We start from the raw sequence: 56,299 nt of genomic DNA, 5'->3' as shown, positions 1-56,299 counted from the left end.
TCGACCGACGCGGCCGGCGGCCACGCGAGCCCGGTGGCGGCGCAGGCCGCCTTGAGGAACCCGAGGTCGAAGGGGGCGTTGTGCGCGACCAGGACCGCCCCCCGGGCGAACTCCAGGAAGTGCGGCAGCACCGACTCGATGCGGGGGGCGGTGGCCACCATCGTGGAGGTGATGCCGGTGAGCACGCTGACGTAGGGCGGGATGTCGCGGCCGGGGTCGACCAGCGTGCCGAACTCGCCGAGCCCCACCCCGCCGCGCACCCGCACCGCCCCGATCTCGGTGATCGCGTCGGTGTGCGCCGAGCCGCCGGTGGTCTCCAGGTCGACGACCACGAACGTCACGTCGGTCAGCGGGGTGCCCAGGTCGTCGATGGTCACCTGGTGGGCGGGGGTACCGGTCACGGCGCGGACGCTAGGGCGGGGGTCCGACATTCCCCGGCGGGCCCCCGGGACCCGCTCGGGTGCCCCCGCGCCCGCCGAGGTGCAGCGGCCGTCACCGGCGGGGCACAATCCACCTCGCCGTGATCCGCGGCACGACGACGGCGTCGTGCGCGACCGGTCGGGGAGGTCCAGGTGTGGTCGCGGTCGGGGACGACGGCCCTCGGGGCCGTGCTGGCCGGTGCGCTGCTGGCGCTGGCCGTGCTGGCGGCCCCCGGGACGGCGGCGGCGGCACCCCGCGACCAGCCCGGCGGCACCACGGGCGTCCTGGACAGCGCCGAGCTCACCGCGCTGCAGGACCAGGCCGCCGACGTCCAGGGCGACCTCCAGGAGCGGCAGGCCACCGTCACCGCCGCCCAGGACCGCCTGGCCTCGGCGCAGCAGGTGGCCGACGCCGCCGCGGCCGAGGTCGCCGCCGCCGACACGGTGCTCACCCAGCAGCAGGTCGCGGTGTCCCGGTACGCCTCGGCGGTCTACCGGGACGGCGGCGCCCCCACGGCGCTGTCCCTCCTGCTGGCCGGCGGCGACCCCGGCGACGTGGTCTCCGCGCTCGGCTACCTCGACGTCATCGACACCGGCACCGACGCCGTCCTGCAGGCCGCCGAGGACCGGCGCCAGCAGGCGCTGGCGCAGCAGGCCTCGGCCGACGCCGCGCTGTCGGACAGCCGGACCGAGGCCGACGCGGTGGCCGCCCAGGTGGGCGAGCTGGAGGCGGCGGCCGCCTCGGTGACCAGCCGCCTGGACGAGGCCCTGGGCGTGGTCGACCGGCAGCTGGCCCAGCTGCAGGCCGAGCAGCTGCAGGTGAACGCCGACACCGCCGCCGCGTGGCAGGGCTACGTCGACCAGCTCGCCGCGGCCGGGGTGCTCCCGCCGCCGGCGGCCGCGCTGCGCGACCCGGTCGCCGGGCTGCCGGCCGGGCTGGTGCCGGTGGGCGGCTCGACCGGGGCCGCCCAGCCCGGCGCGGCCCAGCTGCCCCGCCAGCCCACCTCCCTGCTGGTGCTGCCGGCCGAGACCGTCGCCGCCGTCAGCGCGGCCATGACCGACCTCGGGCTGCCGTTCGCCCCCGGGACCGCCGGCCCGGAGTCCTTCGACTGCGGGTCGCTGGTGCAGACCGCCTACGCCGCGGCCGGGATCGCGGTGCCGGGCACCCAGGGCGAGCTGTTCGCCACCACCTCGCCGGTGGCGCCGGTGGACGTGCTGCCCGGCGACCTGGTGTTCCTGGGGTCGGCGGAGTCCGGGCTGTCGCACGTGGGCATCGCGCTGGACCCGCAGACCATGCTGGCCGCCGACGGCCGGGCCGGCGCCGTGGTGGTCCGCGGCCTGCCGGCCGACCAGGTGCTGGGCATCGGCCGGCCGAGCCTGGCCCTGCGCGCCCCGGTCGCCGTGCCGGGCCCCACCGGGGGAGCGCTGGCCGTGGAGTGCGGCAACACGGTCTACCCGGCCACCTACGACGGCAGCCGCTCGTGGGGCGGCTACCCCAACGGGCTGATCCCGCCGTCGGCCCTGTGCCCGCTGGGCGCCGCCGGGCACGCGCTGCGCTGCGACGCGGCCGCGGCCTACCGGGCGATGTCCGCGGCCTTCGCGGGTGCCTTCGGCCCGGCGCTGTGCATCACCGACTCCTACCGCAGCTACGCCAGCCAGGTGACCCTCTACGGGCAGAAGCCGGCGCTGGCCGCGGTCCCGGGCACCAGCAACCACGGCTGGGGGCTGGCCGTGGACCTGTGCGGCGGGGTCGAGTCCTACGGCACCGCCCAGTACGCCTGGATGGTGGCCAACGCCGGCCGCTTCGGCTTCATCCACCCCACCTGGGCCGACCCGGGCAACGGGCGCGAGGAGCCCTGGCACTGGGAGTACGCGGGCAGCTGACCCCGGTGCGCGGGGTCGGTCGGCCGGAATTGTCGGTGGTCGCTCCTAGCGTCCGCGGCGACGGACCGACCGGGTCCGCCGACGTGCCCCGTCCAGCTGCCAGGAGGCCCGACGTGCTCATCGACTGCGACACCTGCACCGTCCGCGGGGAGGGCTGCGGCGACTGCGTGGTCAGCGTGCTGCTCGGTGCCCCGCCGGGGTTCCGGGGGAGTGCCCCGACCGTGGTGCCGCTGGGCCGCCGGCCGCTGCGGCCGACCCAGCCCGCGCTCCCCGGCCTGGGGGCCGCGCTCGGCGACGCCCTCGTGTCCGGGCCGACCCGGCAGGGCCGGGTGCTGGAGTTCGACGACGTCGAGCGCCGCGCCCTGTTCGTCCTGGCGGAGATGGGGTTGGTCCCGCCGCTGCGGCACCAGGCCCCGCCGACCCGCGAGGTCGGCTGACCCGGCGACACGCCGCTGGCCGGCCCGACCCAGCGGATCATGCCAAAACCACACGGGTGGGATTAGCAGATCAGGCACGCATGAATCCGGTTGTGACTCTTCGTTTCGATCCGATCACGCCCGTAGCGTTCGTGGTGACCGGTCGAGCCCGCACCACCTGTCCCCAGGGTGGTCTCGGCCGGGGTGCAGGAGCACTCGCGCATCGTGGTCGTCCCCACCTGGTCCCACCCCTCCCCGGCCACGGCCGCCCGAGCCTGGTCCGCCCGCGGGCTGGTCCTGGTCGGTGCCGCCGGCCTGGTGCTGGCCCTGGCGCCCGGTGCGGCGGTGGCCGCACCCGCGCAGGCCGGCAGCCCCGCGGAGGCGACCCAGCTGGTGGCCGACGCGACCCACCAGCTCGAGGTGGTCACCGAGCAGGTCAACGACGCCCAGGTGCAGCTCGCCGAGCAGCAGGCCGCCGCGACCGCAGCGGCGGACTCCGTCACCGCTGCGCAGGCCCAGCTGCAGAGCCTGGGCGCGCAGATGGACGAGGTGGCCGTCAGCGCCTACACCGGCAACCCCTCCAGCTTCGCCGCGCTGCTGACCAGCAGCTCGCCCGAGGACTTCCTGGCCCAGGTCAGCACGCTGGACGTCATCGCCGGCCACACCGACGACCTGCTCACCCAGGTGTCGGCCGCCGCGCAGGTCGCCGCCGACGCCCAGGCCGCGGCCGACGCCGCCGGCGCCCAGGCGCAGCAGACCCTCGACCAGGTCACCGCCCAGCAGACCGAGCTGCAGCAGCAGATCGCCACCTACCAGGCCCAGTACGCCGCGCTGACCACCGCGCAGCAGGCCGAGGTCGTCCAGGCCACCAGCGGCCCCGAGGTCACCCCGCCGGCCGCCGTGGTCGCCGACAGCGATGCCGCGCAGGCCGTGGTCGACGCCGCGATGGCCCAGCGCGGGGACCCCTACGTGTGGGGTGCCGGCGGGCCCGGCAGCTTCGACTGCTCCGGCCTGACCGCCTACGCCTACGCCGCGGCCGGCATCTCCCTGCCGCACTCCAGCGCCGCCCAGGCCCGGATGGGGTCCGCGGTCTCCCGCGCCGACCTGCAGGCCGGCGACCTCGTCTACTTCTACTCGCCGGTCAGCCACATCGGCATCTACCTCGGCAACGGGATGATGGTGCACGCGCCCACGTCCGGTGACGTGGTCAAGGTGTCCAGCGTCGACATGTCCGGCTACGCGGGGGCCCGCCGCCTGCTCTGAGCCGCCGGCGGCCGCGGCCAAGGTCCGGCTCGTACGGTGTACCGGTGACCCCCCGTCGGCTCGCGCTGCTGACGGCGCTCGCGCTCGGTCTGGCCCTCGTCGTGGTGCTGTGGCTGCGGATCCCGTGGGCGGCGACCCCGCAGGTCAGCGACCCGACCGGCGGTCTGACCACCGACCAGCTGGACCGGGCGGACTCCTTCGCCGCGGCCCTGCGCCCGGCGTCGGTCGCCAACCTGCTGCTGGGCCTGGTGGTCAGCGGGGTGCTGGGGCTCACCCGCACCGGCGCCCGCTGGGTGACCGCGGTGGCCCGGCCGCTCGGTGGGGGGTGGTTCTGGCAGGTGGTGCTGGGCACCGTCGTCCTCACCGCGGCGGGCCGGGTGGTGACGCTGCCCCTGGCCGCCTACGGCGAGGTGGTGCGGCACCGCTTCGGGCTGTCCACCCGCAGCTGGCCGCTGTGGGCCCGCGACGTGGCCGTGGACACCGGCATCACCGCGGGGCTGACCGCCCTCGGGCTGGTGCTGCTGGTCGCGGTGGCCCGGCGGGCCCCGCGGACCTGGTGGGCGTGGGTCGGCGTCGGGGCGGCCGGGCTGGTGGTGGCCGGGTCGTTCCTCTACCCGGTGGTCATCGAGCCGGCGTTCAACGACTTCACCTCCCTGCCGGCCGGCCCGCTGCGCACCGACCTGCTCGACCTCGCGGCCGCCAACGGGACCCCGGTGCAGGACGTCCTGGTGGCCGACGCCAGCCGGCGGACCACCGCGCTGAACGCCTACGTCTCCGGGTTCGGGTCGACCCGCCGGATCGTCGTCTACGACACGTTGCTCGACCAGCTGCCCGACGACCAGATCGAGTCGATCGCCGCGCACGAGCTCGGCCACGTGGCCACCGACGACGTCCTGACCGGCACCCTCGTCGGCGCGCTGGGCGCCGGGGCCGGGGTGGCGCTGCTGGGCTGGCTGCTGGGCTCGGCACCGCTGCTGCGGCGGGCCGGCGCGGAGGGCCCCGGTGACCCGCGGGTCGTCCCGCTGGTCCTGTTGCTGGTCGCGGTGGGCACGCTGCTGTCCACGCCGGTGCAGAACGGGGTGTCCCGTCAGCTCGAGGCCCGGGCCGACCAGCACTCCCTGGACCTCGCCGAGGACCCCGACGCGTTCGCCGCGGTCATGCGCCGGCTGGCGGTGGCCAACCTGAACCAGCCCGACCCGCCGGCGGCCTGGCAGTGGTTCTTCGGGTCGCACCCCACCACCGCCCAGCGGGTGGCCGCCGCCCAGGAGTGGTCGCGCTGACCCGGACCCTGGTCGTCACCAACGACTTCCCGCCGCGGCAGGGCGGCATCCAGACCTTCGTCGCGGCCCTGCTCGACCGGCTCCCGCCCGAGGACCTGGTGGTGCTCGCCTCGACCTCCCCGGGGGCGGCCGAGCACGACGCCGGCCTGCCCTACCGGGTGGTGCGGCTGCCCACGGCGATGCTGCTGCCCACCCCGCGCACCGCGCGGGTGGCCGCCGGCCTCGTGCGCGAGCACCGGGCCGGGACGGTCGTGTTCGGCGCAGCCGCACCGCTGGGCCTGCTGGCCCCCGGCCTGCACCGGGCGGGCGTGCGGCGCAGCCTCGGGATCACCCACGGCCACGAGACCGGGTGGGTGGCGCTGCCGGTGGGCCGCCAGCTGCTGCAGCGCATCGCCGGCGGGGTCGACGTGCTGACCTACATCTCCGAGTTCACCCGGGGCCGGCTGGCACCGGCGCTGGGCGACCGCACCGCACTGCGCCAGCTGTCCCCGGGCGTGGACGTCTCCCGTTTCCACCCCGGTGCCGACGGCGCCGCGGTGCGCGACCGGTACGGCCTGGGCGATGCCCCGGTGGTCGTCTGCGTCTCCCGGCTGGTCCGGCGGAAGGGTCAGGACGTCCTGGTCGAGGGCTGGCCCCGGGTGCTGGCCCGGCACCCCGCTGCGCGCCTGCTGCTGGTGGGCGGGGGACCCGACGAGGCCCGGCTGCGCAGCCGGGTCACCGAGCTGGGGCTGTCGGCGTCGGTGCAGCTGACCGGTCCGGTGCCGCCGGCCTCGCTGCCCGAGCACTACGCCGCCGGCGACGTCTTCGCCATGCCCTGCCGCACCCGCCGCGCCGGGCTGGACGTGGAGGGCCTGGGGATGGTCTACCTGGAGGCGGCCGCGTGCGGGCGCCCGGTGGTCGCCGGCACCTCGGGCGGGGCCCCGGAGGCGGTGCAGGACGGCGTCACCGGCCACGTGGTGGACCCGCGGTCACCCACCGCCGTGGCCGCCGCGGTCACCGGCCTGCTCGACGACCCGGCCCGGGCGGCCGCCATGGGGGCGGCCGGCCGGGCGTGGGTCGAGCAGCGCTGGTCCTGGGACACCATCGGCGCCTCGTTCGCCGCGCTGCTCGACCCCGACGGGGCTGGGTCCGCCTAGGCGCTGGCCTTCGCGTACAGCGCCTCGACCTCGTCGGCGTACTCCTTCATCACCACGTTGCGCTTGAGCTTCAGGCTCGGGGTCAGCGTGCCGTTGGCCTCGGTGAAGTCGATGCCGAGCACCCGGAACTTGCGGATGGACTCCGCGTGCGACACGGCCTTGTTCGCCCGGGTGACCGCGGCGTCGAGCTCGGCCAGCACGTCCGGGTCGTCGCGCAGCTGCTCGGCCGTCAGCGAGGCGTCCTTGCCGTGCGCCTTCAGCCAGCCCGGCAGGGCCTCCTCGTCGAGGGTGATCAGCGCCGCGATGAAGGGCTTCTGGTCGCCGACCACGATGCACTGGCTGACCAGCGCGTGCGAGCGCACCGAGTCCTCCAGCACCGCGGGGGCCACGTTCTTGCCGCCGGCGGTCACCAGGATCTCCTTCTTGCGCCCGGTGATCTTCAGGAAGCCCTGGCTGTCGAGCTCGCCGATGTCGCCGGTGTGGAACCAGCCCTCGGCGTCGATGGCCTCGGCCGTGGCCTTCTCGTTCTTCCAGTACCCGCGCATGACGACCCCGCCGCGCAGCAGCACCTCGCCGTCCTCGGCGATGGCCGCGTCGGTGCCCGGCAGCGGCCGCCCGACGGTGCCCATCTTGAACGCGGCGTCGTGGTTGACCGCGGCCGCGGCGGTGGTCTCGGTGAGGCCGTAGCCCTCGTAGACGGTGACGCCGACACCGCGGAAGAAGTGGCCCAGGCGGTCGCCCAGCGGTGCGCCACCGGAGATGGCACCCACGCAGCGGCCGCCCAGCGCGGCCCGGATCTTGCCGTAGACCAGGACGTCGAACAGCTTGTGCAGGGCCTTGAGCTGCAGCGAGGCACCGCCGGTGTCCTGCGCGCGGGACCAGTCGATGGCCGTCTGGGCGGCCTTGTCGAAGATCTTGCCCTTGCCGCCCTCGTCGGCGGTGGCCTTGGCCTGGTTGAAGACCTTCTCGAAGACCCGGGGGACGGCGAGCACGAACGTGGGCCGGAAGCGGCCGAGGTCGCCCACCAGGTCCTTCACGTCCGGGGTGTGGCCGATGACGGTGCGGGTGCGGACGGCGCCGACCTGCAGCACCCGGGCCAGCACGTGGGCCAGGGGGATGAACAGCAGCAACGACCCGTCCATGTTCATGAACCGGCCGAGCAGGGTCATCCCGTTGCCGATCTCGAACAGGAAGTTCGCGTGCGTCAGCTCGCAGCCCTTGGGCCGGCCGGTGGTGCCGCTGGTGTAGATCAGGGTCGCCAGGCTGTCCGGGGACAGGCTGGCGCGGCGGGCCTCGAGCTCGCTGTCGGGGACCTCGTCGCCGGCCGCGGACAGGGTGCCGACCGCGTCGTCGTCGATCACCCACATCGGGCCCAGGTCGGGCGCCTGGTCGCGCACGGAGTCGACGGCCGAGGCGTGCGAGGAGCTCTCGACCACCAGCGCCCGGGCCCCGGAGTCGCTCAGGATCCAGCCGATCTGGTCGGCCGAGGACGTCTCGTAGATCGGGACGACGACGGCGCCGGCGGTCCAGATCGCGAAGTCCAGCACCGTCCACTCGTAGCGGGTCTTGGCCAGCAGGCCGACCCGGTCACCGGCCTGCACCCCACCGGCCACCAGGCCCTTGGCCACGGCGCGCACCTGCTCGGCGAACTCCGCGTAGGTCACGTCGACCCAGGCGCCGTCGACCTGCCGGCGGAGGCCGACCTGCGACCCCGCCTCGGCGGCGTTGAGCGCCACCATGTCGGGCAGTGCCTCGTCGGGTCCCACCGAGTAGGTGGGGGGAACGCTCAGCTCGCGCACGCCGGTCCTCTCCTCCCCGCGCGGAGGGGCCAGCCTCGTCGCCGGCCTGCGGACGCGGGATCGTGGTCCACCAATCTAGCGGGCCCCACTACTGGTGAGTAGGTGACCTGCACCGGGGGACGGCCGCGGGGCCCGGCGACTACCCTGCGCGCATGGCCGACCAGTCCACCCAGTCCATCGTGATCGACGCGCCGGCGTCCGCCGTGATGGCCGTGATCGCCGACTTCCCGGCGTACCCGGAGTGGGTCTCGGCCGCCAAGACGGTGGAGGTCCTGCGCACCGGCCCCGACGGGCGGGCGGAGCAGGTCCACTTCGTGCTCGACGCCGGTGCGGTCAAGGACGACTACGTGCTGGCCTACACCTGGGAGGGCGACCGGCGGGTCAGCTGGACCCTGGTGCAGGGCCAGATGCAGAAGCGCCAGGACGGCAGCTACACCCTGGTCGAGAGCGGCGGCGGCACCGAGGTGACCTACGCGATCAGCATCGACCTGTCGATCCCGATGCTGGGCATGATCAAGCGCAAGGCGGAGAAGGTCATCCTGGACACCGCGCTCAAGGAGCTCAAGAAGAGCGTCGAGGCCTGACCGGCCGGTGCGCACCCTCCTCGTCACCGGCCCCGGTGGGGCCGGCTCCTCCACCGTCGCCGCGGCCACCGCGCTGGCCGCCGCGCGGGCCGGGCACCGGACCCGGCTGCTGACCGCCGGCGCGCCCGCCGTGGCCGGGCTGGCCGACGAGGTCGCCGTGCAGGTGGTGGCCCCCGGCCCGGCCGTCGAGGCGGCGTGGGCGGGCCACGCCGACCAGCTCGCCGCGCTGGTCCCGGCGCTGGGTCTGCCGCCGGCCTCGTCGGTGGTGCCGCTCCCCGGTGCCGGGGAGGTCGCGCTGCTCGTGGAGCTCGGCCGGGTGGCCGCGGCCGGCGGCACCGACGTGCTGGTCGTGGACGCCGGACCGGTGGACCGGGCGACCGCCCTGCTCGGGCTGCCGGCCGCGCTGCGCTGGTGGTCCGCGCAGCTCGCCCCGCCGCGGCTGCGGGTGCTGGCCGCCGTCCGGTCCGCGGCCGGTCGGGGCCGCCCGGGCGTGCTCGAGGCCGCCCTCGCGGCGCTGACGGCCACCGAGGCGCTGGTGGACCGGGTGCCCGACGTCGAGGTGCACCTCGTGCTGCCGCCGGACCCGCGCGCGCTGCCGGCGCTGCGCGGCTCCGCCGCCGGGGTCGGCCTGCTGGGCCGGCCGCTGGCCGCGGCCACCCTCGCCCGGGTGCTGCCCGGGGGCGCGGGGGAGTGGGCGGCCGCGCGGGCCGCAGCCCAGGACCAGGTGCGCGCCGAGCTGCACGGCACCGGCTTCCCCGTCGGGGAGCTCGCCGAGGCACCCCGCCCGCCCGCCGACGTCGACGCCCTGACCGCGCTGGGCGTCGGTCTGCCGGACCTGCCCGCGGCACCGGCCGGGCCCTCCTCGCGGCGCGAGGGCACCGGCTGGGTGCTGGACGTCCCGCTGCCCGGCGCCGGTCGCGGGGAGGTCGAGCTGACCCGGTGGGGCGACGAGCTGGTGGTCGGCGTGGCCGGCGTGCGCCGGTCGCTGCCGCTGGACTCGTTGCTGCGCCGGTGCGCGGTCACCTCGGCCTCGGTGCGCGACCCCGGGACGCCGGCCGCCGCCCTCGCCGTGCGCTTCGTCACCGACCCCGCGCAGTGGCCGGCCGACCTGCTGGCCGCCGAGGACGTCCGGGCCGGGGCGTCGCGGTGACCGACCCGACGTCCGCCCTGGGCGACCAGCTGCGCGGGCTGGCCGAGGGCCTGAACGGGTTCCTGGGCACGGTCACCGCCGAGCTGGGCGAGGACCACTCCGCCGAGTGCCGGACCTGCCCGCTGTGCACCGCCCTGGCCGTGCTCCGCGGCCAGCGGCCGGACCTGTCCGACGCCCTGGCCGACCTGCTGTCCACCGCGGCGACGGCCCTGCGCGGGCTCGCCCGCCCGGCACCCGGTGACGACCCCCNGGGAGCAGACGCGTCGGCCGGCGGCTCGACGGGCAGGTCGGTGGGCCCGGTGGCGGCCTCCTCGGCCTCCCAGGCGGCGACGATGCGGGCGAACTCGGCGTCGGTGGCGGCGTCGTCCTCGGCCCGGTCGGTCCGCCGGCGGCGGGGGGTCGGCGCGGCCGGCAGGTGCTCGTCGGCGTGCGTGTCGACCAGCGTCCGGGCGTCGGCCCGGCGGGCGCGGTCGACGAAGAGCCGGTCGGTGGGCGGCGACGGCAGGAACTGGGTCCGGGTGTAGGGGCCGACGTCGGTGGAGGGCGCCAGGTAGGCGGCGATGCCCTCCTCGCGCAGCACGTCCAGCAGGTGCTCGCCGACCCGGGGGTCGACGTCGCGGAGGGGATGCCACAGCGCGGCCTGCAGGCCGTTGTCCCGACGCCCGCGCCGAGCGTTCATCCTGGCCTCCCGTGCACGGTGTGGAGCCTCGTCGGCCCCCGGCCGGTTGTCCAGGGGGAGGGTCGTCCGGCCCCCCGATTGTGACCTGGCACCCTCGCTCCCTAGTCTGGGCGTCGCTGAGGGAGGCGTGTTGTTCTACTGGTTCCTCAAGAACGTCGCGATCGGGCCGATCGTCCGTCTGGTGTTCCGTCCGCAGGTGACCGGTGCGTCGAACGTGCCGCGCCGTGGCGCGGCGGTGCTGGCGAGCAACCACCTGGCCGCCTCGGACTGGATCTTCATGCCGCTGATGCTCAAGCGCCGGGTGACCTTCCTGGCGAAGGCCGAGTACTTCACCGCGCCGGGCATCAAGGGCGCGCTGCAGCGGGTGTTCTTCGCCGGCAGCGGCCAGGTGCCGATCGACCGGACCAGCGCCGACGCCGCCGAGGCCGCGCTGTCCACCGGCATCCGCATCCTGCGCGAGGGCAACGTGCTGGGCATCTACCCCGAAGGCACCCGCTCGCCCGACGGCCGGCTGTTCCGGGGCAAGACCGGTGTGGCCCGGATGACGCTGGAGACCGGCTGCCCGGTGGTGCCGGTGGCGATGGTCCCCGGCCGCAGCTTCCGCTTCCTGGGCAAGAAGCTCACCCGGGTGGACGTCGTGGTGGGGGAGCCGCTGGACTTCTCCCGCTACGAGGGCATGAGCGGCGACCGGTTCGTCGAGCGCTCGATCACCGACGAGATCATGTACGAGATCATGCTGCTGTCGGGCCAGGAGTACGTCGACCTGTACGGGGCCAAGGTCAAGAAGTCGATGGACTCCACCGGATCCAGCGCCGTCGAGGTCGTCGGCAAGCTGCAGCCGCCGCCGCACGAGGCCGCCGACCGCCTGCCGAGCAGCCTCGCCGGCTAGGTCGCCCGCGCACGGTGCCGGTCAGCGACCGGTGATGCGGTCCAGCACGTCGGCGGCCAGGGCGAGGACGTCGTCGCGGCTCATGGTCGGCTCGGCGGTCCAGCCGATGACCAGGTCCTCGGTGAAGGCGAACCAGGAGCGCACCAGCTGGCGGTGCCGCGGGTCGTCGGGGAGCCCGACGACGGCCAGCGTCCCGTCGACCAGGCGCTCGCGGGCCTGCGTGTAGACAGTGGCCGCCGCCGGGTCGCCGCCGACCGCGCCGCGGACGAACGCCACGTAGCTGTCCCGGTAGGTCTCCACCCACTCCACGAACCGGTCGAGCATGCCGGCCTGCGCCCCGGTGCCGGCGTCGCCGAGCACGTGGTCGCACAGCAGATCGGCCGCCGCCCGCGTGACGGCGTCGATGTAGTCGGCCTTGGTGGCGAAGTAGTGGAAGAGCAGGCTGCGGCTGATCCCCGCCCGCCGGGCCACCTCGTCGATGGTCAGCTCGGGCACGGGCGTGGTGGGCAGCAGCTCCAGGCCGATCTCGACCAGCTGCGCCCGCCGGTCCGCGGCCGACCGCCGGGCCGCGGTCACGGCGTCGGCAGCAGCCGGCGGATCGCGGCGGTCACCAGGTCCGGCCGCTCCTGGGGGAGCATGTGGCCGCAGCCGGGCACGATCTGCAGGTGCGCGGTCGGGATGGCCTCGGCGAGCCGACCGGAGTGCTTCACCGGGGTGAGCTTGTCCGCCTCGCCCACCAGGATCTCCACCGGGACGGTGCCCAGCTCGGCCAGCGCCTGTGCCTTGTCGTGCGCACCGAGGGCGGGGTAGAAGGCGGCGAAGGACCGCACGGACGACGCGGCCATGATGTCCGCGCCGCGGGCCACCATCGCGTCGGTCGCGTCGCTCCCGTAGAGGATGCCGCGCACGACGCGCCGGTGCCGGGGGTTCGACGGCGGGACCAGCCGGCGCCAGCCCTCCACGCGCCGGGAGTGCGCGACGGCCCACGCGCCGACGGCCGGGAGCAGGCGCTCCTGCAGCCGCTCGACGGCGGTGCGCGGCGGGTGGGACAGCTCGCCGGCCGACGTGTCGACCAGCGCGACCCCGCGGACCCGGTCGCCGATGACCTCCGGGTGCGCCGCGGCCAGCGCCATGATCGTCATGCCGCCCATCGAGTGCCCACCCAGCACGACCGGGCCGCGGGGCACCAGGGTCGTCAGGACGACGGCCAGGTCCTCGCCCAGCAGGTCGATGGAGACCGGGTCGGTCTCCCCCCAGGTGGACCGGCCGTGGCCGCGCTGGTCGTAGCGGACCAGCCGGACGTCGCCCGCGGCCACGTCGGGGGCCAGCAGCGCGGCGACGTCGTCCCAGGAGGCCTGCGCCAGGGTCCAGCCGTGCGCCAGGACGACGGTGACCGGGGCGTCCTCGGGCCCGTCGACGGTCGCGTGCAGCTGTGCACCGTCCGGGGTGGGGACGGCGTGCACCGCGTGCCGCACGGTCGTGGCGGGGGGGCCGGGCACGCGGCCCCCCCCGCGGGCTCGCGCGCCGGCGTCCCGACGGAGTTCTCGCGGTCGCGGGGGCGGGTGAGCCGGCGGGACAGGGAGGGGAAGTCCGGCCAGAGCGTGGTGTTGTGGCCGTGCCGGTCCAGGTACCAGGAGCCGCAGCCCCCGCCCAGCCAGACGGTGCCCTGCGAGCGCTCGGCGATGAGTTCCCGGTAGGCCTCCTGCGCGGCCGGGGTGGTCTCCAGGGTGGCCAGGCCCTCGGTGGCCATCGCCTGCAGCGCTCGGCCGACGTAGGCCACCTGGGACTCGATCATGTAGACCATCGAGGTGTGCCCGACCCCGACGTTGGGGCCGACCAGCAGGAACAGGTTCGGGAACCCGGCGACGGCCGAGCCGCGGTTGGTGACCATGCCGTCGGCCCAGACCTCGGCGAGGGTGCGGCCGTCGCGGCCGGTGATCCGGTGCGCGATCGGCAGGTCGGTGACGTGGAAGCCGGTGGCCAGCACCAGGGTGTCGGTGGGCCGCTCGACGCCGTCCCGGGTGACCACCGAGTGGGGCCGGATCTCGGCGATCCCCGCGGTGACCACCTCGGCGTTGGGGGCGGAGATGGCCGGGTACCAGTCGTTGCTGATCAGGATCCGCTTGCAGCCGATCGTGTAGTCCGGGGTGACCTGCGCCCGCAGCTGCGGGTCGCGGACCTGCCGCTCCAGGTGCGTGCGGGCCAGCTTCTGCACCGGCGCCGGGAACCGCCGGTCCTTGGCCATCCCGAACACCAGGAACTCCCGCCCGGCGTACAGCGCGCCGCGCACGGCCTTCTGCACGGCCGGGAAGCGCCGGTAGACCGCCCGCTCGGCCGCGGTGGTGGGCCGGTCGCCGCGCGGGATGACCCACGGCGGGGTGCGCTGGTAGACCGCCACGGAGCCGGCGACCGGCTGGATCGCCGGCACGACCTGGATGGCCGAGGCGCCGGTGCCGACCACGGCCACCCGGTCACCGGTGAGGTCGTGCTCGTGGTCCCAGCGGGCGGAGTGCATGACCGTGCCCGCGAAGCTGTCGATGCCCGGGATGTCGGGGTAGGACGGATCGGCCAGCGCGCCGGCGGCCGAGACCAGCACCGCGGCGCGGAAGTCCCCGGCGGTGGTCGACACCTCCCAGCGGCGGGCGGCGTCGTCCCAGGTGGCGGAGGTGACCTCGGCGCCGAAGACGTGCCGGTCGCGCACGTCGTAGCGGTCGGCGACGTCGCGCAGGTAGGCGAAGATCTCCGGCTGCTCGGAGTAGGTGCGCGGCCAGTCGGGGTTCGGCGCGAAGGAGAACGAGTAGAGGTTGCTCTGCACGTCGCAGGCGGCGCCCGGGTACGTGTTGTCCCGCCAGGTGCCGCCGACGTCGTCCCCCCGCTCGAGGACGACGAAGTCCTCTATGCCCTGCCGGCGCAGCTGGATGGCCATGCCCAGGCCGGCGAAGCCGGACCCGACGACGGCGACGTGCACCTCACGTGCGGTGGGGCGGACGGACTCCTCGAGCGTGCTGGTCACCGATCGCTCCTCTGCTGACGGCTTGCTGAGCAACGCTCAACACGGTACACAGACGTTGAGCAGTGCTCAACAGCGAACTCGACGACGAGGAGCCGACGATGGCCCGCAGGAACCGCACCCCCCGCTCGCTGGCCGGCCAGGCCGTGCTGATCACCGGCGCCGCCCGCGGCATCGGCGCCGAGCTGGCCCGCAAGGCCGCGGCGAAGGGCGCCCGGGTGGCCCTGGTGGGGCTCGAGCCCGAGCTGCTGGCCCAGGTCGCCACCGAGCTCGGCCCCGAGCACCTGTGGGTGGAGGCCGACGTCACCGACGCCGACGCGATGGCCGCCGCCGTCGCCCGCGCGGTCGACGTGTTCGGCGGGCTGGACGTCGTGGTCGCCAACGCCGGCATCGCGCCGATGAACACCGTGGCCACCGCCTCGGCCCGGGCGCTGGCCCGCACCATCGAGGTCAACCTGACCGGCGCCATGTTCACCGCGCACGCTGCGCTGCCCGAGATCTCCAAGCGCGGGGGGCACGTGCTGCTGATCTCCTCGGCGGCCGCCTTCTCCGTGCTGCCGGGGCTGAGCGCCTACTGCGCGGCGAAGGCCGGGCTGGAGCGCTTCGGCGACGTGCTGCGGCTGGAGGTGGCCCACCGCGGGGTGACCGTGGCCAGCGCGCACCCGGTGTGGATCGACACCGACATGGTCCGCGACACCAAGGCCGCGCTGCCCACCTTCAAGGCCACCCTCGACCGGCTCCCCGGGCCGCTGGGCTCCTACACCTCGGTGTCGGACTGCGCCGACGCGCTGCTGCGCAACCTGGAGGACCGGGGCCGGCGGGTCTTCGTGCCCCGCTCGGTGGGCTTCTTCTCGGCCTGGCGGCAGGCCGTCGTCGGCGCGGTGGGGGAGAAACTGGTGCTCGCTCAGGCCAAGACCGCCGTCCCGCAGCTCGAGCGCGAGATCGCCGCGCTGGGCGGCGAGGAGTTCGGCGCCAACTCCGTCGAGCGCGGTCGCAGCCGCAGCTGATCCCGGCGCCCGCCTAGGGTTGCCGGGTGCGGCGCTACTTCTACGACACCGAGTTCATCGAGGACGGCACCACGATCGACCTGGTGTCCATCGGGGTGGTCGACGAGACCGGTCGCGAGTTCTACGCCGTCTCCACCGAGTTCGACCCGACCCGCGCCATCCCGTGGGTGCGCAAGAACGTGCTGGAGAAGCTGCCGTCCCCGGCCGACAGGGCCTGGCGCACCCGGGCGCAGATCCGCGACTCCCTGCTGGACTTCCTCACCGGCCCCGGTGAGGAGGTCCAGCTGTGGGCCTGGATCGCCGCCTACGACCACGTCGTGCTGTGCCAGCTGTGGGGCGCGATGCCGGCGCTGCCGCGCAAGGTGCCGCGGTTCACCCACGAGCTCAAGCAGCTCTGGGAGGACGCCGGGTCACCGCCGCTGCCGCCCAAGTCGCCGGACGCCCACGACGCGCTCGTGGACGCCCGGCACGGGCTCGCGGTCTGGCAAGCGGTGCAGGCCCGCCGTTAGCCCCATCCCGGAGGTCAGGGGCGCAGGGCCGCCCAGTCCTCGGGGTGCCGCTGCAGGTGCTCGCGGACCGACGTGGCCGGGTGGCCGGTGTACGCCCGCACCACATCGCTGACCACGGCCATCTCGCCGGCGGCGATCGCGGTGTAGCTGGTCACCCAGCCCTCGACCTCCCAGTCCGGGGCGCCGCTGGGCCGGCGGGTGGCCCAGGCCTGCTCCACCGTCTGCGCCTCGTAGCGCACCGGGCGGCCGGTCACGTCGGTGAGCACGGCGGCCGCCTCGGCCAGCGTCAGCGCCTCCGGGCCGGTCACGTCCAGCACCCGGCCGTCGGTGCTGGGGTGGTCGCGCAGCAGGACGGTGGCGGCCACCTCCGCGGCGTCGTCGCGGGAGACGAAGGACGCCGCCCCGTCCCCGGCCGGTGCCGCGATCACCGCACCGCCGTCGTCGGTGGGGGTGGCGAAGAACGGCACGAAGTCGGCGTACATCGAGTTGCGCAGCACCGTCGTCCGCAGACCGGTGTCCCCGAGCGCGGCCTCGGTGGCCGCGTGCGTGGCGGTGAGGGTGAAGGTCGCGCCCACCTCGGAGCCGAGGAACGAGGTGTAGACGATCCGGTCCACCCCGGCGGCCACCGCGGCCCGGACGGCGGCCAGGTGCTGCTCGGTGCGGTCCTCGGCCTCGGCCGCGCTGACCAGGAACAGCGTGTTCGTCCCGGCCAGGGCGGTGGTCAGCCCGGCCTCGTCGGCGTAGCCGCCGGGGTGTGCGACGACCTCGGCGCCGGGCAGCTGCGGGGCGCGGGCGGCGTCGCGCACCACCAGGCGCAGGGCGGCGCCGTGGTCGGCGGCGCCGGCGGCCAGCAGCCGGGCGACCCGGCCCCCGAGCGCTCCGGTCGCACCGGTGACGGTGATCAGGCGGGTCATGGGTTCCTCTCCATCGGGCCGGGCGTGCGTCGGTGCACAGGGCTCCGGACCGGGGTGTCCCCGGCCCGCCGTACCCTTCCACCGTGAGTCTGACCGAACCTGCCGAGCTGGTCCCGGGCCTGGACAGGTGGCGCGACCTCCCTGCCGCCCAGCAGCCGGAGTGGCCCGACCGGGCCGCCCTGGACGCCGTCCTGGCGACGCTGTCCACCGTGCCGCCGATCGTGGCGCCCAGCGAGGTGGACGCGCTGCGCGCCCAGCTCGCCGACGTGGCGCAGGGCAAGGCCTTCCTGCTGCAGGGCGGGGACTGCGCGGAGACCTTCGACCTCAACACCGAGCCGCACCTGCAGGCCACCACCCGCACGCTGCTGCAGATGGCCGTCGTCCTCACCTACGGCGCCAGCGTCCCGGTGGTCAAGGTGGGCCGGGTCGCCGGCCAGTACGCCAAGCCACGCAGCTCCAACATCGACGCGCTGGGCCTGCCCTCCTACCGCGGCGACATGGTCAACTCCTTCGACCCCGACCCGGTGCAGCGCATCCCGGACCCCAACCGGCTGGTCCGCGCCTACGCCAACTCGGCCGCCGCGATGAACATGATCCGGGCCTACGCCCGCGGCGGGCTGGCCGACCTGCACGCCGTGCACCACTGGAACCAGGACTTCGTGGCCTCCTCCCCGGCCGGGGTGCGGTACGAGGTCATCGCCCAGGAGATCGACCGGGCGCTGGGCTTCATGCGGGCCTGCGGGGTCGACGACTCCGCGCTGCGCAGCGTGGAGCTGTTCAACAGCCACGAGGCGCTGATCCTGGACTACGAGCGCGCCCTGATGCGGATGCACGAGGGCCGCCCCTACGCGCTGAGCGCGCACTTCGTGTGGGTCGGCGAGCGGACCCGCCAGATGGACGGCGCGCACATCGAGTTCGCCGCCAACCTGGCCAACCCGGTGGGGGTCAAGATCGGCCCGACCACGACGCCCGAGCAAGCCGTCGAGCTGGTCGAGCGGCTGGACCCCGACGGCCTGCCCGGCAAGCTGACGCTGATCAGCCGGATGGGCAACGGCAAGATCCGCGACGTCCTGCCGGGGATCGTGGAGAAGGTCACCGCCAGCGGCCACCAGGTCGTGTGGCAGTGCGACCCGATGCACGGCAACACCCACGAGTCGCCGTCGGGCTACAAGACCCGGCACTTCGACCGGGTGGTCGACGAGGTGCTCGGCTTCTTCGACGTGCACCGCTCGCTGGGCACCTGGCCCGGCGGCATCCACGTGGAGCTGACCGGCGAGGACGTCACCGAGTGCCTGGGCGGCGCCATGGAGATCAGCGACGAGGACCTCAGCAGCCGGTACGAGACCGCCTGCGACCCCCGCCTGAACACCGGGCAGAGCCTGGAGCTGGCCTTCCTCGTGGCGGAGATGCTCCGTGGCTGAGGACAGCGGCATGGTCGACCTGCGGTCGGACACCGTCACGAAGCCGACGGCCGGGATGCGGGCAGCGATGGCCGACGCCGAGGTCGGCGACGACGTCTACTCCGAGGACCCGCTGGTCAACTCGCTGGAGGAGCGGGTCGCCGACCTGTTCGGCCACGAGGCCGCGGTCTTCGTGCCCTCGGGGACGATGGGCAACCAGATCGGCATGCGGCTGGTCTGCCAGCCCGGCCAGGAGGTGCTCGGGGACGCCGAGGCGCATGTGGTCACCTACGAGATGGGTGCCGCGGCGGCGATCTTCGGCCTGTCCACCCGCACGGTGGTCTCCACCGGCGGCGTGCTGGACGCCGACCAGCTCATCGAGCAGGTCCGGCCCTTCGGCAACTGGCACCTGACGCCGACCGCGGCGATCGCGGTGGAGAACACGCACAACCGGGCCGGCGGGCTGGTCCAGCCGCTGGCGCAGCTGGAGAAGCTGTACGCCTGGTCCCGGGACGCCGGTGTCGCGGTGCACCTGGACGGCGCCCGCATCTGGAACGCCGCGGTCGCCTCCGGCGTGCCGCTGTCGACCTACGGCCGGCTGGCCGACACCGCCTCGGTCTGCCTGTCCAAGGGCCTGGGCGCGCCGATCGGCTCGGTGCTGGTGGCCTCGGCCGACCGGATCGCCGAGGCCCGGCTGTGGCGCAAGCGGCTGGGCGGCGGGATGCGCCAGGTCGGCGTGCTGGCCGCGGCCGGTCACTACGCCCTGGACCACCACGTCGACCGGCTCGCCGAGGACCACGCGCGGGCCCGGTCCCTGGCGCAGCGGCTCGGCGTGGACCCGGCGACGGTGCACACCAACATGGTCGTGCTCGACGGCGTCGCGGCCCCGATGCTGGCCGAGGCCGCCAAGGGCCAGGGCGTGCTGATCAGCCAGGTGTCGGCGACCAAGGTCCGGCTGCTGACCCACCTCGACGTCGACGACGCCGGCATCGACCGCGCCGTGGAGGTCCTCGCCCCGCTGCTCTGACCCCGCAGGGTCAGACGGCGACGCGGTCGCGCAGCTCGCGGAGCAGCGCGATGTCGCGGGCGTGCCCGTCCCACGGGCCGGTCTCGCCGGCCATCGGCGTCTCCACCACGACGGGGACGCCGGCGACCGTCGGGTGGGCCAGCAGCTCGGCGAAGGCGGCCACCCCGATCTGCCCGGCGCCGATGGTGGCGTGCCGGTCGCGCAGCGAGCCGCAGCCGTCGAGTGAGTCGTTGGCGTGCACCAGCCCGAGCCGGCCCGGCCCGACGGCGGCCTCCAGCGCGTCCAGGGTGGCCGCCGTCCCGCCCGGGGTGGCCAGGTCGTGGCCGGCGGCCCAGGCGTGGCAGGTGTCCAGGCACACGCCCAGCCGCGGGTGGTGCTCCAGGGCGGCGAAGTAGGGGCCCAGGTCCTGCACGGTGGCCGCCAGCGCCCGGCCGCCGCCCGCGGTGGGCTCGACCAGCAGCCAGGGACCGTCGTCGGGCAGGCCGTCGAGCACCGGCAGCAGCCGGTCGTGCAGCTGGGCCAGCGCGGCCTCGTAGCGGTCCTCGCCCACCGAGGACCCGGCGTGCACGACGACGCCGGCGCAGCCGAGCGCGACGCCGCGGGCCAGGTCGGCGGCGACCGTGGCCACCGAGGCCTCGACGGTGGCCGCGGACGGCGAACCGACGTTGACCAGGAACGGGGTGTGGATGAACGAGGGGATCCCGCGCTCGGCGCAGCCGGCGGTGAACGCGGCGTCCTGCTGCGGGTCACCGGCCGAGCGCCGCCAGCCGCGCGGGTTGCCCACGAAGACCTGGACCGCCTGCGCACCGACCGCGTCGGCGTAGGCCAGGCCGCCGGTGGCCAACCCGCCCTTGACCGACACGTGCGCCCCGACGGGGGGATCACCCGAAGGTCACCAGGATGGTCACCGAGGTGCCGGGGTCGACGACCTCGCCGGCCGCGGGGGTCTGCCGCAGCACGGTGTCGCCGAAGAACTGGGTGACCGAGGCCTCGAGCCCCACCGCCTCCAGCGCGGCGACGGCGGCGTCCTTGGACTGGCCGACCACGTTGGGCACGCTGACCTGCACCGGGCCGACCGACACGGTCAGGGTGATCGTGGCGCCGAAGGTCTCGGTGCCGTCCGGGGACACCGCGGCCACCTGGCCGGCGGACACGGCGTCGCTGCGGCCCTCGGTGCGCTCGACCTCGAAGCCCAGCGCGGCCAGGGTGGCCTCGGCGTCGTCGGGGTCGCTGCCGACCAGGTCGGGGACGGCGGCGGTGGCCGGTCCCTCGGAGACCTGCAGGGTGACGGTGTCGCCGCGGCGCAGCTCGGTGCCCGGGGCGGGGTCCAGGGCCATCACCGCGCCGGCGGCGACGTCGTCGCTGCGGCCGGTGGTCCGGGTGACCTGCAGGTCGGCGCCCAGCCCCTCGATCGTGGCCTGGACGTCGTCGGCGGGCTGGCCGAGCAGGCCGCCGTCCACGGTGAACCGCTCGGGGCCCTTGGAGACGCTGAGCTGCACGTCGCTGCCGATGATGATCCGCGCGCCGTCGGCGGGGTCGGCGGAGATGACGGTGCCGGCGGCGACGTCCTCGCTGAACACCTCGGTGACCACCGGGTCCAGCCCGGCCTCCTGCAGGAAGCCGATGGCCTGCTGCTGGCCCTGGCCGGACACGGCGGGTACGTCGGTCCACCGCCCGGAGCCCAGCCACCAGCCGACCGCGCCGACGGTGACGGCCAGCAGCAGCACGATGGTGACGCCGAAGCGGATCCGCCGGCGCCGGATGTGGTCGGACACCCCCACCCGCGGCAGCGGGCGCGGGGTGGTCGGGTGCGGGGGACGACGGCCGCCGACGGCGCCGGTGGGCGGCATCGGGACCATCGCGGTCCGCCCGGAGGCGCGGGCGGCGGAGATGACCTCGGTGCGCGGGTCGTCGCCGGCGCGGGCCGCGGTCGCCCGGTTGACCGGGCGGATCGTGGTGGTGGTCGTGCTGGCCCGGCCGGTCGGCACCGGGGTGCGGCCCAGGCCGAGGTCGCGGCGGAGGTCTTCGATCTCGGCGAGGAAGGCGCCGGCGTCCAGCGGTCGGGCACCGGGGTCGCGCCGGGTGGTGCGCCCGACGAGCTCGTCGACCTGCCAGGGCACCGACGGCGTCTCCAGCGACGGGGCGGGCACGTCGTGGTGCACGTGCTGGTAGGCCACCGCCAACGGGGTGTCCCCGGCGTAGGGCGGGTGGCCGGTGAGCAGCTCGTAGAGCACGACCCCGGCGGCGTAGACGTCGGAGCGGGCGTCGGAGCGGCCGCGCTCGAGCTGCTCGGGGGACAGGTAGGCCACCGTGCCGATGAGCACGCCGCCGGTGTGGCTGGTGTGCCCGGTGCCGGCCACGGCTCGCGCCAGCCCGAAGTCGGCCACCTTGACCTGGCCGGACGTGGAGATCAGCACGTTCTCGGGCTTGATGTCGCGGTGCACGATCCCGGCCCGGTGCGCGGCGGTCAGCCCGGACAGCACCGGCTCCAGGACGGCGAAGGCCTCGCCCACGGTCAGCCGGCCGCGGGCCTGCAGCAGGTCGCGCAGCGTGCGGCCGCGGACCAGCTCCATGACCAGGTAGACCAGGCCCTGGTCGCTGCCCTGGTCGCTGACGCCGACCACGTTGGGGTGGCTGAGCATGGCCGCGGCGCGGGCCTCGCGGATGAAGCGGTCGACGAAGGCCGGGTCGTGCGCGAGGTGCTCGACCATCACCTTGACCGCCACCTCGCGGTGCAGCCGGAGGTCGGTGGCGGAGTAGACGGTGGACATGCCGCCGCGCGCGATGCGCTCCTCGAGGCGGTAGCGCCCCTCCAGGACCAGCCCCAGCACGGGGTCGGTCACGGTCGTGTCCACGGGTGCGAGCATACGAGCGAGGGCCAGCACCCAGGCCCAGCGACGCGGGGGCCTGCGTCACCCGTCGCGGACCCCGTCACGTCGGCGCGCACCTCAGCGGGGGAGCCAGCCGGCCCGGACGACGAGGTCCTGGGTGGCGTCGGCCGGCCCGGCGACCCCGCACAGCGTCATGGCGTGCGCCAGCTCCGCCGACAGGCCGGCCAGCACGCCGGCGACCCCGTCGGCGCCCCCGGTGGCCAGGCCCCAGACGACCGGCCGGCCCAGGAAGACCGCGCGGGCGCCCAGGGCCCGGGCGCCCAGCGCGAGGGCGACGAGGGCGTCGGAGCCGGCCCGGACCCCGCCGTCCACGTAGACCTCGACGTCGGACCCGTCGGGGGCGGTCTCCCCGCGCACGGCGTCGACGACCTCGGGCAGCGCGTGGGCGCTGGGCACCACCAGGTCGACCTGCCGGCCGCCGTGGGTGGACACCCAGACGGCCGAGGCGCCGGCCCGGACGCAGGCCACCGCGTCGTCCCCGCGCAGCACGCCCTTGACGACCACCGGCAGCCCGCTGAGCTCGGCGTACCGCCCGACGTCGTCGAAGGTCCAGCTGGGGTGGGCGTTCGCCGACAGCGGCGGCCGGTCGTCGGGCGCGGGGTGGTTGGCCATCCGCAGGCCGGCCGGGAGGGCGAAGTCCCGGCGCAGGTCACGGCGCCGGCGGCCCAGCACCGGCAGGTCGACGGTGAGCACCAGGGCGCGGTAGCCGGCGTCGCCGGCCCGGCGGGCGAGGTCGGCGGTGTGCTCGGGGGAGTGCTGCCGGTACAGCTGGAACCAGGCCGGGGACGCCGGCGCTGCCGCGGCCACCTCCTCGACGGTGTGGTTCGCGCTGGTGGACACCGTCATCAGGGCGCCGACCTCGGCCGCGCCCCGCCGGGTGGCCAGCTCGCCGTCGGGGTGGGCCATGCCCTGGTAGGCCCACGGGGCGACGCCGAGCGGGGTGGCCACCGGGCTGCCCAGCAGCGTGGTGGCCAGGTCGGCCGTCGTGCCGCGCAGCACCCGGGGCCGCAGCCGCCAGGACCGCCAGGCCTGCGGCGCCTCGGTCAGCGAGGTCTCGCTCTCGGCCCCGCCGGCGTAGTAGTCGTAGACCGAGGCCTCCAGCGTCTCCCGTGCCCGGGCCTCGAGCCGGTCGAGGTCCAGGTAGGGCGGTTCGCGGTCCGGGTCGTCGGGCTGGGGGTCCTCGTCGGGTCCGCGGAGGCGCTGGGTCAGGCTGGTCACGGGACCGACCTAAGCTCATGGGCGTGGAGTTCTACACCCCCCAAGAGGTCGCCAAGCTCATCGGCGTGTCGCCGAACCGGGTCCGGCAGCTGGTGAACGACGGCAGGCTCCTCGCGCTGCCGGGCAGCGGGCGCAGCAAGATCCCGGTCGACGTCATCCAGGACGGCGAGGTGCTGCGGCACCTGCCGGGCCTGCTGACCCTGCTGGGCGACAGCGGGTTCTCCGAGCAGGAGGCGTGGGACTGGCTGTTCCGGGAGGACGAGTCGCTGCCGGGCACCCCGGTGCAGGCGCTGCGCGACGACCGGCACACCGAGGTCACCCGCCGGGCCCAGGCACTGGCCTTCTGACCCGGCGCCCGGCCGGGTCGGGCTAGCCGCCCGAGCGGGCGAGGCCGACCCGTGCCCGGGCCACCTGGGCGGCGGTCAACCGGCGGGCGAACACGGCCAGACGCCGCGGCCTGGACACCCGGACCCGGCCGTCGAGCACCCGGTACCCGGCACGCTCGATCTCCCGCAGGATGCCGCCGTACAGGTCGGTGGCCGCGCGCACGCAGTCCCGCGACTCCGGGGCCAGCATCGCCGTCCCGGGGGCGGCGTCGTCGTAGCGCCGGCGGACGACGTCGACCATGTCCCGCATCAGGGCGGTGAAGCCGGGGGTGTGCTCGCGGGCGGCCAGCTGCTCCCGGGTGACGCCGTGCGCGGCCATCATGTCCTCAGGCAGGTAGACCCGGCCGCGGTCGACGTCCTCGGCGACGTCGCGCAGGAAGTTGGTCAGCTGGAACGCCTCGCCCAGCGCGATCGCGTGCGGGGCGGCCTCCTCGCGGCTGACCCCGCGCGCGGTGCCCAGCACGGGCAGGACCTGCAGGCCGATCACCGACGCCGAGCCCCACATGTACCGGTCGAGGGCGGCCAGGTCGGCGTACCCGGTGACGTCGAGGTCGCTGGTCATCGCGGCCAGGAAGTCCACGAAGTGCTCGAGCGGGATGTCGTAGCGGCGCACGGTGTGCACCAGGGCCAGCCGGACCGGGTCGTCGGACCAGCCAGCCTCGACCTCCTCCAGCGCGGCCTTGGACCAGGCCAGCAGCTCGCCGTCGGGGTCGCGGCCGGGCAGGTCGGCACCGACGTCCACGATGTCGTCGGCGACCCGGGCGGCGGCGTAGAGCGCGTGGATCGCCGGCCGCCGGTCGGGGGTGAGCAGTCGGGTGGCCAGGAAGTAGGACTTGCCGTGCTCGGCGGCGATGCCCCGGCAGACCCGGTAGGCCTCGTCCAGCTGCGCCTGCTTCGTCTGCAGCGAGGTCACGCGGGGACCTTCCCGGTGATCCGCTCGGCGGCCAGCCGACCGCTGACCAGCACCATCGGCACGCCGACGCCGGGCTGCACGGACGAGCCGGCCAGCACCACGTTCTCCAGCCCGCCGCGGGGGTAGGTCGAGGGCCGGAACGGGCCGGTCTGGGCGAAGGTGTGCGCGAGGGCGAACGGGGTGCCCGCGGCCATGCCCTGGTCGGCCCAGTCCTGCGGGGTGAGCATCTCCTCGACCTCGATGGAGCCGGTCAGCCCGGTCCAGCCGCGGGCCTCCATGGTCTGCAGCACCTCGTCGCGGTACCGCGGACCCAGCGCCGCCCAGTCGATGTCGGGGTTGCCGCCGGAGTGCCGGTCCTGGTTCGGGGTGGGCGCCACGATGCTGATGACCTGGCCGCCCTCGGGGGCCAGCGTCCGGTCGGTCTTGCTGGGCATCGAGATCAGCAGGCTGGGGTCGCTCATGGGCCGGCCGGTCTGCGTCAGCTCGGTGAAGACCTCCCGCCAGGACGCGCCGAAGCTGATCGTGTGGTGCGCGCGGTCGGCGAACTCCTGCCGGACGCCGACGTGGATGGCCACGCAGCTGGGGGAGTAGACCGGCTTCACCTTCCGGGCCCGGCGGGGCACCAGGGTGTCGGGGCGGTCCACGGTCACCACGACGGCGTCGGCGGGCAGCAGCTCGCCGTCCTCGAGCCGGACGCCGACGGCGCGACCGCCGCGGATGTCCAGCGAGGCGACCGTGGTGTCGTACCGGAACACGACGCCGGCCGCGGCCGCGGCGGCGGCCAGGGCGGCCGGGACGGCGTGGATGCCGCCGACCGGGTGCCAGACGCCCTTGCCGATGTCGAGCTCGGCGATGACCGCGTAGGCGGCGATCGCGGTGAACGGGGACACCCCGGCGTAGAGGGCCTGGAAGCTGAACAGCCGGCGGAGCCGCTCGTCGGTGAGCCGCTTGTCCACGTGCGGGGCCAGCCGGCCGAAGCCGCCCTTGCGGGCCAGCTCGACCATCGGCCGGCCGACCAGGTCCAGCGGGGAGTCCAGGTTGCGGTCGATGAAGACGTCCCACTGCAGCCGGTCCAGGTCCCGGATGTGCTGCAGGTAGGCGCGGACCTCCGCGCCGGAGCCCGGTCCGCAGACCCGCTCGGCCTCGGCGGCGAACGCCTCGGGGTCGGCGTGCACGTCGAGGGTGGACCCGTCGGCGTACTGCGCGCGGTAGGTGGTCTCCAGGGGGAGCAGCTCGAGCCGGTCCTCCAGCGTCTCGCCGACGCAGGCCAGCGCGTCCCGGATCAGGCCGGGGGCGGTCAGCACCGACGGGCCGGTGTCCAGCGCGTAGCCGGCGTGCTCGACCCGGCCGGCGCGCCCGCCGGGCTGCGGGCCGCGCTCGACGACGGTGACCTCGCGGCCGGCACCGCGCAGCCGGAGGGCCGCGGACAGGCCGGCGAGACCGGCACCGACCACGACGACGCGGTCGGTGCGTCCGGGGACGGTCCTCACGTGGTGCGGCTCGTGGCCGCGACGGCCAGGGCGTCCAGGGCGGCCCGGGCCTCGTCGAGCACCGGGGCCTCGGCGATCGCCTCGCGGGCGGCGGTGGTCTGGGTGGTGATGCGGTCCTCCACCTGCTGCAGCGCGCCGGTGCTGCGCATCAGGTCGCGGATCGAGTCCAGCTCGGGCGCCCCGGCGGCCGGGTCGCCGAGCACGCTGCGCAGCAGGGCCCGGCCGGCGTCGTCGGTGCCGGTGGCGGTGAGCGCCACCAACAGGGTCTGCTTGCCCTCGCGCAGGTCCTCGTCGGCGGACTTGCCGGTGACGGCGGGGTCGCCGAACACACCGAGGACGTCGTCGCGGAGCTGGAAGGCCTCGCCCAGCGGCAGCGCGACGGCGGTGTAGGCGTCGGTGACCTCGGGGCCGGCGTCGGCGATCGCCGCGCCCAGGTGCAGCGGGCGCTGGACGGTGTAGCCGGCGCTCTTGTAGCGGGCCACCTTGAGCGCCCCCTCGGGGCCGGGCAGGCCGCCGGCGGCGCGCAGCAGGTCCAGGTACTGGCCGGCGGTGACCTCGGTGCGCATGCTGTCCCAGACCGGGCGGGCCCGGGCCAGCGCCTCGGCGGAGATGCCCGAGCGGCGCAGCAGCTCGTCGGACCAGACCAGGGCCAGGTCGCCGACCAGGATCGCGGCGCCGGTGCCGAACAGCTCGGGGCTGCCCTCCAGCCCGGCGGCGGTGTGCCGGTCGGCGAAGCCGATGTGGGTGGCCGGCCGGCCGCGGCGGGTGGTCGCGGCGTCCATGACGTCGTCGTGCACCAGGGCGCTGCCGTGCACGAACTCCAGCGCGGCCACCGCCCGCAGCACCGCGGCGTCGTCCTCGGTGTGCGCCGTGGCCACCCCGCGCCAGCCCCAGTAGGCGAACGCCGGCCGCAGCCGCTTGCCGCCCTCGGCGACCGCGGCGACCTCCTCGATGACCGGGACCAGCTGGGCGTCCATCGCCGCGAGCACGGCCCGCTTCTCCAGCAGGAACGCGTCCAGGGCCTCGCTGACGGCCGCGCGGACCCGCGCGAGGTCCGCCGCAGCGGCCGCCGCGTGCTGGTCAGCGCCGTTTGCGCTGGTCGATCCGTTCGCCCGGGTGCCTGCAGTCACCGTACGAGTATGACCGGTCCGGGCGGTCGGCACTCATCGTGATCCACTCGCCGTCCGCTCCGGGGTGCGGCGTGCGCCCCCGTACCCTGTCCAGGTGTGACCGGCACCGTGCGCGACCTGATCGACGAGGGCCGACCGACCTGGTCGTTCGAGTTCTTCCCGCCCAAGGACGAGGCCGGCGCGGCCCAGCTGTGGACGACGCTGCGCGAGCTCGAGCGGCTGGCGCCCTCGTTCGTGTCCGTGACCTACGGGGCCGGCGGCTCGACCCGCGAGGGCACCCTCGCGGTGACCGAGCAGATCGCCACCGACACCACGATGCTGCCGCTGGCGCACCTGACCGCGGTGGACCACTCGGTCGCCGAGCTGCGCAACGTGGTGAGCCGGTTGGCCGCGGCCGGGGTGCGCAACGTCATGGCGCTGCGCGGCGACCCGCCGGGCGCCGACCCGCAGGCGGACTGGGTGGCCCACCCCGACGGGCTGCAGTACGCCGCGGAGCTCGTCGAGCTGGTCAAGTCCATGGGCGACTTCGGCGTCGGGGTCGCGGCCTTCCCCGAGTCGCACCCGCGCTCGCCGGACCCGGACACCGACGTGGACATGTTCGTGGCCAAGTGCCGGGCCGGCGCGGACTTCGCGATCACCCAGATGTTCTTCCGGGTCGACGACTACCTCCGGCTGCGTGACCGGGTGGCCGCCCGCGGCTGCGACGTCCCCGTGCTGGCCGGGGTGATGCCGGTGACCAGCGCCAAGCAGATCGCCCGCATCGTGCAGCTGTCGGGCCAGGCGTTCCCGGGGGAGCTGGCCGAGCGGTTCGACGCGGTGGCCGACCAGCCGGCCGCGGTGCAGCGGGCCCTGGGCGTGGACGTGGCCACCGACATGTGCGCGCAGCTGCTGGCCGAGGGCGTGCCCGGCATCCACTTCATCACCATGAACCGCTCCACGGCGACCCGTGAGGTCTACTCCCGCCTGGTCCCGGTCAACGCCGTATAGGCCTGCTGGGCCGCGCGGCGGAGGCCGACGCGCTCGGCCCGGTAGCCGCCGACCACGCCGACGACCGGCAGGTTGGACAGTGCGCGGGCGCCGAGCCCGCCCTTGGGCCGGGCGTCCAGGGCGTCGTCGATCCGGGCCAGCAGCCGGGCCACCCGCCACAGCGTGCGGGTGATCCCGGCGGCACCTTGCCTCCGCTCCACGGCACCGAGCACGTCATCGGCGTAGGCGCCGCGCCGGCGCACCAGCAGCGGCTCCACCTGCTCGGCGGTGAGCGGCCGGTCCAGCAGCACCCGGGCCAGCAGCGCGACCCGCGCCGCCGGGTCGGTGGTCCCGTGCTCGGCGGCCACCCCCAGCACGACGAGGGACTGGACGGCGGCACCCACCGTGTTCTGCAGCGGCAGCAGGTCGGCCAGCTTGCCGGCGAACCGGGGCGCGGCCGAGGCCACGGCGACCACCCGGGAGACGTTCTCGGCCCACCACTCCGCGCGCTGCGCCTCGGGCAGCGCCGGCGGCCGGTCCAGCCGGGCCACCACCGGGGCCCACAGGCGGTCGACCCGGCGGAGGACGTCGACGACGACGGCGTCGGTGATGGGGGGCGCCACGGCCACCGACGCTAGCGGCCACCGGACCGGCCCGCTCTGCGACGATCGCCCGGTGACCGACGCACCCGAGGACATCGCCGACCTGATCGCCGCCGTGCAGGACCAGGAGCGCCGGCTCGTGCTCGAGCACTTCACCCACGACGACGCCTGGGCGCTGGGATCGCTGGTGGTCGGCCTGGCCCGGGACCGCGGGTTGTCGGTCACCGTCGACATCACCCGGGGCCAGCAGCAGCTGTTCCACTCCGCGCTGGCCGGCACGGCCGCGCACAACGACGTCTGGATCGCCCGCAAGGTGGCCACCGTCCGCGAGCTCGGCACCAGCTCGTTCCTGGCCGGGCTGCAGGCCCGGGCGCGGGGCGAGGCGTTCGAGGACGCGCCCTGGATCGACGCCACCCGGATGGCCGGGCACGGCGGGGCCTTCCCGATCACCGTGGCCGGCGCGGGGGTGGTCGGCACCCTGACCGTCTCCGGGTTGCCGCAGGCCGAGGACCACGCGCTGGCCGTCGAGGCGCTGGAGCTGTTCCTGGCGCGGTGACCTGTGGGGACGATGTGCGAACTGCTTGAAAGCGGCAGCACCCCGTCGTCCCGTCGTACGGTGGGGCCATGGTCCGACGGGGATGGCGCTGGGCCGTGGTGGCCCTCGGGCTGGCCGTCCTGGTCGCCCTGCCCGCCGTCTTCGAGGCGCTGCCGGCCGACGACGCGTCGGTCGCAGCGACCGACCTGCGCGACCGGGTGCTGGCCAGCGACGACGTCGCCTTCTCCGGCTACGCCGTCTCCACCGGCGGGCTCACCCTCCCGGTGTCCGACGCGCTCACCGGGGTGGCCGACCTGCTGTCGGACCAGACCTCGCTGCGCGCCTGGTACCGCGGCGCCGAGGACTGGCGGGTGGACGTCGTCACCACCACCGGCGAGACCGGCACGCACCGCGACGCCGCCGGCACCTGGACCTGGGACTACGCCGACCAGCGGGCCAGCCGCGGCGACGCCCCGCCGCTGGCGCTGCCGGCCGCACCCGACCTGCTGCCCAGCGCGCTGGGCCGACGGCTGCTCAGCGAGGCCACCGACGCCGAGCTGACCCGGATCGACCCGGCCCGGGTGGCCGGCGTGGACGCGGTCGGGCTGCGCTACACCCCGGCGGCCGAGGCGGCCTCGGTCTCCGCGGTGGACATCTGGGCCGACCCGACCACCGGGCTGCCGTTGAGGGTCGTGGTACGCAGCGCGGACACCTCGATCCCGGCGCTGGACACCCGCTTCCTCGACCTCGACCTGGCCACGCCGGACGCCGCCACCACCGCGTTCGACCCGCCGCCGGACGCCGACGTCACCACCGACCGCGACCTGACCGACGTCGACCTGGGCCGGCAGGAGCGGGCCGACCTGCCCGCGACCCTGGCCGGCCTGGACCGGCGCACCGTCGAGGGCGTCCCCGACCAGATCGGCGCCTACGGCTCGGGCATCACCGTGCTGGCCGTCAGCGCCCTGCCCGGCCGGGCGGCCGGCTCGCTGCGCAGCCAGCTCGCGGCCACCCCCGGCGCCGTCGTCGACGACCTCGGGGTGCGCATCGCGGCCGGCCCGCTGTCGCTGATGGTCGCCGGCACCAGCACCCGGGACGGCGGCAGCGGCACCTACCTGCTCGCCGGCACCGTCACCCTCGACGCGCTGGCCACCGCCGCGCAGCAGATCCAGGAGACCGACCGATGAGCGGCACCGTCATCGCCACCCACGGGTTGCGCAAGGCCTACGGCGCCGTGCGGGCGGTGGACGGCATCGACCTGGACGTGCGGGCCGGGGACATCTACGGCTTCCTCGGCGCCAACGGGTCGGGCAAGACCACCACGGTGCGGATGCTGCTCGGGCTCGTGCTGCCCACCGCCGGCACCGTGGAGGTGCTCGGCCGGCCGATCCCGAAGGCGGCCCGGGAGGTGCTGCCGGGGGTGGGCGCCCTGATCGAGGGCCCGGCCGCCTACGGGCCCCTGTCCGGCACCGCCAACCTCTCGCTGCTGGACGCCGCCGGCCCGGGTGGGTCCCGCCGCACCCGGAAGGCCCGGATCGCCGAGGTGCTCGAGCAGGTCGGGCTCGGCGGGGGGGGCAAGCGCGCCGTCCGGGGCTACTCGCTGGGCATGCGGCAGCGGCTGGGGCTGGCCGGGGCGCTGCTGCGCCGTCCGGACCTGCTCGTCCTGGACGAGCCGACCAACGGGCTGGACCCGCAGGGCATCCACGAGATCCGCCTGCTGCTGCTTGACCTGCACCGCACCGGGACGACGATCTTCGTCTCCAGCCACCTGCTGGCCGAGATCGAGCAGCTGGCCACCCGGGTCGGCGTGCTCGACCGCGGCCGGATGGTGCTGCAGGACGACCTGGCCACGCTGACCGCACCCACCGGCGCCACCGTCGTCACGACCACGGACCCGGCGCAGGCCGCCCGGGTGCTGGGCGACCGGGTGCTCACCTCGGACGGGGAGCGGCTGGTGGTGCGGGGCAGCGACCCCGCCGAGGTCAACACCGCGCTGGTCGGGGCCGGGGTCCCGGTGACCGGGCTGGTGCTGCAGCGACCGACGTTGGAGGAGGTCGTGCTCGCCGCGGCGACCGGCTCCGGGGACCGGGTGGCCGCGTGATCGCCGTCGAGCTCCGCAAGCTGTTCCGCCGGCCCCGCACCTGGATCACCATCGCGCTGCTCAACAGCCTGCCGGTGCTGGTCGCGGTGCTGCTCAAGGTCACCGACCTGGCGCCGCGCCCGGGGGAGGGCCCGGCGTTCCTGTCCGCCGTCCTCACCAACGGGACGCTGTTCCCGCTGGCCGCGCTGGCGATCGTGCTGCCGCTGTTCCTGCCGATCGCCGTCGCGGTCGTCGCCGGGGACTCCGTCGCCGGCGAGGCGCAGGGCGGGACGCTGCGCTACCTGCTCGCCCGCCCGGCCGGGCGCACCCGGCTGCTGGTGGCCAAGCTGGTCGCGATCGTGGTGTTCGTGCTGGTCACGGTGGTGATCGTGGCGGCCGTCGGCTACGTGGTGGGCACGGCGCTGTTCGAGGTTCAGTCCCTCGGCGCGACCACCGCGGTCTCGGGCACCTCGCTGACCCCCGAGCAGGTGGCCGGCCGGACGCTGCTGTCGATCGGCTACGTGACCATCTCCATGCTGGGCGTCGCGGCGTTCGCGATGTTCTTCTCCACGCTCACCGACTCCCCGCAGCTGGCCACCCTCGGTGCGCTGGCGGTGCTGATCGGCTCCTCGCTGCTGTTCACCCTGGACGCCGCCTCGGACATCGCGCCCTACCTGCCCACCCGGTACTGGCTGAGCTTCGTGGACTTCTTCCGCGACCCGATCCAGTGGCGCAACGTGGCCCGCGGGCTGGGGCTTCAGGCGGTCTACGTGGTCGTGCTGCTGGGTGCGGCGTGGGCGAACTTCACGACGAAGGACATCACCTCCTAAGGGAAGGACCACGTCCTCCTCACGACGAGCACGCTCGCCGCGAGCCTCGGGACGAGGCCGGACCGCCACCGGAAGACCCCTATCCTCTGGCCGTGCGGATCAGCCCGGTCGAACTGGACGAGGTCGTGGCGGGTCGGATCGACCTGGCGTTCCGGCGGTGGGAGCGGCCGCGGCTGCTGGTGGGCACCCGCATGCGCACCCGGGTGGGGTTGGTCGAGGTCACCTCGGTCGACCAGGTGGACCCCGACGGGCTGACCGAGGACGACGCCCGCCGCGCCGGGGCGACCGACCTCGCCGCCCTGCAGCGCGGGCTGGCCGCGAACCCGGACCGGCCGGTGTTCCGGGTCGGCGTCCGCTTCGCCGGCGAGGACCCGCGGGCCGTGCTGCGCCGCACCCCGCCCAGCGCCGAGGAGGTCGCGGACCTGCAGGCGCGGCTGGACCGGCTGGACCGCGCCTCGTCGAACGGCCCCTGGACGGCGGCCACGCTGACGATCGTGGACGCGCACCCGGAGCGCCGGGCACCCGAGCTGGCCGACGAGCTGGGCCGGCCGACCGCGGAGTTCAAGCGGGACGTCCGCAAGCTCAAGGAGCTCGGCCTCACCGAGTCCCTGGACATCGGCTACCGGCTGTCGACCCGCGGCGCCGCGGTGGTCGACGCCGCGCTGCGGGCCGCCGGGTCACCCGTGCCGGAGCGGGCCGCGCCGCCGGCGGGCACGCCGCTGCCCAGCGTGGGCGCACCGGCCACCCGGGCGCTGCGGGCGGCGGGGCTCACGACGCTGGAGGCGGTCGCCGCCGTCCCGGAGGCCGACCTGCTGGCCCTGCACGGGGTCGGCCCGATCGCCGTCGCCCGGATCCGCGCCGCGCTGGGGCGCTGAGGTCCGGGCGGGCGTCAGGAGGACAGGCGGGCGCAGTCGGCCGGCCCCAGGTCGACCGGCTGCCCCGCCGCCAGCTCGGCGACGACGATGCCCTGCACCAGCGGGTCGCTGGGCAGCTGGCCGTGCCCGACCCGGCTGTCGGCGCACACCGACTGCACGGTGAGGTCCAGCGCGCCGTCCAGCGAGGCGGAGTCCGGCGGGGTGACGGTGGCGTCGACGTCGGTCCACACGGAGACCCAGGTGGGTCCGGCCGGGGTCTCGTCGCCGGCGTTGAGCTGCCGCAGCAGGTCGCTGCTCGTGGTCAGCTGCCGGCAGGCCTCCGGGCACTCGCCGGGGGCCAGGGTGGCGCCCAGGTCGGCCACCGTCGTCCCGTGGTGCGGGGAGCCCAGGGTGAGGATCCGCCGCGCCTGGTCGGCCCCGCCGTCGGCGGCCCACAGCCGGGCGACCACCCCGCCGGCGGAGTACCCGACGACGTCGACGCTGTCCGCGCCCGTGCGGGCCAGTGCGGCGTCCACCGCGTCGCCCAGGACGGCGGCGGACTCCCGCATGTCACCGGTGCCGTCCCCGGGCAGCGGCACCACCTCGGCGTCCCGGCCGACCGCGGTGAGCGCGTCGGCCAGCGTCTGCAGGCCCGTGGTCGACCCGCCGTAGCCCGGGACCAGCAGGACCGGGCCGGGCTCGGCCTGGCTGACCGGTGCCGGGGTGGTGGCGGTGAGCCGGGGGACCAGCACCGCGCCGACCACGGCCAGCACGCCGACGACGAGGGCGGCGAGCAGCCCGAGCACCAGACGGCGACGGGCGGGGGAGAGGCCGGCGAGCATTCCTCCACTGTCCCTGGTGGACTGGGCCCATGCCGCCGTTCCTGACCCGGGAGGAGTACTTCACAGCCTGGTCACAGTGGCACGGGGGGACCGACCCGCGGACCTCCGCCGTGGTGCGCGGCTGGTTGACCATCGCGCACACCCTGGCCCGCCCGCTGGCCCGGGTGTCCCCGCTGGCGGTGACCGCGCTGGGCCTGGTGGTCGCCGCCGCCGCGGTGGGACCGGCCGCCGCGGGTGGCGTGTGGCTGGTCGCGGCCGGCGTCCTGGTCGGGCTGTCGGGGCTGCTGGACTCCCTGGACGGCGCCCTGGCCATCGCCGGCGGGCGGGCGTCCCGGCGGGGGTTCGTGCTGGACTCCGCCGTCGACCGGCTCACCGAGGTGGCCTACGCGGTCGCGCTGTGGGCAGCCGGCGCACCGGCCTGGCTGGCCGTCGCCTTCGGCGCGCTGTGCTGGTTCCCCGACTACCTGCGGGCCCGGGCCGGGCAGGCCGGGGTCGACGAGACCGGCGCCATCTCGGTGTGGGAGCGACCCACCCGGGTGGCGATGGTCGGCATGGTGCTGGGCGGGGCCGGGGTGGTGTCCGCGCTCGGCGCCGCCGACCTCGTGGTCACCGTCGGCGCGGCCGTCGGGACGCTGCTGGGCGTGGTGGGCACCGGCCAGCTCGGGCTCCAGCTGCGCCGCGCCCTGGGCTGAGCAGGCCGTTACGCTCGGGTGAACCACCGGCGACGTCCACCTCGAACGCCGGGTCCTGCCTGTCGAACCCCCCTGGAGCCCCACCGTGTCCGTCGTCGTGACCGGTTCGATCGCCACCGACCACCTCATGACCTTCCCGGGCAAGTTCGCCGAGCAGTTCGTCGAGGGGCAGATGGAGAACGTGTCGCTGTCCTTCCTGGTCGACGACCTGGTGCAGCACCGCGGCGGCGCCGGCGCCAACATGGCCTACGGCATGGGCCTGCTCGGGCTGGGTCCGGTGCTGGTCGGCGCCGTGGGCAGCGACTTCGACGAGTACGAGGCCTGGCTGCGTGGGCACGGCGTGGACACCGCCTCGATCCGCTGGTCGGAGGTCAAGCACACCGCCCGCTTCACCTGCACCACCGACGCGACCAACAACCAGATCGCCTCCTTCTACTCGGGCGCGATGGCCGAGGCCTCGGAGATCGAGCTGGCCCCGGTGGCCGCCCGGGTGGGTGCGCCCGACCTGGTGATCGTCGGCCCGAACGACCCGACCGCGATGGTGCGGCACACCCAGGAGTGCCGGGACCGCGGCTACCCGTTCCTGGCCGACCCCTCCCAGCAGCTCGCGTGGGCCGACGGCGAGATGATCCGCACCCTGGTCGACGGCGCCGACCTGCTGTTCACCAACGAGTACGAGGCCGCGCTGCTCAAGCAGAAGACCGGCTGGAGCCACGCCGACGTGCTGGGCCGGGTGGGCACCTGGGTGACCACCCGCGCCGCCAACGGCGTGCGCGTCGAGCAGCGCGACGGCGAGACGATCGAGGTCATCGCGGTCCCGGAGACCAAGCCGGTGGAGCCCACCGGCGGCGGCGACGCGCTGCGCGCCGGCTTCGTCGCCGCCCGCCAGTGGGGCCTGGGCGTGGAGCGGGCGACCCAGGTGGGGTCGGCCGTGGCCACCGCCGCCGTCGAGGTCATCGGCACCCAGGAGTACGACCTGCCCCGGGAGTCCTTCCTGGAGCGGTTCGCGCTGGCCTTCGGTGCCGACGCCGCCGACGAGGTGGCCCCGCACGTGCCTCAGTCCCCGCGCAGCGCCTGACCGATCGAGGGATCCTCGGCCCACCGGCTGAACGGGATCCGGGCGATCTCCTTGAGCTCGCCGATGGTCGACCACTCGTTGCCGCCCAGCCGGGCCAGCGGGCGCAGGCCCTCGATGCGCGGCCGGCCGTCGCGGACGACGTCGCTCCACGCGCTGACGGCCACCACCCGGCCGAAGACGATCGTGGAGTCACCCAGCGACAGGGTCGAGTGCAGCGTGCACTCCAGCGAGACCGGGCTCTGGGCGACCCGCTTGGTGCCCACCACGTCGCTGTCCTCGAGGACGACGCCGGTGTGCTCGGCCTCGTCGTGGCCGGGCGGGAAGTCGGTGCCGGTGGCGTTGACCTGCTCGAAGAGGTCCTCGGGCGTCACGCTGACCGTGAACTCCCCGGTGGCCTCGACGTTGTTCAGGCTGTCCTTGCGGCCGACGCTGGTGAACTGCACGATCGGCGGGTCCACGCAGGCCACGGTGTAGAAGGAGTGCGGGGCCAGGTTGTGCACGCCCTCGGCCGACCGGGTGCAGACCCAGGCGATGGGCCGGGGGACGACGACGGAGTTCAGCACCCGGTAGAAGGCCTTGGGGCCCAGCTCGGCGGGGTCGAAGCGGGTGCGCTCGTGTGCGGTCACCGACCCAGTGTGCGGCCCCGCCACCGCAGGGTGCCGCGGTGCCTCCCCAGCACCGACCGGACGACGAGCAGGTCGAGCACGGCCACCCCCAGCGGGTGCGCCAGGCTGTCGGGCCAGACCCGCCCGCCGGTGCGGCGCGCGGTCACCGCCCGCCCGGCCACCCCGGCCAGGTAGCCGACCAGCCCGGCCCGCGTGCCGGTCAGCGGGGGGACGACGTGCAGCGCGGTGAGTGCGGCCGCCGCGGCCAGGCTGCCCGCCGGGGAGCCGCCCAGCGCCGCCCACAGCGACTTCTCGTACCCGGCGGCCAGCGCCGGCCAGTCCTCGTACATCCGGGTCGCGGCCAGCGTCGACCCGTCGACCACGACGCCCCGCCCGCCGGCCCGCTTCACCGCCCGCAGCAGCGCGATGTCCTCCAGCACCTCGTCGCGGACGGCGCCGTGCCCACCGGCCCGCTCGTACGCGGCCCGGTCGACCACCAGGAACTGCCCGTTGGCCGCGGCCAGGCTCGGCCGCGGCGAGCGCTCCGCCGCGCGCAGCGGCAGCAGGGTGGCCCACAGCCACTGCTGCAGCGGCTGCACCAGCCGCTCGGCCGGGGTGACCGCGAGCTGCCGCGGCCAGGGGCTCACCAGGTCCAGGTCGTGCGCCCGGAGCAGGTGGACGGCGGCCGCGACCGCGTGCGGGGCCAGCCGGACGTCGGCGTCGACGAAGACCAGCACGTCGACGTCCGCGGCGCCGGCGGCACCCTGCGCGCACGCGTTCGGCTTCCCGAGCCACCCGTCCCGCGGCGGGTCGGCGGGCAGCACCGTGGCGCCGCGGTCCCGGGCGAGGTCGGCCGTGCTGTCGGTCGAGCCGTCGTCGACCACGACGACCTGCAGGTGGGCGACGCCGGTCTGCGCGGCGGGGGCGTCCAGGCACCCGCCGATCTGGTGCGCCTCGTCCCGGGCGGGCACCACCACCCGCACCCGGTCGTCGGTGGCCGGCGGGTCCGCGGCCGGCGTCCGCAGCAGCGCGCCGTTGACGGCTGCGTGCACCGCGAGCGCGACGTCGACCGCCACCAGCCCGCGCAGCACCTGCCGGCCCACCCCGCGGCGGCCCCGGGTCCGGGTGGTCATGCGACGGCGCGCGCCCGGCGGCGGGCGGCCGCACCGCGGTGGCGGAGCCCCAGGGCGACCAGCACCGGCAGCGCCAGGACGACGCCCCAGGCCGCCGAGCCGGGCAGGCCCAGCCAGCCGACGTGGGCCAGCGCGCCGCCCAGGGTCATCCAGGCCAGCGCCAGCAGGGGCGCGTGGTCGGGGAGGGTCGGGGTGCGCCGGGCGGCCAGCAGGTCCAGCGCGGTCATGAGGACGACGCCGGCCAGCAGCCAGCCGGCCAGGTTGGTCAGCGGCACGGTGTCGATGCCGGGCAGCCCGGGGCTCGGGTGCGCCCAGGTCCAGTACCCGGCCTGCACCAGCTGGGGGTCCAGGACGACGTCCCAGGCGGCGAACACGTAGGCGGCCACCGCGATCCGGCCGATCCTCGACCCGGGCACCAGCCGGTGGGCCAGCAGCCAGCTCGGCCAAGCCATCATCAGCCAGGCCAGCGGCACCAGGAACGGCACGCCGAGCAGCGTGGGGCCCAGGGCGTCGCTGTAGGTGTAGCTGCCGTAGGGGAACCCGGTGGCCAGCCCGACGGACTCGAAGACCACCGAGGCCAGCGCGACCGTGCCCAACACCGCCAGCCCCAGCCGCCGGGACAGCGAGGCGTGGACGACGGCCAGCGCAGCACCCAGCAGCACGATGGACCAGCTGACCGCGTCCCGGGCCGCGCCGGCGGTCAGCGGGTAGGCGATCGCGGTGGCCAGCAGCAGCCCGGTCAGCGCCCAGGGCAGGACCCGGGTCACGACCGGCTCACCGGCGCAGCAGGCGGCGCACCGCCCGGGCCCGGCGTCCGCGGTCGGCGAGGACCACCCGGGCCGCCGTCCGGCCGCTGTTGCCGCTGACCCCGCCGCCGGGGTGCGTCGAGGCGCCGGTCAGGTACAGGCCGGGCAGGCCGGGCACCCGGTGGCCGGAGAGCTCCGGGGTGGGCCGGAACGCGAACATCGATGCCAGCGACATCTCCACGTGCATGACGTTGCCGCGGGGGAGCCGGAGCTCCTGCTCGAGCAGCAGGGGGGTCTGGACGTACAGCCGCTGCACCGAGTCGGCGAAGCCGGGGGCGAACCGGTCGACCGACGCCACCAGCCGGGCGGCCTCTGCGTCGGCGATCGCCGTCCAGTCGGAGCCGTCGGCCAGCCGGTAGGGGTACCACTGGCCCCAGATCGTGACCACGTGCTGACCGGGCGGGGCGAGGGTGTCGTCGCTGGCCGAGAAGCTCATCGCCAGCGGGACCGGCTCACGGGGGAGGTCGCCGGCCTGCCAGTCGCCGTGCGCCCGGGCCAGCACGGCGCGGTCGGTGCACAGCAGTTGCAGTCCCTGCAACGACTCGGCCTGGGACACCCCGGGGTAGCTGGGCAGGGCGTCGGTCAGGCAGCGCACCACCAGGCCGAAGCCGTTGCCCAGCGGCGGGTCGGCGTCGCGCAGGGCCGGCGGCGCGTGCTCGCCGACGAAGGCCCGGGTCGCCCCGACGTGGCAGGCGGCGACCACGGTCGGCGCCTCGATGCGGCGTCCGGACGCGGTGACCACGCCGGCCACCTTCCCCTCGGACACCAGCAGCTCGGCCGCGCCGTCGCCGAGGGTGACCCGGCCGCCGTGCGCCTCGAGCTTGCGCCGCAGCGCCGCGGTCAGCCCGCCCGAGCCGCCGACCGGGTGACCGGGCGGGGTGGTGTGCAGCAGCGCTGCCCAGCCCACCATCGCCGCCGTCCCCGGTTCGGACATCGGCGGGCCGGACCGCGCGCCGAACCAGGCCAGGGCGGCCCTGAGTCGCTCGCTGCCGAACCACTTGTCCAGCAGCGCGTCGCCGGAGCCCAGGAAGTCGGTGGCGAGCTCGCCGCCGGGGGTGCGCGGGCGGCCCTTGGCCGGGGCGCCCAACGGCCACAGGTGCCGGACCAGCCGGGCCGGGCTCGGCCGGTCGCCGAAGGCCTGCACGACCTGCGCGCTGCGCGGGCCCCACACCTCGACGAACCGCCGGTAGGCCGCGGCGTCGGCCGGTCCGCAGGCGGCCTCGATCGAGGCGCAGGTGGCGTCGAGGTCCACGGAGAAGACCAGGGGTCGGCCGTCGGGCCCGTCGCTGCCGGGCTCGGGAGCCGGGGCGAAGCCCCACGGGTCGCAGTCGACGTAGCGCAGGCCGTGGGCGGCCAGGTCCAGCTCCTCGACGATGCCCGAGTGCCGGATGATCACGTGCGCGCTGGAGCCCCGGTCGACCCGGACCCCCGGCCAGCGCTCCACCGTGGAGACCGCTCCGCCGAGCACCTCGTCGGCCTCGACCACCTCGACCGAGAGCCCGGCGACGGCCAGGTGGCAGGCGGCGACCAGCCCGTTGTGGCCCGACCCGACGACGACGGCGTCGGTCACTCGGCGGCCGACCCGAGGGGCAGGCGGGCCCCGAGGATGGCGAAGGGTCGTGCGTCGCCGGGGAAGTGGGGGTTGCGCGCGAGGTCGACGAAGCCGTCGGCCCGGGACAGCCGGGAGGCCTTGGTGTCGGCGTCCGGGGTGGACCGCAGCGCGGCCGGGGGCGGCAGGGCGGCCCCCAGCGCGTGCAGCAGCTGCCGACCCAGGCCCTTGCTCTGGTGCTCGGGGTGCACGTGCAGCTCGCAGACCTCGAACCCGCCGGGGAGCCAGCGCTTGGCGGTCCGCCGGTCCAGGGCGTGCTTGACCTGGTCGTGCCACCACTGGCCCGGGGCGACGAGGTAGCCGTAGCCGAACCCGACGAGGGTCTCGCCGTCCGGGCCCTCGGCGAAGGCACCGACCGCGCGGAAGCCCTGGCGCTCGGTGTGCTGGACGGCGTAGCCGTACCGGCCGGCCACCACGGAGTCCCCGTAGCCCATGGCCAGGCCGTAGACGGCCAGCGCCTCGTGCAGGTGCTCACGCATCCAGGGGGTGGGCAGCTCGGTCACCCGGGTGGTCGGTGCGCTCATGCTGCGGGTGCTGCGGGGTCCACGGACGGCATGGCTCCGATCATCCCACCGGTCCACCGGCGCCGTCGGTCAGCCGGCGTCGACCTCGGCGGCGGTGCCGGCGGTGATCCGCAGCAGCTCGTCGTAGGTGGTGGGGAAGACGGTGTGCGGGTGGCCGGCCGCGGCCCACACCTGCTCGTGCCGGGCCAGGGTGATGTCGACCAGCGTGCCGATCGGCTCCGGGTGGCCGACCGGGGCGACCCCGCCGATCGCCTGCCCGGTGTGCTCCCGGACGAAGGCCGCGGTGGCCTTGGTCAGCTCGGGCACGCCGAGGAGGGCGGCCACCTTGGCGGTGTCCACCCGGTGCGCACCGCTGGTCAGCACCAGCACCGGGGAGCCGCCGACGTCGAACACCAGGCTGTTGGCGATCGCGCCGACGGGGACGCCGAGCTGGTCGGCGGCGGCCTGCGCTGTGGGCGCGGCGTCGGCGAGGTGCCGGACCTCGCCGGTCGCGCCGGCGTCGCGGAGGACCTGCTGCACGTGGGCCACCATCGGGTGCTCGGACGACGTCACGCCGCTGATCGTCGCACCCACCCGTCCTGAGGGCAGGCTCCGCTCTTGTTCGCACATAGTGGCACAAGTGAGGATAAGATCGCCGGGTGAGCGCAGCTGCCCCCGACTGGCCGGCGATCGGGACCCGCGAGGTGCCCTGGCGCCCCGGGCTGCCCGAGGACGTGGTGCCGCGGGCGGTCCGGCTGCGGCACACCGGGCCCTACCGCGCCGCCGTCGTCCCGGAGATCGCCGGGCGGACGCCGCAGGTGGGGGCCGCCGTGCTCCGGGCCGCCGAGGACGCGGCCGCCGAGATCGCCCGGTTCGACACCCGGATGGGGTCCGAGGTCGCACCGTTCGCCGCGGTCCTGCTGCGCACGGAGTCCGCGTCGTCCTCCCGCATCGAGCAGCTGACCAGCGGGGCCCGGGCGATCGCGGTCGCCGAGCTGGGGTCGCCGTCCACCCGCAACGCGGAGGCCGTCGTCGGCAACGTCGCGGCCATGCGGGCCGCGCTGGACCTGGCCGAGGCCCCGTCGCCGGCGGCCGTGCTGGCGATGCACGACGCGCTGCTGCGCGACACCGAGCCCGGCATCGCCGGCCGGTGGCGCAGCGAGCAGGTGTGGGTGGGCGGCACGTCCTACGGCCCGCACCAGGCCGAGTACGTCGCCCCGGTGGCGCAGGACGTGCCCGGCCTGGTCGCCGACGTCACCCGGTTCGCCGTCCGCACCGACATCGCGCCGGTGGTGCTGGCCGCGGTCGCGCACGCCCAGTTCGAGACCATCCACCCGTTCCCGGACGGCAACGGCCGCGCCGGCCGGGCGCTGGTGCACTGCCTGCTCCGCCACCACGGGGTCACCCGGGCGGTCACCGTGCCGGTCTCGGCCGGCCTGCTGGTCGACGTCGAGGGCTACTTCGACGCGCTGACCGCCTACCGGCGCGGCGAGCTGGAGACGGTGGTCGAGGCGTTCACCCGCGGCACCCTGACCGCGATCACCAACGCCACCCAGCTGGTCGAGGAGCTGCGCGGCGTCCGCGCCGGCTGGGACGACGTCGTGCGGGCCCGCTCGGACGCCGCCGCCTGGCGGATCGCCGACCTGCTGGTCCGCCAGCCCGTGGTCGACGCCGCGGCCGTCACCCGGGAGCTCGGGGTGCCGGCGCAGAACGTCGTCCGGGCGCTGGCGCCGCTGCTGGCCGCCGGGGTGGTCACCGAGTTCACCGGCCGGCGGCGCAACCGGATGTGGCAGGCCCGGGAGGTGCTGGACGCGCTGGACGGGTTCGCCGCCCGGGCCGGGCGGCGCGGTGGCCGCTGACTCCCCGGCCCGTGCTCAGCGCACCCCGGACATCAACCTCCGGATGACCGGCGTGGCCAGCGCCAGCACCACGCCCAGCACGACCGCGACACCGCCCAGCGTGCCGAAGTAGGGCACCTGGTCCGCCGGGTCGTACGCCCCGGCGAACACCCCGGCCAGCGAGGTGCCGATCGCGGTGGACAGGAACCACAGCGCCACCATCTGGGTCCGGTAGGCCGCCGGTGCCAGCTTCGTCGACAGCGACAGCCCGACGGGGGACAGCAGCAGCTCGGCCACGGTGAACACCAGCAGGACGCCGACCAGGCCCAGCAGCGGCGCGCCGCCCGGGCCGGCCCCGGCCATCGGCAGGAAGAGCAGGAACGCGACACCCATGATCGCCGTCCCGGCGGCGAACTTGACCGGGGTGGAGGGCTGCCGGGGGCCCAGCCGGGTCCACAGCGCCGCGAAGACCCCGGACAGCGCGATGATGAAGACCGGGTTGATCGACTGCACCCACGAGGCCGGCACCGTCCAGCCGAACAGGTCCCGGTCGAGCTGGGTGTCGGCGTAGAGGGCCACCACGGTGGACTGCTGCTGGTACAGCGACCAGAAGGCCACGCTGGCCACGAACATCGGGATGAAGGCGAGCACCCGCCGGCGCTCGGTCCGGTCGACCTGCGCGCTGCGCAGCAGCTGGGCGAAGTAGCCCACCGACACCACGACGCAGACCCACACCACGATCGTGGCCAGCCGGTCGGCGCGGACCACCCCGGCCACCGCCAGCCCGACGACCGCCAGCGCGGCCACGACGGCGCCGACGACCCAGCGGGTCCGCTCGGCGGGCGGCAGCGGGGACGGGACCTGGCGGCCGGTGCCGTCCAGCCCGCGCCGGCCCCAGGCGTACTGGGCCAGCCCCGCGGCCATGCCGACCGCGGCCAGCCCGAAGCCCAGGTGGAAGCCGACGGCGGACTGGGCCAGCCCGGTCAGCAGCGGCCCGGCCAGGGCGCCGAGGTTGATGCCCAGGTAGAACACGGAGAACCCGGCGTCGCGGCGGACGTCGTCGGCGGTGTAGAGCAGGCCGACCAGGGTGGTCGCGGTAGCCTTGACCCCGCCGCTGCCCAGCGCGATGAGCACCAGCCCGACGCCGACCCCGGCCAGGCCCGGGAGCAGGGCGAGCGCCACGTGGCCGGCCATGACGACGACGGCAGACCAGAAGAGCACCCGCTCCGGGCCCAGCACCCGGTCGGCGACCCAGCCGCCGACGATCTTGGACAGGTAGACCGTGCCGCCGTAGGCGCCGACGATGCTGGCCGCCGTCGAGGTGGTGATGCCCAGCCCGCCGTCGGCCACGGAGTAGGAGAGGTAGTACAGCAGGATAGCCTGCATGCCGTAGAAGCTGAACCGCTCCCACATCTCCACGCCGAACAGGTGCGCGAGGCCGCGCGGCTGGCCCAGGAAGGTCGCCTCGCCGGGCGAGGTCGTCGAGGTCGTGGTTGCCACGTGCAACGAGTCTCCTCCCGGATCGGCGGGTGTGCACGCCACCCGGCGGCTCAGGGGGTCAGCGGCCGGTCCAGGGTGGCGGCGACGGCGGCCCGGTCGCCCCGCAGCTGCAGCCGGTCGTCGGACACGTCGGTCCGCCGCCAGAGCAGGAGCAGCAGGGCCTCGGCCGGCCCGGCGACGGCGCCCACCGGGGCGCCCGCGAGGTCCCCGGAGCCGACCGGCAGGACCGCGCCGGACTCGGCCGGCACCGGGTGGACGACGTCCGCGGTGGCCGGGAGCCGGTCCAGCCGGACCTGCCGCGGCAGGAACATGCCCAGCACCTCGTCGATGCCGTCCAGGGCCGTGGCGGGGTCGATGGAGGCCGGCCGGTGCAGCGCCGCCCGCGCGTCCCAGTGGTGCAGCGCGACCTCGTGCGCCTGCCGACGGGCCCAGAACGCCGCGGTGCGGTCGGCGCGGTCCAGCGTCCAGCACGGCTGGTCGGCCGGGGTGGTGGCCAGGGCGTCCAGCAGAGCAGTGGCCGCGTCGGCGTAGGCGCCCGGGACGTCGCGGTCGTCGGCGGGACCCGGGGGCAGTGCGGGGGGGCCGTCGGTGGACAGCGCCGCCCGGGCCCAGTGGTGGACCGCGCCGGTGTGCCGGCCGAGCTCGGCCAGCGACCACCCCGGGCAGGACGGCACTGGCACGGTCAGGTCGGCGCGGGCCAGCAGCTCGGCGAGCGCGGCGGTGCCCTGTCGCAGGGAGGCGAGGTGGTCGACGGTCACGGGCCGCACGGTAGGGCCCGGGTCGGACAGTCGGGGGAGGCGTCGGCCGGGACTGTCGGTGGTCGGTGGTCGACTGCTCCGCATGCAGGGGAACAGGTGTTCGGGTGTCGCCTTGACGGCGGTCGGCCCGCATGGTGTTCTCGACGTGTTCGAACGTGCGTTCGAACGGCCGGCGGGGGTGCCGGTCGCGGGACGGGGAGTGCGGAGGCCGGGGATGAGCGTGGTGCTGGTGGGCGCAGGGGGTCGGACCGGGGAGCGGGTGCAGGTCGAGCGGGGCGTCGCCGGGCCGGTCCGGTTCTGGCGCGGTCAGGGTCGGTACGAGGTGGGCGAGCTGATCGAGCACTGGACGGAGGCCGGTCCGGCCGCCGGACCGTGGGTGGAGCAGGACGGTCCCGCGGCGGCGGGCCCGTGCCAGGTGTGGCGGGTCGAGGCGGTGCGGTCCGGGCGGTCCCGCAGCACGTTCGCCGGGGTGTTCGACCTGTCGTGGGAGCCGGCCGGCAACTGCTGGCGCCTGGTCCGGGTGCACGACTGATGGGCGCCGTGCGGGTGTTCTCCCCGGCCCAGCTCGAGCTCACCCCGCCGCTGCCGCCGGCGGCGTCGCAGCTGCTGGGCCAGGCCCACCGTGGCCTCGCCGAGGCGGCGGTCTGCCGCGACGCGGGCTGGCGCTACGCCACGGCGCACCTGGCCGCGCTGCGCGGGGCGGCCGCCGTGCTCGCCGCGCGGACCCGGCCCGAGGCGGGGCGCCGCCGCCCGCGCAGCGCGTGGGTGCTGATCGGGCAGGTCGCCCCGGAGCTGGGGGAGTGGGCCTCCTTCTTCGCCGCCGGCGCGGCCAAGCGGGCCGCCGCGGAGGCAGGTCTGTCGTCGGCGGTCACCGAGCGCGAGGCCGATGACCTGGTCCGGGACGCCGGGGCGTTCCTGGCCGTCGTCGAGGTCACCCTGGGCCGCCCGGTGTCGGTCGAGGCGGCCCGGCCGGCCCCTCCCGGGCAGGTGACCCCGCTGCGCCGCGTCTGACCGGGCGTGGGTGTTGCCGTTCCGGCACGGATGCTTGCCCCGGCGGTGCGGCTGGTCGAGGGTCGGTGCATGGCGACCGAGCACCCCCAGGACCAGCACAACCCCCAGCACGGCCAGGCCGACGGCCACCAGCACGGCCGGGCCCACGACCACGGGCACGACCACGGCCACGACCACGGCAGCGCCGACCGGGTGGCCGCCTGGCAGGAGACCGACCCGGCCGAGTGGTTCACCGAGCGCTTCTGGGACGACCGCTACCGGGAGCGGCCGATCTGGTCGGGCAACGCCAACCAGCGGCTGGTCGAGACCGCCGCCGACCTCACCCCCGGCCGGGCGCTGGACGTCGGCTGCGGCGAGGGCGGCGACGCGATCTGGTTGGCCGGCCAGGGCTGGCAGGTGACCGGCTCCGACGTGTCGCCGGTGGCGCTGGAGCGGGCGCGGCAGGCCGGCGAGGCCGCGGGCGTCGCCGACGCCGTCACCTGGGAGCAGGCCGACGGCCGCGGCGACTGGGCGCCGCCGGCCGGTGCCTACGACCTGGTCACCGCCTCCTTCCTGCAGTTCCCCCGGTCCGAGCTCGCCGACTTCCACCGCAAGCTGGCCGCCGCCGTCGCCCCCGGCGGCACCCTGCTGATCACCGCGCACCACGCCGACAGCCACGCGGGCGAGGGCACCCCGTTCACCGCCGACCTGTTCGCCACCGCGCAGGAGATGGCCGCTGACTCCCCGGCCCGTGCTCAGCGCACCCCGGACATCAACCTCCGGATGACCGGCGTGGCCAGCGCCAGCACCACGCCCAGCACGACCGCGACACCGCCCAGCGTGCCGAAGTAGGGCACCTGGTCNGGTCTGGGCCGCGCTGGACCCGGTCGTCGGCGCCGGCCCGCTCCAGGTGCTCGACGTCGGCGGCGGTGCCGGGGTGTTCGCCGTCCCGCTGGCCCAGCTGGGCCACACGGTCACCGTGGTGGACACCTCGGCCGACGCGCTGGCCACCCTGCGCCGCCGGGCGGACCTCGCCGGGGTGGGCGGGTCGGTGCACGGCGTGCAGGGCGACGCCGACCAGCTCGGCGCCGTGCGTGGCCCCGACGGCGGCCCCGACGGGGGCTACGACCTGGTGCTGGTGCACGCCGTCCTCGAGGTCGTCGACGACCCGGCCGCGACGCTGGCCGGCATCGCCGCGGTGCTGCGCCCCGGCGGCCGGCTGAGCGTCACCGCGGCCAACCGGGCCGGCGCGGTGCTGGCCCGCGCACTGGGCGGGCACCCCGTCGAGGCCCGGGCCCTGCTCGGTGACCGTGACCCGGCGCCGGCGCGCTCGCGCACCCGGCCGGGCCGCCGCCGCTTCGCCCCCGACGAGCTGCTGGAGCTGGTCCGAGCCGCCGGGCTGCAGGCCGGCGAGTGGCGCGGGGTGTCGGTGGTGGCCGACCTGCTGGAGTCCACGTCGGGGGCCGACCCGGACGCGCTGCGGCGCCTGGAGCTCGAGCTGGCCGGGGTCTCGCCCTACCGGGACGTCGCCACCGGGCTGCACGTCATCGCCACCCGGGGTGCCGAGCAGTCGTGACCCGGCCCGACATGCTGCCCGACGACCTGCGCCGGCCCGCCTACGGCGCCACCACGCTGGCCGACGTGCTGCCGTCGGTGGCCGCCTGCCTGGGCGTCGGCGGTCCCGACCCGCTCGGGCTCACCGAGGTGCTCCGCGGCGCCCGCCGGGTCGCCGTCCTCCTCGTCGACGGGCTGGGTGCCGACCTGGTGCGGGCCCACCCCGACCTCGCGCCCACGCTGACGGCGCTGTCCGGCCCGCTGGGCGACCTGCAGGCGCCGTGCCCGAGCACCACCCCTGTCAGCCTGACCAGCCTGGGCACCGGCCTGCCGCCGGGCAGCCACGGCGTGCTCGGCTTCGTCACCGACGTCCCCGGGCAGGACCGGGCGCTGACCCACACGCAGTGGACCGACGACCCCGACCCGACCACCTGGCAGGCGCAGCCGACGGTCTTCCAGCGGGTGGCCGCCGCCGACGTGCCCGCCACCGTGGTCGGGCCCTACGCCTACGCCGGCTCGGGGCTGACCCGAGCGGCCTACCGCGGTGCCCGCTACGCGCCGGCGGTCAGCCCGGGTGACCTGGCCGCGGTGCTGGGCCACTCGCTGGCGGCCACCGACCGCGCGCTGGTCTACGGCTACCACGCCGAGCTCGACCTGACCGGGCACGTGCGCGGGGTGGACTCACCGAGCTGGCGCCAGCAGCTGGCCCACGTCGACCTGATGGTGGCCCAGCTGCTCGACGGCCTGCCCGACGACGCGGCGCTGCTGGTCACCGCCGACCACGGCATGCTCGACGTCCCCGACGACACCCGGCTGGACATCGACGCGACCCCCGCGCTGACCGCCGGCGTCCGGCTGCTGGCCGGGGAGCCCCGGGCGCGCTACGTGCACGCGGTCGACGGTGCCGCCGACGACGTCCTCGCCGCCTGGCGGGCCGAGTTGGGCGACCGCGCCTGGGTGGTCAGCCGGGACGAGGCCGTCGCCAGCGGGGTGTTCGGCCCGGTCGAGGACGCGCTAGCCGCCCGGATCGGCGACGTCGTCTCCCTGGCCCGCGGCACGTGGGCCCTCACCGCCACCCGGCAGGAGAAGGTGCCCTCGATGCTCGCCGCCTACCACGGCTCGCTCACCCCGACCGAGCTGGCGATCCCGCTGCTGGTGGCCCGGGGCAGCGCGCTGTGAGCGGCCCGACCCTGACCGTCTGCCGGGGCTGCTGCTGCGGCCGCGCCGAGAAGCACCCCGGCACCGACCACCGGGCCCAGCTGACGGCGTTCCAGCGCGGTGCCGCCCGGGTGCGGGTGGTGGACTGCCTGGACGCCTGCGAGCGGTCCAACGTGGTGGTGGTCAGCCCGAGCCCGGCCGGCCGCGCCGCCGGCGCCCGCCCGGTGTGGCTGGGCGGCATCCTGGACGACGAGACCACCGGCGACGTCCTGCAGTGGGTAGCCGACGGCGGCCCGGGCATCGCCGACCCGCCGGACTTCCTGGACCTGCAGGTCTTCTCGCCGTCCCGGCGGGTGCGCGCGGAGGCCGAGCTCTAGACGGAGCCGATCTAGACGGAGCCCACCGGGACGGAGCCCACCGCGAGCGGGTGCCAGGTCCGGAACCGGCCCGGTCGCAGCGCCGAGCAGGTCAACCGCCGGGGCTCGGCGGACAGCCGGCTCTCCAGCAGGACCGGCACGTCGCCGTCGGGACCGGTGAGCACGACCGCCCAGCGCTCGGTGCCCTCGGCGGCGTCGGGCACCGACCGCACCGCGGTCACCGGCAGGTCGGCCACGCCCACGAGCCCGAGCTCGACCCGGGCGAACTGCTGGGCGGCCTGCGCGACGGGGGTGAGCCCGGCGCGGCCGCGCAGCATGCCGAGCACGACCTCGCCGCGGCCGTGCGCCTCGACCAGCCCACCGCCGTCCTCGGGCACCTGCCCGTAGAGGTGGCCGGTGGGCAGCGCCAGCACGTTGGCGGCGAACCGGTCCCCGCCGAGGTGGCTGGTCTCCCACACGTCGCCGGCGAGCGAGCGGGCCAGCGGGCGCCCGCGGACCGCGCAGCAGGCGTCGTGCCCGCCGTGCGTGCAGACCAGGAAGGTCGGGCCGTCGGACTGCACGCCGACCGACCCGTCCAGCGGGACGTCGAGCAGCTCGGCGTCGGTGGCGCGGGTGGACCACCGGACCCACGGGGCGAGGACGTCGGCCACCGCCCACCGGCCGCCGGAGTCGGCCAGCCGCTCACCGGGCCGGCGGACCATCTGGATGCGCAGCCCGGCCTCTCGGGCGCGCTGGGCGAGCCGGGGCGCCACGTCGGCGTCGAACCGGGACTGCAGCAGCGCGTCGCGCCCCCACGGCCCGGGCTGCTCGACCAGCAGCCACCGGCGCGCGGGCGGCGCGGTCGCCACGGGGGAGTCCCCGGCCAGCAGCGCCTGCACCGAGCAGCGGCCGGCGTCGAGCCGGCCCGACGGGTAGGTGCGCGGGTCGGGGTCCTGGCAGAAGGGGTCCTCCGGTGCCGTCTCAGGCACCTGTTCCGCGCTCATCCCCTCCATGGTGCACAGGCTGCGCGTCCGGGACCACCGCCACCGACTCGACGACCAGCCGGCGGGCCAGCTCGCACTGCTCGGCGGCGGGCAGGCCGGGCAGGTCGCCGACCTTCAGCTCGCCGGCGGCCAGCAGCTCGGCCAGGGCCGGCCGCTGCGCCGCGGGGAACGTGCGGTGCTGCCGGCCGGCGACCAGGACGACCTCGTCGCCCACGACGTCGCGCAGCTGCAGCCGCAGCCGCGGGCGCACCCGGAGCACGGTGTCGGTGGTCAGCGCGGCGGCCGCGGTCGCCTGGGCCAGCGGGGCCACCGGCTCGGGGCGCACCTGCGCCCAGGTCCGGGAGCGCAGCCGGTCGGCCACCGCCGCCGGGTCCACCCGGTCCAGGGCGGCGTGCAGCCCGGCGAGCACCGCGGCGACGTCCTCGGTCGTGGTGCCGGGTGCGGTCAGGTCGACGCCCAGCGGCAGCGAGGTGCGCAGGGCGGGGTCGTCGGTGGCCAGCGTCCGGACCAGGTCCAGCGCGGACTCCACCGCGCCCCACCGGGTGACGTTGTGCACGCCGATGGTCAGGTGGGCGCTGATCTCGCCCAGCGCGACGGCGGAGTGCAGGTAGCCCCGGGGCAGGTAGAGCGCGTCGCCGGGGCGCAGCACGGCGTCGATGACCGGCGCCTCCTGCGCGCGGGCGGCGACGGCCTCGGCCCGGTCGCCCCACGGCTGGGTGCGCAGCGGGTCGGCCAGCACCGGCTCGTGGATGGTCCAGTGCTTCTCGCCGGCCACCTGCAGCACGAAGACGTCGTGCACGTCGTAGTGCGGGGAGAACCCGCGCGAGGACGGCGGGGTGATGTAGGCGTTGACCTGGGTGGGGTGGCCGAGCTCGGCGGCCAGCGCGTCGGCGAAGGCGATCAGCGGCGGCCAGAGCCGGTGCAGGCCCTGCAGGACGACGGTCGAGCCCTCGCTGAACAGCCGGAGCACGGAGTCCGAGGACACCTGGTCGGCCACCTCGGCACCGGCCCCGCCGGAGCCGGTGAACCGCCGGGGCTCCACGACGGCGCCGTCCTTGGCGATCCGGAGGAAGGGGGTGCGCAGGCCGCGGACGGAGAGCAGCTCGTCGACGTCGGCCAGCGTCAGCAGGTCGGAGAAGTCACGCCCCAGGTCGGCGGCGCTGGTCAGCAGGGGACGGCGGGACCAGTACGCCGCGGCGAAGACGTCGGGGTCCACGCCCACGCAGCGCCGCAGGGCCGGGCGGAGGGTGTCCTCCGCCCGGCCCTGCGAGGTCGGGATGGTGCTCAGGCCGACCCGTCCGCGCCACCGTCGGACTGACCCGGGGTGCCCTCGCCGGCACCGCTGTCCGCGGGGCCCTCGGCGCCGCCGTCGGCACCGCCGTCGTGCTGGCCCGGGGTGCCCTCGCCGGCGCCGCTGTCCGCGGGGCCCTCGGTGCTGGTCATGTCGTCGTCATCGAACGCCACGATTCCTCCATCAGCTCGTCGTGCGACCGCCGGTCGGCGGTCTCGTCGCTGCAGTACCGCGAAGATCGTCGGGCTACACATCCGGTTCGGATCCCCCGGGTCCCGGGTAGCTGGCGCCGGTGACCGCCATCGAGCGGCCGGGTGAAAGCATCGCCCGGACCGCCGCCGCACTGACCCGCCTGCTCGACGACGGGTGGTCCCCGCCGCTGCCGGGGGCAGGCCGCACCGCGCAGCGCTGGGCCGCCCTCCGCGACCTCGGCGAGCGGGACCTGCCGCTGGCCCGGTTGGCCGAGGGCCACGCCGACGCCGTCGCGATCCTCGCCGAGCTGGGCTGCCCCGCACCGGCCGCGGGGGAGCGGCTGGGGGTCTGGGCCGCCGAGCCCCCGGCCGGCCGGGTCGAGGCCCGCCGCACGGACGGCGGGTGGGTGCTGACCGGCACCAAGCAGTGGTGCTCCGGGGCTCGCTCGTGCACCTCGGCGCTGGTCACCGCGCACGCCGAGGACGGCCGACGGCTGTTCCTGGTCGACCTGACCGCGCCCGGCGCGACGCCGCGCCCGGGCCGCTGGGCGACCCCGGCCATGGTCGGCAGCGACACCGCCGACGTCGAGCTCGACGACGTCCCCGCCGCCGCGCTCGGCGGGCCGCGGGCCTACCTGGACCGGCCGGGGTTCTGGCACGGCGGCATCGGGGTCGCCGCGGTCTGGGCCGGCGGCGCGCACGGGGTCGCCGCGCCGTTGGCCGAGGCGGTCGCGGCCGGCGCCGACCCGCACCGGGACGCGGCCTGGGGGCAGGTGGACGGCGCCCTGCACGCGGTGGACGCCGCCCTGGCCGTCGCCGCCGCCGAGGTGGACGCCGACCCCGCCGACCGGGCGGGCACCGCCGCGCTCCGGGCGCACCGGGTCCGCGGGCTGGCCGCCCGCACCGGGCTGGAGGTGCTGGCCGTGGTCGGGCGGGCCCTGGGTGCCGGTCCGGCCGCCCACGACGGACCCCGGGCGGCGCACCGCGCCGACCTCGAGGTCTACCTGCGCCAGCACCACGGCGACCGCGACCTGGCGGCCCTCGCCGAGCCCCTGCGGGCGGCCCGGTGAGCGCGCCCGCGGCCGGCCACCGGCCCGACGCCACCTCCGAGGAGACCTGGGCCGCCTGGCTGCCGCAACCCTGGCCCGGCTGGGTCCCCGACCCGACCTGGCGCCGGGTGGTGGTCTGCGCGGCGCACCCCGACGACGAGGTGCTCGGCGTCGGCGGCACGATGGCCCTGCTCGCCGGGGCCGGCGTGCAGCTGCACCTCGTGGCGGTGACCGACGGCGAGGCCAGCCACCCCGGCAACCCGGTGCTCGGCCCGGCCGAGCTCGCCGCGGCCCGGGTGGCGGAGTCCGCGTGTGCGTCGGCCGCCCTGGGGGCCGGGGCCACCACCACCCGCCTCGGCCTGCCCGACTCCGCCGTCGCCGCGCACGAGGACGAGCTGGCCCTCGCGCTGGGGGCGCAGCTGGCAGGTGCGGACGCCGTCCTCACCACCTGGACCGGCGACGGCCACCCCGACCACGAGGCGGTGGGCCGCGCGACCCTCGCCGCGGCCGCCCGGCTCGGCGTCCCGGTCCTGCAGTACCCGGTCTGGACCTGGCACTGGGCGGTCCCCGACGACCCGCGGGTGCCGTGGCACCGGGCGCAGGCGGTCCCGCTGCCGCCGTCGGTCCGCGCCGCCAAGCAGGCCGCGATCGCCTGCTTCACCACCCAGGTGCACCCGCTGGGGCCCGACCCCGCGGTGCTGCCGCCGGAGTTCCTGGCCCACGCCGACCGCGACCACGAGGTGCTCTGGTGACCCTGCCGCCGTCCTACTTCGACCAGATGTACCGCGCCGCGGACGATCCGTGGTCGATGCGCAGCCGCTGGTACGAGCGGCGCAAGTACGCCCTGACCACGGCCGTGCTGCCCCGCGAGCGGTACCCCGAGGGGCTCGAGGTCGGCTGCTCGGTCGGGGAGCTGACCGCCGCGCTCGCCCCGCGCTGCGACCGGCTGACCGCCTGGGACGCCAGCGCCGCCGCGGTCGCCCGCGCCGCGCAGCGCAACCCCGGCGTGCAGGTGGAGCAGCGGGTGGTGCCCGGCGACCCGCTGCCCCCGGTCGACCTGCTGGTGCTCTCCGAGGTCCTCTACTACCTGTCCCCGCCCGACCTGGCCGGCCTGCTGGACCAGGTGCAGACGGCGGTGCGCCCCGGCGGGACGCTGCTGGCCGTGCACTGGCGGCACCCGGTGGCCGACTACCCGCAGACCGGGGACGCCGTCCACGCCGCCCTGCGCGCCGCCCTGGACTGGCCGCGCGTGGCCGCGCACGAGGAGCCGGACCTGCTCATGGACTGCTGGGTCCGGGCCCCGGCCGGCGACGTGCGCGCGGCGTCGGTCGCGGCCGCGGAGGACCTCTGGTGATCCCCGAGCTGCTGGGCGTCGTGGTGCCGGCGCGGGACGAGGCCGGCGTGCTGCCCGCCTGCCTGGCCGCGCTCGCCGTGGCCGCGGCCGACCCCGAGCTGGCCGGCGTCGCCGTCCGGGTGGTCGTGGTGGCCCACCGGTGCACCGACGCGACCGCGGCGGTGGCGGCCGCCGCCGGCGCGGTGGTGGTCGAGGCCCACGGCGAGACGGTGGGCGACGCGCGGCACGCCGGTTCGCTTGCGGTGCTGGCCGAGGCGGCCGCGGCCGGGGTGCCCCCGCACCGGGTCTGGCTGGCCAGCACCGACGCCGACAGCGTGGTGCCCGCGGGCTGGCTCGCCCTGCAGCGGGCGGCCGCCGAGTCGGGGGTGGACGCCGTCCTCGGGCTGGTGCAGGTCCGGGACTGGACCGGCCACCCGCCGCACGTCGCCGCGGCCTTCGCGCAGGAGTACGACCGGTGGCGCGCCGACGGCCCCGGCGCGGTGCACCCGCACGTGCACGGGGCCAACCTGGGTGTTCGGGGCGATGCGTACCTGGCCGTCGGCGGCTTCCCGCCGCTGGCGGTCTCCGAGGACGCCGCCCTGGTCGGTGCCCTGGCCTTGGCCGGCCGCACCGTGCTGCGGACGCCGTCGTCCCCGGTGGTGACCTCGGCCCGGCGGCACCCCCGGGCGCGCGGCGGGTTCGGCACCGACCTGGACCGGCTGGCGGGGGAGTGACCGGCTAGGCTGTCGAACACGTGTTCGACGTCGATGGGGTGGTGGATGGACCGCGCGCGGGGCTGCCGGGTGCTGCACGTGGACATGGACGCCTTCTTCGCCAGCGTCGCCGTCCGCGAGGACCCGTCGCTGGTCGGCCGGCCGGTCATCGTCGGCGGTGCCGGCGGCCGGGGCGTGGTCACCTCGGCCACCTACGAGGCCCGGGCATTCGGCGTGCACAGCGCGATGCCCACCGCGCGGGCGCTGCGGCTGTGCCCGACCGCGGTCGTCGTCCCCGGTGACCTGGCGCTGTTCTCGGAGGTCTCCCGCGGGGTGATGGCGGTGTTCCGGTCGATCACCCCGCTGGTCGAGCCGTTGTCCCTGGACGAGGCGTTCCTCGACGTCTCCGGGGCCGGCCGCCGGCTGGGCGACGCGGTGGCCGTGGCCGAGCTGGTGCGGGCCCGGATCCACGAGGAGCAGGGCATCACCTGCTCGGTCGGGGTGGCGCCCACCAAGTTCGTGGCCAAGGTCGCCTCGACCCGGAGCAAGCCCGACGGCCTGCTCGTCGTGCGGCCGGGCGAGGTGCTGGACTTCCTGCACCCGCTGCCGGTGGGCGCGCTGTGGGGGGTGGGCCCGAAGACCGAGCAGGTGCTGCTGTCGCTGGGGCTGCGGACCGTGGGCGACCTCGCCCGCGCCCCGGCCGGCGCCCTGGAGCGGGCCGTCGGCCAGGGCGCCGGGCGGCACCTGCAGGAGCTGGCCCACGGCCGGGACCCGCGTCGGGTGGTGCCCGACGAGCCGGAGAAGTCCACCGGCGCCGAGGAGACCTTCGGCGTCGACGTGGCCGACCCGGTGCTCATCCACCGCGAGCTGCTGCACCTGTCCGAGCGGGTGGCCGGGCGGCTGCGGTCGGCGGGGTGGCTGGCCCGCACGGTCAGCCTCAAGGTGCGCTTCGCCGACTTCACCACCATCACCCGCTCTCGCACGCTGCCGGTGCCCAGCGACGTGGGCCAGGAGCTCTACGAGACCGCGCGCGGCCTGTTCGACGCCCTCGGCCTGGACCGGGTGCGCATCCGCCTGGTCGGCGTGCGGGCCGAGCGGCTGGCCGACACCGGCACCACCCCCACCCAGCTGGTGCTCGGCGCCCGCGAGCACGGCCGCCGCGACGTCGAGCTGGCCGCCGACCGGGCCGCCCGCCGGTTCGGGGCCGGTGCGGTGCGCCCGGCCACCCTCCTGCACCGGGACGGCGTCACCGGGCGCTCCCGGCCCGCCCCGCGCGTGGAGCGGAGCCGCGGCCGACCCGCCGACCCGCAGGTGTGAAGCCCCCGGGCACCGGGAACGTCCACCCCTGCCGGGGCGTTCACCCGGTGGCGGGGATCCCGGACGGGTGATCCGCACAAGCCATCCCCGTGTCGGGGGGCGACTCGCCTTTCGCACCCCGGCGCGGACTCGTATCCTCAGGTGCACCGCCGGCGACTCGCCACCGGCGGTACCGAAGGTGGACCTCAGGAGGTCGTCGTGCCGCTCTCCGAGCACGAGCAGAAGTTGCTGGAGCAGATCGAGCGCGCGCTCGTCGACGACGACCCGAAGTTCGCTTCCCAGGTCCGTACCGGCGACCGTCGCAAGGCTGCGCGCCGGAAGCTCCAGCTCGGTGCCCTGCTCGTCGTCGTCGGACTCGCCCTCCTCGTGGGCGGTGCGGCGCTGCCGTCCGTCCCGCTGGGTGTGGCCGGGTTCCTGGTCATGCTGGCCGGTGCCGGGCTCGGGGTGCTGAACTACAAGCACGCCACCGGCGCCGTCGAGACGGGCCCCGCGCCCAGCGGACCGGCCAAGGCCGGTGGCCGCGGCGCCGCCAAGGCCCGCAAGCAGCCGCTGAAGGACCGTCTGGAAGAGCGCTTCCGCCGCCGCTACGACCAGTAGCCGCCCGCGGCCCAGCCGCACGCACGACGAGGACCCGCTCCCCGAGGGAGCGGGTCCTCGTCGTCGTCCCACCTCACCGCCCCCGGTTCGGGCCGGGGGTGGAGGTCAGGCGGGGGTGGGG

58 protein-coding genes and 2 pseudogenes (2 of these 60 cut by a window edge) are annotated in these 56,299 nt (G+C 76.2%); 34 read left to right on the top strand and 26 right to left on the bottom strand.

The genetic code is table 11. From position 1 onward, the window contains the following. Positions 1–431 (bottom strand): annotated as a pseudogene (locus tag LFA75_RS01705) (exonuclease domain-containing protein) (its annotated part extends 73 nt beyond the left edge of the window); the annotation flags it as partial. A 141-nt stretch (positions 432–572) separates the two neighbouring features. On the opposite strand from LFA75_RS01705, the gene LFA75_RS01700 reads away from it, so the two are divergent. From LFA75_RS01700 to LFA75_RS01680, 5 genes are all read left to right on the top strand, one after another. After that, entirely contained in the window at positions 573–2,303 is a 1,731-nt protein-coding gene (locus LFA75_RS01700; RefSeq protein WP_225232045.1) for a D-alanyl-D-alanine carboxypeptidase family protein, read from the top strand. Between the two features lie 113 nt (positions 2,304–2,416). Further along, positions 2,417–2,740 carry a hypothetical protein gene (locus tag LFA75_RS01695; protein WP_318249953.1) on the top strand — a complete coding sequence of 108 codons (324 nt, stop codon included), beginning with the start codon at positions 2,417–2,419 and terminating at the stop codon, positions 2,738–2,740. Positions 2,741–2,923: 183 nt separating this feature from the next. After that, complete coding sequence (locus LFA75_RS01690; protein WP_225232044.1) at positions 2,924–3,982, top strand: C40 family peptidase; 1,059 nt, start codon at positions 2,924–2,926, stop codon at positions 3,980–3,982. A gap of 44 nt (positions 3,983–4,026) precedes the next feature. Further along, positions 4,027–5,262, top strand: coding sequence for a M48 family metallopeptidase (locus tag LFA75_RS01685; protein ID WP_225232043.1), 1,236 nt, complete (start codon positions 4,027–4,029; stop codon positions 5,260–5,262). Beyond that, positions 5,250–6,398 (top strand): glycosyltransferase family 4 protein, encoded by a 1,149-nt coding sequence (locus LFA75_RS01680; protein WP_318249952.1) that lies wholly within the window; start codon positions 5,250–5,252, stop codon positions 6,396–6,398. Before LFA75_RS01685 ends, LFA75_RS01680 begins: the two co-directional genes overlap by 13 nt. Here LFA75_RS01680 and LFA75_RS01675 read toward each other — a convergent pair. Then, complete coding sequence (locus LFA75_RS01675; protein ID WP_225232042.1) at positions 6,395–8,197, bottom strand: AMP-dependent synthetase/ligase; 1,803 nt, start codon at positions 8,195–8,197, stop codon at positions 6,395–6,397. The genes LFA75_RS01680 and LFA75_RS01675 overlap by 4 nt on opposite strands. 152 nt (positions 8,198–8,349) lie before the next feature. Between LFA75_RS01675 and LFA75_RS01670 the strand changes: the two genes are divergently transcribed. From LFA75_RS01670 to LFA75_RS01660, 3 genes are all read left to right on the top strand, one after another. After that, positions 8,350–8,781: an SRPBCC family protein gene (locus LFA75_RS01670; RefSeq protein WP_225232041.1), complete on the top strand. Its 432-nt coding sequence runs from the start codon at positions 8,350–8,352 to the stop codon at positions 8,779–8,781. A 7-nt stretch (positions 8,782–8,788) separates the two neighbouring features. Continuing rightward, the gene (locus tag LFA75_RS01665) at positions 8,789–9,931 is read left to right on the top strand and encodes an ArsA family ATPase (protein WP_225232040.1); all 1,143 of its coding nucleotides are present in this window, start codon (positions 8,789–8,791) and stop codon (positions 9,929–9,931) included. Between the two features lie 806 nt (positions 9,932–10,737). After that, complete coding sequence (locus LFA75_RS01660) at positions 10,738–11,499, top strand: lysophospholipid acyltransferase family protein (protein WP_225232039.1); 762 nt, start codon at positions 10,738–10,740, stop codon at positions 11,497–11,499. Between the two features lie 21 nt (positions 11,500–11,520). On the opposite strand, the gene LFA75_RS01655 is transcribed toward LFA75_RS01660, so the two are convergent. The 3 genes and pseudogenes from LFA75_RS01655 to LFA75_RS01645 all read right to left on the bottom strand — a co-directional run. Beyond that, on the bottom strand, positions 11,521–12,075 hold the full coding sequence (locus LFA75_RS01655; RefSeq protein ID WP_225232038.1) for a TetR/AcrR family transcriptional regulator: 555 nt from the start codon (positions 12,073–12,075) through the stop codon (positions 11,521–11,523). Beyond that, entirely contained in the window at positions 12,072–12,962 is an 891-nt protein-coding gene (locus LFA75_RS01650; RefSeq protein ID WP_225232037.1) for an alpha/beta fold hydrolase, read from the bottom strand. Before LFA75_RS01650 ends, LFA75_RS01655 begins: the two co-directional genes overlap by 4 nt. A gap of 857 nt (positions 12,963–13,819) precedes the next feature. After that, positions 13,820–14,467 (bottom strand): annotated as a pseudogene (locus LFA75_RS01645) (flavin-containing monooxygenase); the annotation flags it as partial. 143 nt (positions 14,468–14,610) lie between these two features. Here LFA75_RS01645 and LFA75_RS01640 point away from each other — a divergent pair. Continuing rightward, entirely contained in the window at positions 14,611–15,516 is a 906-nt protein-coding gene (locus LFA75_RS01640) for a short-chain dehydrogenase/reductase (RefSeq protein WP_225232036.1), read from the top strand. 26 nt (positions 15,517–15,542) lie between these two features. Further along, complete coding sequence (locus LFA75_RS01635; RefSeq protein WP_225232035.1) at positions 15,543–16,025, top strand: polyadenylate-specific 3'-exoribonuclease AS; 483 nt, start codon at positions 15,543–15,545, stop codon at positions 16,023–16,025. A 14-nt stretch (positions 16,026–16,039) separates the two neighbouring features. Here LFA75_RS01635 and LFA75_RS01630 read toward each other — a convergent pair whose 3' ends face one another. Next, on the bottom strand, positions 16,040–16,939 hold the full coding sequence (locus tag LFA75_RS01630) for an NmrA family NAD(P)-binding protein (protein ID WP_225232034.1): 900 nt from the start codon (positions 16,937–16,939) through the stop codon (positions 16,040–16,042). A gap of 83 nt (positions 16,940–17,022) precedes the next feature. Here LFA75_RS01630 and LFA75_RS01625 point away from each other — a divergent pair, with 83 nt between their 5' ends. Together LFA75_RS01625 and LFA75_RS01620 are read left to right on the top strand one after the other, a co-directional pair. After that, a complete protein-coding gene (locus LFA75_RS01625) occupies positions 17,023–18,360 on the top strand; it encodes a class II 3-deoxy-7-phosphoheptulonate synthase (protein WP_225232033.1) in 1,338 nt (445 codons plus the stop codon). Beyond that, positions 18,353–19,366, top strand: coding sequence for a threonine aldolase family protein (locus tag LFA75_RS01620; protein WP_225232032.1), 1,014 nt, complete (start codon positions 18,353–18,355; stop codon positions 19,364–19,366). Before LFA75_RS01625 ends, LFA75_RS01620 begins: the two co-directional genes overlap by 8 nt. Positions 19,367–19,376: 10 nt before the next feature. Here LFA75_RS01620 and LFA75_RS01615 read toward each other — a convergent pair whose 3' ends face one another. From LFA75_RS01615 to LFA75_RS01605, 3 genes are all read right to left on the bottom strand, one after another. Further along, positions 19,377–20,228, bottom strand: a complete 852-nt coding sequence (locus LFA75_RS01615) for a deoxyribonuclease IV (protein WP_225232031.1) — start codon at positions 20,226–20,228, stop codon at positions 19,377–19,379. A gap of 19 nt (positions 20,229–20,247) precedes the next feature. Beyond that, positions 20,248–22,221, bottom strand: coding sequence for a Stk1 family PASTA domain-containing Ser/Thr kinase (gene pknB / locus LFA75_RS01610; RefSeq protein WP_225232030.1), 1,974 nt, complete (start codon positions 22,219–22,221; stop codon positions 20,248–20,250). Between the two features lie 93 nt (positions 22,222–22,314). Next, entirely contained in the window at positions 22,315–23,475 is a 1,161-nt protein-coding gene (locus LFA75_RS01605; protein ID WP_225232029.1) for an alpha-hydroxy acid oxidase, read from the bottom strand. 23 nt (positions 23,476–23,498) lie between these two features. On the opposite strand from LFA75_RS01605, the gene LFA75_RS01600 reads away from it, so the two are divergent. Then, a complete protein-coding gene (locus LFA75_RS01600) occupies positions 23,499–23,822 on the top strand; it encodes an Rv2175c family DNA-binding protein (protein WP_225232028.1) in 324 nt (107 codons plus the stop codon). 22 nt (positions 23,823–23,844) lie between these two features. Here LFA75_RS01600 and LFA75_RS01595 read toward each other — a convergent pair whose 3' ends face one another. The 3 genes from LFA75_RS01595 to LFA75_RS01585 are packed head-to-tail and all read right to left on the bottom strand — an operon-like array spanning position 23,845 to position 27,394. Next, on the bottom strand, positions 23,845–24,774 hold the full coding sequence (locus tag LFA75_RS01595) for a phytoene/squalene synthase family protein (RefSeq protein ID WP_225232027.1): 930 nt from the start codon (positions 24,772–24,774) through the stop codon (positions 23,845–23,847). Beyond that, positions 24,771–26,264 (bottom strand): phytoene desaturase family protein, encoded by a 1,494-nt coding sequence (gene crtI / locus LFA75_RS01590; protein WP_225232026.1) that lies wholly within the window; start codon positions 26,262–26,264, stop codon positions 24,771–24,773. The genes LFA75_RS01595 and crtI overlap by 4 nt, the downstream gene beginning before the upstream one ends. Then, complete coding sequence (locus tag LFA75_RS01585; protein ID WP_225232025.1) at positions 26,261–27,394, bottom strand: polyprenyl synthetase family protein; 1,134 nt, start codon at positions 27,392–27,394, stop codon at positions 26,261–26,263. Before LFA75_RS01585 ends, crtI begins: the two co-directional genes overlap by 4 nt. A gap of 96 nt (positions 27,395–27,490) precedes the next feature. Between LFA75_RS01585 and metF the strand changes: the two genes are divergently transcribed. Further along, the gene (gene metF / locus LFA75_RS01580) at positions 27,491–28,381 is read left to right on the top strand and encodes a methylenetetrahydrofolate reductase [NAD(P)H] (protein ID WP_225232024.1); all 891 of its coding nucleotides are present in this window, start codon (positions 27,491–27,493) and stop codon (positions 28,379–28,381) included. On the opposite strand, the gene LFA75_RS01575 is transcribed toward metF, so the two are convergent. Next, complete coding sequence (locus LFA75_RS01575) at positions 28,348–28,983, bottom strand: hypothetical protein (protein WP_225232023.1); 636 nt, start codon at positions 28,981–28,983, stop codon at positions 28,348–28,350. The two genes, metF and LFA75_RS01575, sit on opposite strands and share 34 nt — an antisense overlap. 52 nt (positions 28,984–29,035) lie before the next feature. Here LFA75_RS01575 and LFA75_RS01570 point away from each other — a divergent pair, with 52 nt between their 5' ends. From LFA75_RS01570 to LFA75_RS01550, 5 genes are all read left to right on the top strand, one after another. Then, positions 29,036–29,518, top strand: coding sequence for a heme-degrading domain-containing protein (locus tag LFA75_RS01570; protein WP_225232022.1), 483 nt, complete (start codon positions 29,036–29,038; stop codon positions 29,516–29,518). A gap of 68 nt (positions 29,519–29,586) precedes the next feature. Continuing rightward, positions 29,587–30,684, top strand: a complete 1,098-nt coding sequence (locus LFA75_RS01565) for a transcriptional regulator (protein ID WP_225232021.1) — start codon at positions 29,587–29,589, stop codon at positions 30,682–30,684. Beyond that, positions 30,681–31,598, top strand: a complete 918-nt coding sequence (locus tag LFA75_RS01560) for an ABC transporter ATP-binding protein (RefSeq protein ID WP_225232020.1) — start codon at positions 30,681–30,683, stop codon at positions 31,596–31,598. The genes LFA75_RS01565 and LFA75_RS01560 overlap by 4 nt, the downstream gene beginning before the upstream one ends. Next, positions 31,595–32,407, top strand: a complete 813-nt coding sequence (locus tag LFA75_RS01555; protein ID WP_225232019.1) for an ABC transporter permease — start codon at positions 31,595–31,597, stop codon at positions 32,405–32,407. The genes LFA75_RS01560 and LFA75_RS01555 overlap by 4 nt, the downstream gene beginning before the upstream one ends. 92 nt (positions 32,408–32,499) lie before the next feature. Beyond that, the gene (locus LFA75_RS01550) at positions 32,500–33,282 is read left to right on the top strand and encodes a hypothetical protein (RefSeq protein ID WP_225232018.1); all 783 of its coding nucleotides are present in this window, start codon (positions 32,500–32,502) and stop codon (positions 33,280–33,282) included. 14 nt (positions 33,283–33,296) lie between these two features. On the opposite strand, the gene LFA75_RS01545 is transcribed toward LFA75_RS01550, so the two are convergent. Continuing rightward, positions 33,297–34,103 (bottom strand): lipase family alpha/beta hydrolase, encoded by an 807-nt coding sequence (locus LFA75_RS01545; RefSeq protein ID WP_225232017.1) that lies wholly within the window; start codon positions 34,101–34,103, stop codon positions 33,297–33,299. Between the two features lie 29 nt (positions 34,104–34,132). Here LFA75_RS01545 and LFA75_RS01540 point away from each other — a divergent pair, with 29 nt between their 5' ends. Both LFA75_RS01540 and LFA75_RS01535 read left to right on the top strand, forming a co-directional pair. Next, positions 34,133–34,795: a CDP-alcohol phosphatidyltransferase family protein gene (locus tag LFA75_RS01540; protein WP_225232016.1), complete on the top strand. Its 663-nt coding sequence runs from the start codon at positions 34,133–34,135 to the stop codon at positions 34,793–34,795. A 97-nt stretch (positions 34,796–34,892) separates the two neighbouring features. Further along, entirely contained in the window at positions 34,893–35,873 is a 981-nt protein-coding gene (locus LFA75_RS01535) for a carbohydrate kinase family protein (protein ID WP_225232015.1), read from the top strand. Here the strand turns inward: LFA75_RS01535 and LFA75_RS01530 are convergent. The 6 genes from LFA75_RS01530 to LFA75_RS01505 all read right to left on the bottom strand — a co-directional run bounded on the left by LFA75_RS01530 (position 35,852) and on the right by LFA75_RS01505 (position 41,102). Continuing rightward, positions 35,852–36,499, bottom strand: a complete 648-nt coding sequence (locus tag LFA75_RS01530) for a flavin reductase family protein (protein ID WP_225232014.1) — start codon at positions 36,497–36,499, stop codon at positions 35,852–35,854. The genes LFA75_RS01535 and LFA75_RS01530 overlap by 22 nt on opposite strands. After that, the gene (locus LFA75_RS01525) at positions 36,496–37,611 is read right to left on the bottom strand and encodes a glycosyltransferase (RefSeq protein WP_225232013.1); all 1,116 of its coding nucleotides are present in this window, start codon (positions 37,609–37,611) and stop codon (positions 36,496–36,498) included. The genes LFA75_RS01530 and LFA75_RS01525 overlap by 4 nt, the downstream gene beginning before the upstream one ends. Then, positions 37,608–38,378 carry a carotenoid biosynthesis protein gene (locus LFA75_RS01520; RefSeq protein WP_225232012.1) on the bottom strand — a complete coding sequence of 257 codons (771 nt, stop codon included), beginning with the start codon at positions 38,376–38,378 and terminating at the stop codon, positions 37,608–37,610. Before LFA75_RS01520 ends, LFA75_RS01525 begins: the two co-directional genes overlap by 4 nt. Positions 38,379–38,385: 7 nt before the next feature. Then, positions 38,386–39,987 (bottom strand): phytoene desaturase family protein, encoded by a 1,602-nt coding sequence (locus tag LFA75_RS01515; RefSeq protein ID WP_225232011.1) that lies wholly within the window; start codon positions 39,985–39,987, stop codon positions 38,386–38,388. Further along, positions 39,984–40,550 carry a GNAT family N-acetyltransferase gene (locus LFA75_RS01510; protein ID WP_225232010.1) on the bottom strand — a complete coding sequence of 189 codons (567 nt, stop codon included), beginning with the start codon at positions 40,548–40,550 and terminating at the stop codon, positions 39,984–39,986. The genes LFA75_RS01515 and LFA75_RS01510 overlap by 4 nt, the downstream gene beginning before the upstream one ends. Positions 40,551–40,619: 69 nt before the next feature. Further along, the gene (locus LFA75_RS01505; RefSeq protein ID WP_225232009.1) at positions 40,620–41,102 is read right to left on the bottom strand and encodes a YbaK/EbsC family protein; all 483 of its coding nucleotides are present in this window, start codon (positions 41,100–41,102) and stop codon (positions 40,620–40,622) included. An 86-nt stretch (positions 41,103–41,188) separates the two neighbouring features. On the opposite strand from LFA75_RS01505, the gene LFA75_RS01500 reads away from it, so the two are divergent. Continuing rightward, positions 41,189–42,388 (top strand): Fic family protein, encoded by a 1,200-nt coding sequence (locus tag LFA75_RS01500; protein WP_225232008.1) that lies wholly within the window; start codon positions 41,189–41,191, stop codon positions 42,386–42,388. 15 nt (positions 42,389–42,403) lie between these two features. Here LFA75_RS01500 and LFA75_RS01495 read toward each other — a convergent pair whose 3' ends face one another. Both LFA75_RS01495 and LFA75_RS01490 read right to left on the bottom strand, forming a co-directional pair. Beyond that, positions 42,404–43,867, bottom strand: coding sequence for a peptide MFS transporter (locus tag LFA75_RS01495; RefSeq protein ID WP_225232007.1), 1,464 nt, complete (start codon positions 43,865–43,867; stop codon positions 42,404–42,406). 50 nt (positions 43,868–43,917) lie between these two features. Continuing rightward, on the bottom strand, positions 43,918–44,625 hold the full coding sequence (locus LFA75_RS01490) for a maleylpyruvate isomerase family mycothiol-dependent enzyme (protein WP_225232006.1): 708 nt from the start codon (positions 44,623–44,625) through the stop codon (positions 43,918–43,920). 214 nt (positions 44,626–44,839) lie between these two features. On the opposite strand from LFA75_RS01490, the gene LFA75_RS01485 reads away from it, so the two are divergent. The 6 genes from LFA75_RS01485 to LFA75_RS01460 all read left to right on the top strand — a co-directional run bounded on the left by LFA75_RS01485 (position 44,840) and on the right by LFA75_RS01460 (position 48,704). Further along, entirely contained in the window at positions 44,840–45,157 is a 318-nt protein-coding gene (locus tag LFA75_RS01485) for a hypothetical protein (RefSeq protein ID WP_225232005.1), read from the top strand. After that, positions 45,157–45,636: an SAV_6107 family HEPN domain-containing protein gene (locus LFA75_RS01480; RefSeq protein ID WP_225232004.1), complete on the top strand. Its 480-nt coding sequence runs from the start codon at positions 45,157–45,159 to the stop codon at positions 45,634–45,636. The genes LFA75_RS01485 and LFA75_RS01480 overlap by 1 nt, the downstream gene beginning before the upstream one ends. A 69-nt stretch (positions 45,637–45,705) precedes the next feature. Beyond that, positions 45,706–46,467, top strand: coding sequence for an SAM-dependent methyltransferase (locus LFA75_RS01475; RefSeq protein ID WP_225232003.1), 762 nt, complete (start codon positions 45,706–45,708; stop codon positions 46,465–46,467). Between the two features lie 58 nt (positions 46,468–46,525). Further along, a complete protein-coding gene (locus tag LFA75_RS01470; protein ID WP_225232002.1) occupies positions 46,526–47,191 on the top strand; it encodes a class I SAM-dependent methyltransferase in 666 nt (221 codons plus the stop codon). Further along, the gene (locus LFA75_RS01465; RefSeq protein ID WP_225232001.1) at positions 47,188–48,348 is read left to right on the top strand and encodes an alkaline phosphatase family protein; all 1,161 of its coding nucleotides are present in this window, start codon (positions 47,188–47,190) and stop codon (positions 48,346–48,348) included. The genes LFA75_RS01470 and LFA75_RS01465 overlap by 4 nt, the downstream gene beginning before the upstream one ends. Then, positions 48,345–48,704, top strand: a complete 360-nt coding sequence (locus tag LFA75_RS01460) for a hypothetical protein (protein WP_225232000.1) — start codon at positions 48,345–48,347, stop codon at positions 48,702–48,704. The genes LFA75_RS01465 and LFA75_RS01460 overlap by 4 nt, the downstream gene beginning before the upstream one ends. 11 nt (positions 48,705–48,715) lie before the next feature. On the opposite strand, the gene LFA75_RS01455 is transcribed toward LFA75_RS01460, so the two are convergent. The 3 genes from LFA75_RS01455 to LFA75_RS01445 all read right to left on the bottom strand — a co-directional run bounded on the left by LFA75_RS01455 (position 48,716) and on the right by LFA75_RS01445 (position 51,151). Beyond that, the gene (locus LFA75_RS01455; RefSeq protein WP_225231999.1) at positions 48,716–49,687 is read right to left on the bottom strand and encodes a sucrase ferredoxin; all 972 of its coding nucleotides are present in this window, start codon (positions 49,685–49,687) and stop codon (positions 48,716–48,718) included. Continuing rightward, entirely contained in the window at positions 49,665–50,903 is a 1,239-nt protein-coding gene (locus LFA75_RS01450; protein WP_225231998.1) for a cupin domain-containing protein, read from the bottom strand. Before LFA75_RS01450 ends, LFA75_RS01455 begins: the two co-directional genes overlap by 23 nt. 68 nt (positions 50,904–50,971) lie before the next feature. Next, entirely contained in the window at positions 50,972–51,151 is a 180-nt protein-coding gene (locus tag LFA75_RS01445) for a hypothetical protein (RefSeq protein ID WP_225231997.1), read from the bottom strand. 119 nt (positions 51,152–51,270) lie between these two features. On the opposite strand from LFA75_RS01445, the gene LFA75_RS01440 reads away from it, so the two are divergent. The 6 genes from LFA75_RS01440 (at position 51,271) to LFA75_RS01415 (ending at position 56,178) form a co-directional block, all read left to right on the top strand. Next, positions 51,271–52,239 (top strand): acyl-CoA dehydrogenase family protein, encoded by a 969-nt coding sequence (locus LFA75_RS01440; RefSeq protein ID WP_225231996.1) that lies wholly within the window; start codon positions 51,271–51,273, stop codon positions 52,237–52,239. Then, positions 52,236–52,970 carry a PIG-L deacetylase family protein gene (locus LFA75_RS01435; protein ID WP_225231995.1) on the top strand — a complete coding sequence of 245 codons (735 nt, stop codon included), beginning with the start codon at positions 52,236–52,238 and terminating at the stop codon, positions 52,968–52,970. The genes LFA75_RS01440 and LFA75_RS01435 overlap by 4 nt, the downstream gene beginning before the upstream one ends. After that, positions 52,967–53,572 (top strand): SAM-dependent methyltransferase, encoded by a 606-nt coding sequence (locus LFA75_RS01430; RefSeq protein ID WP_225231994.1) that lies wholly within the window; start codon positions 52,967–52,969, stop codon positions 53,570–53,572. Before LFA75_RS01435 ends, LFA75_RS01430 begins: the two co-directional genes overlap by 4 nt. Continuing rightward, entirely contained in the window at positions 53,569–54,285 is a 717-nt protein-coding gene (locus LFA75_RS01425; protein ID WP_225231993.1) for a glycosyltransferase, read from the top strand. The genes LFA75_RS01430 and LFA75_RS01425 overlap by 4 nt, the downstream gene beginning before the upstream one ends. 45 nt (positions 54,286–54,330) lie before the next feature. Further along, entirely contained in the window at positions 54,331–55,581 is a 1,251-nt protein-coding gene (gene dinB, locus LFA75_RS01420) for a DNA polymerase IV (protein ID WP_225231992.1), read from the top strand. Between the two features lie 198 nt (positions 55,582–55,779). Further along, a complete protein-coding gene (locus LFA75_RS01415; RefSeq protein WP_225231991.1) occupies positions 55,780–56,178 on the top strand; it encodes a DUF3040 domain-containing protein in 399 nt (132 codons plus the stop codon). A gap of 73 nt (positions 56,179–56,251) precedes the next feature. Here LFA75_RS01415 and LFA75_RS01410 read toward each other — a convergent pair whose 3' ends face one another. Continuing rightward, positions 56,252–56,299 carry the final stretch of a transglutaminase family protein gene (locus LFA75_RS01410; RefSeq protein ID WP_455428470.1) on the bottom strand. It continues 2,211 nt past the right edge of the window, so only the last 48 of its 2,259 coding nucleotides appear in the window; the start codon falls outside the window, past its right edge — the gene reads right to left on this strand; its stop codon occupies positions 56,252–56,254.

It is taken from the genome of Klenkia terrae (genome assembly GCF_900491935.1).
GTDB classification, from domain to species: domain Bacteria; phylum Actinomycetota; class Actinomycetes; order Mycobacteriales; family Geodermatophilaceae; genus Klenkia; species Klenkia terrae.
This window is presented reverse-complemented; position numbering and strand designations above follow the sequence as displayed.

Bases quoted from the DNA above. Each gene is read 5' to 3' on its own strand.
- LFA75_RS01670 (WP_225232041.1), top strand. From the start codon at position 8,350: ATGGCCGACCAGTCCACCCAGTCCATCGTGATCGACGCGCCGGCGTCC.
- LFA75_RS01640 (WP_225232036.1), top strand. From the start codon at position 14,611: ATGGCCCGCAGGAACCGCACCCCCCGCTCGCTGGCCGGCCAGGCCGTG.
- LFA75_RS01630 (WP_225232034.1), bottom strand. From the start codon at position 16,939: ATGACCCGCCTGATCACCGTCACCGGTGCGACCGGAGCGCTCGGGGGC.
- LFA75_RS01565 (WP_225232021.1), top strand. From the start codon at position 29,587: ATGGTCCGACGGGGATGGCGCTGGGCCGTGGTGGCCCTCGGGCTGGCC.
- LFA75_RS01560 (WP_225232020.1), top strand. From the start codon at position 30,681: ATGAGCGGCACCGTCATCGCCACCCACGGGTTGCGCAAGGCCTACGGC.
- LFA75_RS01545 (WP_225232017.1), bottom strand. From the start codon at position 34,103: ATGCTCGCCGGCCTCTCCCCCGCCCGTCGCCGTCTGGTGCTCGGGCTG.
- LFA75_RS01540 (WP_225232016.1), top strand. From the start codon at position 34,133: ATGCCGCCGTTCCTGACCCGGGAGGAGTACTTCACAGCCTGGTCACAG.
- LFA75_RS01525 (WP_225232013.1), bottom strand. From the start codon at position 37,611: ATGACCACCCGGACCCGGGGCCGCCGCGGGGTGGGCCGGCAGGTGCTG.
- LFA75_RS01510 (WP_225232010.1), bottom strand. From the start codon at position 40,550: ATGAGCGCACCGACCACCCGGGTGACCGAGCTGCCCACCCCCTGGATG.
- LFA75_RS01485 (WP_225232005.1), top strand. From the start codon at position 44,840: ATGAGCGTGGTGCTGGTGGGCGCAGGGGGTCGGACCGGGGAGCGGGTG.
- LFA75_RS01480 (WP_225232004.1), top strand. From the start codon at position 45,157: ATGGGCGCCGTGCGGGTGTTCTCCCCGGCCCAGCTCGAGCTCACCCCG.
- LFA75_RS01475 (WP_225232003.1), top strand. From the start codon at position 45,706: ATGGCGACCGAGCACCCCCAGGACCAGCACAACCCCCAGCACGGCCAG.
- LFA75_RS01455 (WP_225231999.1), bottom strand. From the start codon at position 49,687: ATGAGCGCGGAACAGGTGCCTGAGACGGCACCGGAGGACCCCTTCTGC.
- dinB (WP_225231992.1), top strand. From the start codon at position 54,331: ATGGACCGCGCGCGGGGCTGCCGGGTGCTGCACGTGGACATGGACGCC.